This is a genomic window from Nocardia sp. BSTN01 (genome assembly GCF_015354405.1).
Lineage (GTDB): Bacteria > Actinomycetota > Actinomycetes > Mycobacteriales > Mycobacteriaceae > Nocardia.
Window position 1 is genome coordinate 1 of record NZ_JADKYP010000036.1, and the last position, 57,671, is coordinate 57,671.

The window sequence follows — 57,671 nt, forward strand, 5'->3', positions numbered from 1 at the left end:
GGCCTGCCAGCGGACGAAATGTCTTGTGCTGCTTAGGCTAGAGTGCCGGAATGACCGATGCATCGACGTCGCCTGGCCGCCGGTTCGTGGATGAGTTCTCGGCTTGGTTGAATCCACGCAATCCGGCGGACCCTGACAACGGGGTATTTTTCGAAACCGCGATGATCGTAGTGGATACAAATGTCCTGTTAGACCTGTATCGGGTTTCTTCCGCCACGCGAGCTGAAATCCTAACGGTTTTGTCGAGAACTTCAGACCGCCTCTGGATTCCCCATCAGGTTGCACTCGAATACAGTAGAAATAGGCGAAAAGTCGTCATCGATCGGAACATTGAATTCTCGGACATCAAGGCTGCGCTCCGCAAATCCGAGAAAGATGCGATAGATGGACTTGATGCGGCTCTCAGGAAATTCATCAAGTTCAGGGACAAGAATCGCTCGAATCGCGATTGGGACCCTGCTGAATTCGGATTGGACCAAGAGGGAATAAAGGGGCGCATCAAAGGAATTTGGGATCAAGTCCTGCAAGAATTGGATAACTTGGAAAGGGAAATCGATCTGTCGGAGAAAGACCTGGCGGCGGATCCGATATTGGTCGAACTTAATGATCTGCTCACCGGAAGAGTCGGTCCGGCGCCATCGACGACGGACCTTCAGCGGCACGTCGAGCGGTTCGTACATTTTCGTTTCCCAAGCAAACTGCCACCCGGCTACGAAGATGTTGCTAAGAAGGAAGAGCCCGTCCGTCAGGCGGGCGATTATCTGCTCTGGAAACAGCTTATCGACCACCTCTGCAGCCAAGCGTCCCGGATTGAGCCACGGCGCGTGATGTTGGTAACCGGCGACTCCAAGCCGGACTGGTGGGAACTGGACAGGGCAGGGAATCCGATCAGGGCAAGGCCGGAGCTGGTGCACGAGCTGCGCCGGGAGGCAAACGCGGAACTACTTTTGCTTTCGCTGACGCAGCTTCTTCAAGGCGCGAAGGACTATCTCAACTACGATGTGTCAGATGCCGCTATATCGGAAGTGCAAGAACGGGAGGAGGAAGATCAGCTTGCTGATCTCTTGCCTGAGTTTGTCCGGCAGGGACGGTCTTTCAATGTCTCCGAAATTAGCTACAGCGGCCTCGAAAGTGTTGTACTGTACCTTTTGCTGAAGATGGAGTTCAAGGTCACACGGTATGCGATCAGGCGAGGGGCTGACTTCGTCGCCACGGACAGCGAGGGGCAGCATTTTGCGGTGGACGTCTACCTACGACGTGGGACTGTCGGAATCGGACAACTTATGAATGATGCTCAGCACGTTCTGGAGAGTATGGATGCGATGATAACCAGAGAGGTTAACGTCGATCGCGGAATGTTAATTACTACTGCGATGATTTCCCGGGCGGCTCGCAGTCGCATCAGGGAGGAGCTTGGGAATCTCGTCCTAATTGGCCGCGAGGAACTGCGAGAGCTCCTCGAACTGCATGCCGGCATACGTATGTATTCGTCCGACGGCTGGTGAAAGAGTCGAGTGCGAAGGTGAACCTCCGGGGCGGCCGCCGGGCGCTGGCGGGAGCGTTCCGGTCTGCGCGCGGAGCAACCCGCACCCACCCCGTAGCCTATTCGCGTCAAATCATGCACGCGCCGGACTGCGTCCAGGGCTAAGACCCGACGACTGCGGAGCGATGCTCCTGTGGTGGTGGTGATGTCGGCGCCGGCGACTCGGCTGCGCAGGAGACACGCGGCCGCACGCTTAGGATTCAGCTGTGGCGAACGAAAGTGACGAGGGAACGCTTCAGAACACCGAGGCGAGCGACGTACCGGATTCCGGCGGTGACCTGGATATGCTCCCCGACGATGACGATGATGAGTACGACCCCGGGGACGTCAACGTTGGCACTCTGGGATTCGACAAGCTAGACCCCACCGACTTCGAGGAGTTCACCGCCGACCTGTTGAAAGCCGTCGGCTTTATCAACGTCGACTGGAGAAAGGGCACTCCCCTCAACGCTTCACCTGCTGACCGCGGCAGGGACATCGTTGCGCAATTGCTGCGGGATGATGTCGATGGGCATCAGTACTCCGAGACCTGGTTCTTTGACTGCAAGCACTACTCGCGTGGCGTTCCGCCCGACGTTCTTGCAGGTTCGCTGGCGTGGGCACATTCGGAGCGCCCGCATGTCCTGGTGTATGTCGCATCGGGCTACTTCACCAACGGAGCGAAAGATTGGGCTGAGTCGATGCGGCAGCAGAAGCCGCCGTTTCGAATTCGTATGTGGGAGTTGCCAGAGCTGCGCACGATGGTCTCTGACCACCTTGATGTGGCCTTCAGGCATGACGTCGAAGTGCCGACGTTGCGCCGTGTCAGTGACATCCTCGTTGCCGAGGCCGAGATCACGGACAAGCTGTGGTATGGCCGTAAGCCAGACGAAGACGGAAATCCGAGTTGGTGGTCGGCGCTGTCTCCGGAACAGGCTGAGACAGTACGCGCCGGACTGCGTCTGATGGAAGAGAAGTACGGAACGGAAGAACTCGACCGTTGGACTTCCAGCGACTTCGCCTGGGGTGAGCTGACCGGCATGGCCTCGGCGATCCGGTGGGTATTAGGTTACGACTGGGGCAACGCAGACAGCTGATTTGGCTCAGGTGTCGGCCAGCGTGTCAGAGCTGGTCACCCAGTCGGGCTCTTCTATGTGCGGCCTTCGCTCTCTCGTCAGCGACTGATCGACCGTACTTCGCCAGCATCTGCCGGGAACGCCATCCGGCAAGCATCATCAAATCTTGTTCCTGTCCACCGTTGTCGAGCCAGTTGTGGGCGAAGAAGTGGCGGAACTGGTGAGGGTGGATGTGTTCGATACCCGCTGCAAGGCAGCGTCGTTCGACAAGTTGACCGATTCCGTGGTCAGTCATCGGTCCGAACTTTCCCAGCCACAGCGCGGGCTCGTCATTGATGGCCTTCGGGTGCTGAGCCCGAACTCGCAGATACCGCCTCAGCGCGGTCCGAGTCTTGTCGCCGAACGGGACCGTCCGCGGCCGGCGCCCCTTGCCGAGCACCGTCGCGGTGTTCTCCGCGAAGTCGAGATCGTCTACCCGAAGCGCTGCGATTTCGCCGCGACGACATCCTGTGTCGACGAACAGGCGAATGATCGCCGTATCGCGACGGTCTTCGAACGTCGTTCCGGCGCATTCGGCAAGCAGCGCTCTCAGCGACTCGATGGGCGGCACCGGCACTTGCTGCTCCGGGGCATCGGGCAGTGTCATGCGGTCGAACGGATCGACGTCGATGATTTCCTCGGTCTTGAGGTACTTGAAGAACTGCTGGAGGCTGCGGTACTGGCCGCGGGCGTACTCCGGGGAGAGCTGTTCGCCAGTCCTATGGTTCTTCCTGGTAAGCAACCACTCGATGTAGCCGCCAAGGTGGTCACGCGTGATCTGCGGTCCGGCTGTCGGCAGACCTTCCGCCTGGAGATAGTCGGCGAAATACCGGATGTGCTGGAGATAGCCATGGATAGTTCGCTGGCTTCGGTTCTTCCGTCGTAGCTCGGTGGCGAAGTCCTCCGCCAGCTCCCGGATATCGTCCAGATCCGACGTCATACTGATCGACGATACCGGCAAAGTTTAGAGCTGAACAAGCGCTGTACTGGATCAACTCGGCTGAACGTTTCAGCGTTTCCGCTGGTGGAAGGGTGTTTGTGGGGCGGGTGGGGCTCGAACCCACGACCAGCGGATTATGAGTCCGCGGCTCTAACCGACTGAGCTACCGCCCCCTGGCCGCGCTGCACGCGCGTGGGGGATGCTACCGGGTCGGGGGTACAACGGCCTAGTTGGGCTCGGACGGGCGACCTCTCCCGGTGAGGTTCTCGCCGAAGAGTTTTTGGAACCCCTGCAGATCAGTCAGAATGCCTTGGCGCGGGCCCTGCATGTACCGCCGCGCCAGATCAATCAGATCGTGCACGGCACCCGAGCCATCACGACCAGGACCGCGCTACTTCTCGCTCGGTACTTCGGCACTACGCCCGAGTTCTGGATCAACCTGCAAACTCATTACGACCTGGTGCGCGAGCGTGAAAGGCTCGGGGACGAGCTATTTCGTATTCAACCACGTCAACTCGCCTCCTAGCGCGGCGGAAGGCTCGTCGGTTCGCCGATGACGTAGCACGCCTGTCACTCCAGCGCCACAGTCCGATAGCGAACGGGCTGCAGGATCGGCTGATGACAGCCATCTACGCGAGTGAGCAGGTAATCGAACAACCGAGTCCGTGCATTGCGCCCGCGCAGTCGCGGTATCGGGAGATGTTCGGTGACACCTGGTACGAGGAACGGATCGGCGCGCTGGTCATGCGGTCGGGGCGGCTGTGCGCGGTGATGACACCCGCCGGTCTGGGCGCCTCGGTGCTCGGCGTACTCGGCGATCTCCATGTGCCGGTGATGGCGGTCGGGGTGGGGGATCGGTGTGTGTGGTCGTTTCTCGCCGAGAATCCCAGCCGTGGTGAGGGCGCGGGCTGGTGGTCCGTGGACCTGTTCCGCTGCTTCGTGACCCAGACCAGGCCCGGCGCATTGATCGCCCTCCCGACACCCGGCAATCCCCGCCGGACGTGGGTGCGCGAACCGCAAGGCAGCGTGCCGGATCTCCGCCTGGTCGCCGATACGATCGTCGCCGCCTAGGGCGGTATCGCGAAGGGCGCTTGCCGGTCAGGCGTCCGGGGCGGCGGCCCCCGAACTTTTCGTGCAAACCTCGGCGAAAATGCGAGAAAAACGCCAAAAGAAGACGAGGTTTGCACGGATAGTTCACCGAAATCCTGTCGACTCCCGCAGATGGCACGCAGACGATTCCATCGGGAACTTTCGATGAATCTCTGCCCCACATCGGTGAAACGTGCAGGCAGACGGCGTTTTCGGGAATCGGCAGGGGATTGTGAGGCGCGCCTCGACGCCGCACGATTCGAGGGTGAACAGCGAACTGATCATCCTGCTGTTGGTGATCGTCACGGCGCTTGCCTTCGACTTCACCAACGGTTTTCACGACACGGGGAATGCGATGGCCACGTCCATCGCGACGGGTGCCCTCAAACCCACGACCGCGGTGACTCTTTCGGCGCTGCTGAATCTGGTCGGTGCGTTCTTGTCGGTGGAGGTCGCGTTGACGGTCACCAACGCGGTGATCAAGATCCAGAACAAGGACGGAACACCGAAGGCCGAGTTCACCGCGGATCACGGGCGGGCCCTGCTGATCATCGTGATGGCCGGGTTGATCGGCGGCATCATCTGGAATCTGCTGACCTGGTTGCTGGGTCTGCCGAGTTCGAGTTCGCACGCGCTGTTCGGCGGATTGATCGGCGCCGCACTGGCTTCCGGCGCCGGCGTGGTGTGGATCGGGCACGGGAAGATCGACGGTGTGGTCGGCAAGGTGATCATGCCCGCGCTGTTCTCTCCGGTGATCGCGGGCATCGTGGCCGCGGTCGGCACCTTCCTGATCTTCAAGATCGTGGTGGGTATCGGCGAACGGTTCACCGAGGCCGGTTTCCGGTGGGGCCAGATCGGCACCGCCTCACTGGTCTCGCTCGCACACGGCACCAACGACGCGCAGAAGACGATGGGTGTGATCACGCTGGCGCTGATCGGCTACAGCGCCTCGGACCCGCAGTCGACCGGCCCGTTCGCCTGGCACGAAACCGACAATGTGCCGCTGTGGGTGAAGTTCGCGTGCGCCGCCGCCATCGCCCTGGGCACCTACATCGGCGGCTGGCGCATCATCCGCACCCTCGGCAAGGGGCTGGTCGAGATCAGTTCGCCGCAGGGCATGGCGGCCGAAGCGTCCTCGGCCACCATCATTCTCGCCTCCAGTCACCTCGGCTTCGCGCTCTCGACCACCCATGTGGCCACCGGCTCGATCCTCGGCTCCGGTGTCGGTAAGCCCGGCGCGCAGGTGCGCTGGAACATCGCGCTGCGCATGGTGGCGGCGTGGGTCATCACCCTGCCGGCCGCCGCGGTGGTGGGTGCGGTGATGTGGGTGATCGCGGCGAAGATCCCCACCTTGCTCGGCCCGCTGATCGCCTTCGCGATCCTGTGCGCCCTCTCGGTCTACATGTACCGGCGCGCCCAGTTGCAGAAGGTCGACCACACCAACGTCAACGCCGAATGGGACGAGCCGGTCGCTCCCGCGGATTCGATCGCGAAGGTCTGAGAACCATGGAAACGATAAAGCTCGTTCTCGAATCGGTCTGGAAGATTCTGCTCGTCGGCCTCGTGCTGGGCGCCGGTCTGCCCGCACTGTTCGCCGTCGGCGTGCGCGGCCTGGCGGTGGCCAACGGACACGAGTCGGCCGACGGAACCGTCCACCGGCCCAATCCGTTCGGCGCCGCCGTCGCCGTCGTGGTCTTCGCCGTCGTGGTCGCCGCGATCGCCGTCGGTATCACGATCATCGTCGCATCCGGTTTCGGCAAGGCGGTCAGTTTCGCGCACATCTATCCGACGCTGGTCGAGAAGTAGGAGTACACAGGTGAATTCGAGGACCAACGACGAGGGCCTGCTCGCCCAGATCCTGGATTGGCTGCGCGCGGGCTATCCGGACGGCGTCCCGCCGAAGGACTACTTCCCGCTGCTCGCACTGCTGAAGAAACAGCTGAACCAGGACGAACTCGACCGGATTCTCGGCCTGCTGCTGGCCGGCCGGCCCGATGTCGTCGACCGCGAGCAGGTGGAGGCCGCGATCGTGGAGGTCACCCGCTGCGATCCGAGCGAGGACGACCTGCGCCAGGTGGCGGCGAAACTGGCCGCCGGTGGCTGGCCGCTCACCGGGTTCCACGACTGAAAGGCGGATATGCAGCGCAACCTCAGTGCCGTCGCCGACCTCGGGTCCGCGGTCGATCTGACCGACACGACCGGATTCACGGTCGACGACCTGGACGACGACGATCCCGTACTGCTCACCGCCGCAGACGGTTTCGTCGTCGACACCTGGCGGGAAGGCTATCCGTACGACGAACGCCTCGGGCGCGAGGTCTACGAGGCCGACAAGCGCCTGCTGCAGATCGAACTGCTCAAACTGCAGAACTGGGTCAAGGCCACGGGCCGGCGTCTGGTCATCGTGTTCGAGGGACGCGACGCCGCCGGCAAGGGCGGCACCATCAAGCGCTTCATGGAACATCTCAACCCGCGCGGCGCCCGCGTCGTCGCACTGGAGAAGCCGACCGCCCGGGAATCGACGCAGTGGTACTTCCAGCGCTACGTCGAACACCTGCCCGCGGCGGGGGAGATCGTGCTGTTCGACCGGTCCTGGTACAACCGCGCCGGCGTCGAGCGGGTGATGGGATTCTGCACGCCCGAACAACATCGGCGCTTCCTGAACCAGGTGCCGCTGTTCGAGCGGATGCTCGTCGACGACGGGATGGACCTGGTGAAGTTCTGGTTCTCGGTATCGCCGCTCGAGCAGCGCACCCGCTTCGCGATCCGGCAGGTCGACCCGGTCCGGCAGTGGAAACTCTCACCGATGGATCTGGCATCGCTGGACAAGTGGGACGACTACACCGCCGCCAAGGAGGAGAACTTCGCACACACCGATACCGATTACGCGCCGTGGATCGTGGTCAAGAGCAACGACAAGAAACGCGCGCGCCTCAATGCGATGCGCTACGTGCTGGACCTGTTCGACTACGAGAACAAGGAATCCGACATCGTCACTTCCGCCGATCCGCTCATCGTCGGACGCGCCCGCGACGTGGTCGGTTCCTGAACCCGTTCACGGCGTCCGGTCCAGTACGAGGTCCGACAGCCGCACCGCATACGTCGACACCAGGACGGCCTCTTCGTGCCCCGGCACTCCGGGCGGCACGTACGCGCGCACGGTTTCGGTTTCGCGCACCAGATCCAGCAGCGCCGCCCGCAGTACCTCGGGGCGCGGGGAGGTGGTCAGTGTGTGAAAGCTGTAGCGCCAGCGGTAATCGTCGATCAAGCGGTGCAGCCGTTCGGCCTCGACCACATGGTGGTGTCGTACCCCTTGCGAATGGGAGTCCATGGCGATCAGCAGTTGCTCGACTTCGGCCAGCCGCTCCTCGGTGCCGACCGGTGGCGCGCTGTAGGCGACTTCGCCCGAATCGCGGACGGCGTGTGCGCAGGCCTGCGGCAGATTCCACGGCAGGGACAGCTGCGCCTGCGAGCCGTATTCCGGTCCCGGCCAATGCGGGCCCGGGCCGGTGTCGGCGGCGAACAGCACCGCGTAGGGATAGCCCGCGCGGTGCAGCGGTTCGTCGTCCTGCCACGCCGGTCGTTGCGCCGCGTAGTCGAGCATGCGCCGGCGCAGCCGGACCATCGTGCGCAACGCGCGGTAGCGGTCGGGCCGGGCCCAGCCGAAACCGTTGGCGATCAACTCGTGACGCACCGTCGCGTTCAGCCGATCCCAGCCCGGGCCGTCGGTGCAGGCGGCGATGCGCACGGAGTAGCCGTTGCCGAACAGATGGCGCAACAGTTGCCGCTCCTCCGCGGCCACCGAGTCGGGCGGGCCGGGGAGCAGGACCGCGCGCAGCGAATCCGCCCCGTCGAATCCGTCGCTACCGATATGTACGTCGATATGACCGCGGATCGCGAGTGCCGCCAGTTGCGCGGCGACAATGCGGCCGTAGCGGGCGGCACCCTGTTCGTGCATCGTCGGCGCGAGCAGCATTCCGGCCTGCAGCACCGTCATTCGGGTCGATAATCGTTCGAACGCCGCCGTCATCTGGCCGGGATCCGGAGGCATGTACACCACTCACTCTGTGACACAGGGCAATCAGGTCCGCACCAGTGTAGAGCCCGGCGTGGCGTACATTCGGCAATATCGGGAGGGATCCCCTGTCAGATCGTGATCCCGGCCCGGATCAGCTTGCCGGTGATGTTGCGCGGCAACGGCTCCGAGGTGATTCGCCACCGTTCGGGCACCTTGAAATAGGCCAGCCGCTCACGGGCGAAGTCGCGGAGATCCGCCTGCGTCGCCGTGGACCCCTCGGCGAGGACGACGACGGCCGCCACCTGCTGCCCGAGGTCGGGGTGCGGTTCGCCGACGACGGCACATTCCACGACGTCGGGGTGTTCGTCGAGGCACTGCTCGATTTCGACCGGGTAGATGTTCTCGCCGCCGCGCAGGATCAGATCCGATCTGCGGCCGGTCAAGCGCAGGCGGCCCTGTTCGACGACGCCGAAATCGCCGGTGCGCAGCCAGCGCTCGGCATCGATCGCCGCCGCGGTGGCTTCCGGATTGCGCCAGTACCCCAACATGACGAAGGGGCTACGGACGTAGACCTCACCCTCGACGCCCTCCGATACGGGAGACCCGTCGGCGTCGCGGATCTCGAGCGCCACGCTGATGATCGGCCGTCCCAGGGTGCCGGGGGATTCGGCGAGGTCGGCGGGAGTCGCGACGGCGACGGCGGTACTGCATTCTGTGAGGCCGTAACTGTCCACCAGGGCGTCGGCGGCGAACGGAACCTCCTCGCGCAGACGCTGTTTGAACGCCGGTGACGACGGCGCCGACGCCAGGGCGAACGCGGTGAGCGAGGAGGTGTCGTAGCGTCCGATATCACCGTGTTCGAGCAGCCGGGAGGCCATGGTCGGTACCGCACCCCAGTTGGTCACCCGTTCCTTCTCGATCAGGCACAGAATCCGGTCGGCGTCGAACCCGCCCTGCGGCATGATCACGGCACTGCCGGTGGCCAGCCGCGGGACCACCAGGTTGTGCAGGCTGGCGATGTGGAACAGGGGAGAGGTCAGCAGGCAGCGCAGATCCAGCGGTGCGCCGGGCTCCGGCGTCGTCCCGGTGAACGCGGCGGCGAGTGCGTCGGTGTATTCGAAATAGCCGGTGACAGCCAGCAGATTGCGCTGGGAATGTAAGGCCGCCTTGGGTTTTCCGCTGGTCCCGCTGGTGAACAGGATGACGGCGGGATCGTCCTCCGCCACGTCGGGGACCGTGGGTTCGGCGTCGGCGTGGGCGGCGATCAGGCGCGGCAGATCCTCGTCCATGGTCAGCACGGCTGCGGAGGTGTCGATATCGGCGAGGAGTTTCGCCCGCTTCGCGTCCGCGACCACGACGGCCGGTTCGGTCAATGCCAGTCCGTACTCGATTTCGCGCGGCACCCACCACCCGTTGAGCCCGACCGCGATCGCGCCGAGGCTCTGCACCGCCCAGAAGGTGATCACCCATTCGACGGTGTTCGCGGCCAGGATCGCGACCCGATCACCGCGCCCCACCCCGAACTCCTCGTGCAGCGCGGCCGCGAGAGCGGCTGCGGCAGCGGCATGTTCGCGATAACTCAGCCGCCGGTCCTCGGTGACCAGATAGTCCCGGTCGCCGAAGGCGACCGATGCGGCGAGCAGTTCCGCGACCGCGCGGCGGCGGTGCCGCAGCACCGGCATACGCGCGCCGAGAACCTCCTCCTCGACGAGCTCGAACCGGCCGCCCGGACCGGTCAGCTCGCGCATCACGGCGGCGATATCGGGCATGGACGTGGTGGTCATGGGCGGTCCTTCTGTGTGCGGCATCACAACCACCGCACTGTGTCACGCCCACCGGCGGCAGATGCCGGCGTTTCCGCTCAGCGAGACTCCCGCGCGGTTACGCGCGACTCGGCGCGGAGGCGAGTGGGCGACCGCCCGTACGGACCGCCTGGCCGCGCCGCGCGGCCGGTACCTGCCGTCGCCCGCGGGCCTCCGCCGACAGCACGCGCGAGGTGCGCGCGGCCGCCTCCGCGACCAGCGGGGCGAGTCGCTCCATGGTGGCGAAGTTCGTCTCCCCGCATAGGCAGATCGCGGCCATCGGGCCCTGCGGACCACGGATCGCGGCGGCCACACTGGGAAGTATCCGGCCCACCATCGCATTGGCGTATTCGCCGCGGTCGAACGAGAGTCCGCGGTTGCGGCGGATCCGGTTCAATTCGCGATGCAGGCTCGGCACATCCCATCCACGGCCCTGCACCGGATTGGCGAGCTGTTTGCCGAGCAGCGCCTCCACCTCCTCCGGTGGCAACCAGGCCAGCATGGCGCGGCCGCCGGTGGTGAGGTGGGCGAAACTGCGGCGTCCCACATGCGATTGCAGCGTGCGCGCGAACGGGCCGCCGAGTTTGTCGAGGAACACCTCGTCGGCGCCCTCCAGCGCCGCCAGGTGGACCACCAGTCCGGTTCGCAGCTGCAACTCGTGCAGGTGCTCGGCCGCCGCCTCGCGGATTTCCCCGTGCCGGCCGTCGTACCCGCCGAGCCCGAGCGAGCGCCGGCCCAGGCAGTAGCCCGAGGGGGTGTGCTCGAGCCAGTGCAGTTTCACCAGTTGGTCGAGGATGCGATGCGCGGTGGAGCGCGGGAGTCCGCTGTGTGTGCAGATCTCCACGAGGCTCAGCCGCGTCGACCGGTGCTCGAACATGTCGAGAATGAGCGTCATCCGCTCCACCATCGATGGCGGCAGGGGCCCGGGTGCCGAAGTGGCCAGTGGCATCGATGCCTCCGATCGTGAGTCGCTTCCATCCTGCCCGTCGAATCTGGGCGAGAACCGGAATTGAAGCCCGAGTGTAGTGACGCCAGACACACCGCGCGATGGTGGTCCATCCCGTTCGTCCGGTATCCCGCTGACCGGAACGGCGCCCGAACCGGTCTCGCGGACCTGACAGCGTGGGGCTTTTCGCGAGCGTCGACATCGACTCCATCAAACTCCGCTGAGGCCGTTTCCGTCCCCGCCCGCGGGCGGACAGGCGGCTATCGTGGGGTTATGGGCGTGTTCGGCGAGATGTTCCCCGGCAAGAAGCTGACCGACGAGAGCGGCGGTGACAGCGACGGGCAGCAGCATCGGCCGCGGCTGGATCTCGACCTGGACGCGGGCGTGATCCGGCTGTCGAGCACGCCGCGGTCGGATGAGGAGTCGTCCGAGTAATCGGTCCGGGCTGTCACTTCGTGGAATTCGTGTGGTCCTTCATCTAGCAATCTAGATTGCTAGCATGTTAGTGTCTTCTCGTGGGTGCCGAGGAAGTCAAGCAGTTCAACGTGTATCTCCCGGTGGAGCTGATCAAGCAGGTCAAATACCGGGCGGTCGAATCGGAGATGTCGCTGTCGGCGCTGGTGGCCGAGGCGCTGCGGGCGTACCTCGGCGCCGAACCGCCGACGCGTGAGAAGGAGAAGTGATATGGCCGCCAGAGGTGTCGAGGCGATCTTTCTGGAGACCCACAACTGGGGGAAATCGGCGAAGTTCTTCCAGCAGCTGGGATTCGAACTGGAATTCGCCACCGACCACAATTCCGGACAGCTGCGCAACGGGGACGGTCCGTACCTGTTCATCGCCGAGGTGCCGGCGGATCGCGAACCCGGAATGCAGGTCGTGCTGAAAGTGGAAGCGGAACAGGACTTTCCGGCGCCCGTCGAGGTGGTGTCGCCGTTCGCCGACACCCATTACGGAACCCGCGAGATGACCGTGCGCGACCCGGACGGGCGGGTGTGGACGCTGCAGGCTCCCGGTGGTGACCGATGAGCGATATCCGGACCGGTGCGGTGCCCGATCAGACCGCCGTGCGGGTTGCGCTGTGGCGCGCGCTGCACGTCCGGCTCGATCCGCCGCCGCATGTCCTCGACGACGAGATCGGCCTGCGACTGGCCGATCCGCCGGAGGGCTGGCGGGAGCGCGGCGATATGGATCCGGTGGGCACCAGCCGCTTCCGGGCGAGCATCGTGGTGCGTTCGCGATTCGTGGAGGATCTGCTCACCGAACAGGCCGGGCGAGTGGGCCAATACGTGCTGCTGGGCGCGGGACTGGAGACGTTCGCGCAGCGCAAACCCGAGATCGCCTCTCGCTTCCGGATTTTCGAGGTCGATCAACCGCAGACGCAGGAGTGGAAGCGGCGGCGCCTGGTCGAGACCGGCTACGAGCTCCCGGACTGGTTGCGTTCGGTCCCGGTCGATTTCGAGCAGGATTCGTGGTGGGAGCGGCTGACCGCGGCCGGTTTCGATCCGGCCCGGCCCGCGCTCGTCGCCTCGCTGGGGGTCAGCATGTATCTCACCGACGAGGCCAACCGGGAAACGCTGTCGCTGCTGGCGGCCTCGGCGCCCGGTTCCACGGTCGTCATGTCCTTCATGCCGCCACTGGAACTGCTCGACGAACAGGACCGAACGAGCCGGGAGTTCGCGGAATCCGGCGCGGCCGCCTCCGGCACGCCATTCCGCAGCTTCTACGCCCCCGCACAGATCGTCGCTATGGCCCGGGAGGCCGGTTTCGCGCGGGCGCACCACATTTCGGCGGACGAGCTCAACAGCCGGTACTTCGCCGGGCGCCCGGACGGGTTGCGTACCTCGAACGGTGAGGAGTTGCTGGTGGCGACGACCTGAGTCCCGCCTACGATGAGGCGATGGCGAAATCCCAGCGCTTGCACATCGTGCCGTCCCGATTCAGCGTCGACCACATACCGGCCGCGACCTTCCCCGAGGACGACGAATGGGTCGCGCTGGTGCGAGCGCCGGAGGGGCTGACGGTCGTGCGCGAGGCCCCGCCCTGGGAGCGGGAGACGTGCTGGCTCGGCCTGTACGCCGCCACGCCGCGGGAGCTGGATACCTCCGGCGCGCTGACCGCGATCCTGGAACCGTTGGCGCAGCACGGAATTCCGGTGTTCGTCGCCTCGACCTACCACGCGGACCTGGTGCTGGTCCCCGAATCGCGCAGCGCCGCCGCGACCGATGCGCTCACCGAGGCCGGATTCGAGATCGCCGGGGACGCGAGCTGACGACGGTTCAGATGTGGTCGCCCTTGTCGCGGTTGCAGCCGCGGCACAGGATCTGCAGATTCGCCGCACTGGTCGCCCCGCCGCGGCTGAGCGGAATGATGTGGTCGAATTCGAGGTAGTGGGTGGCGCCGCATTCCACGCACCGGCCGCCGTCGCGATGCCACACCTCGGCCTTGATATCGGGGCCGATGGACCGGCTGTCGCGTCTGCCCGGTGCGACGGTGAGCCGTTTCGCCACGCGCAGTGCGCCTTCCACGATCGCGGCCACCAATTCCGGCTCGTCGATATCGAATTCGGCGCCGCCGCGCGCCGACGTGGCGGCCACCGTCACACCGGTCTCGGTGGCCGATACGGAAACCGCTCGGGTCCAGGGGATTTCGATACCGGCGTCCGGCCCGATGAAGCGCAGCTTCCGGTTCGAGCAGATCAACCGCCCCGGGGACGCGTGCGCGCCGCGCCCCGTCCGCCGGATGCGGGTGGCGGCGGTGTCGAGGTGGACGCGTTCCTGCGGGTCCAGATGCAGATCGGGCACCGCGATCACCGGAAGCTCGCCCGCCCGCAGCCGGGACAGGATGCGCAGCCGGCGCAGACTGCGACGCAACTCGTCCACGGCCCCGTCGCGCACCCCGAGCGCGGCGACCGTCGCGTCGAATCGTTCCAGTTCGGCCCCGGTGATCGTGCCGTCGGCCAGGGCGAAGGCCGCCGTGCGCTCGAGATGCGCGACGGCGGGCCCGCGCAGGGCCGCGCGGGCGGTGCCGGGGTCGATGCGCTGGTGGCGGATCCGGGTCCACAGCTCGTCCCAGTCGGGTCCGCTCGGACCGGTGGTGGTCAGGACGCGAAGCGCTCGGATGCGCCAATCGGACAGATAGTCCTCGACCTCCGCCGCACACGCGCGGCAGGGCGCGGTGCCGAGTAGTCGCCACCCCCGCCGCCGGCCGCAGCGAGGACAGCCGCGCGGGTCGGCGGGCGGACGTGCCACCGTCTGTTCGGTCCACCGGGAGCCGTCCCACCAGCGCAGTGCCGCCGCGTCCGCGGGATCGGGATGCCAATCGGGGCGGGCGTCCCGAGGCGCGGGCATCGGCGCGGCGAATCTGGTGCGCTGCAACGACAGTCGCTGCGAGCGGTGCCGCGCCGAATCCGCGACGGGCGCGCCGAAGGTCGTGAACAACTCCGCCGCGTCGGCGTGTTGCGGTCCGCCCCGCACGAACCACCAGCGGTCCTCGGCCCGCCGGAACTCTCCGAACACCGCGGCCCGCGCGCCCGGGTCCGGGGCGACGTCGGCACGCGCCACCAGACCCTCGGCATCCTCGACCGACACCGCGAGGCCCGGCAGTGCGGCCAGGGGCTCGTCGGGACCGGACCCGGTGATCAGGATGCGGACGATCTCCGCCTCGGTGCGGGGCAGCGAGACCGACAGCCGCGCGGTGCCGGGCTGCGGATCCTGGTCGACGGTCACCGCCTGGGAGGGGTGACGCGGCGCGTTGAAATACACCACGTCGCGAGCGGAGCGGACCCGTCCGGCGGCGGTCAGCAGGACCGCATGCGCATCCAGCAGCGCCGCCGAACGCCACGAAACCAGTACCGACAGAAGCGAAGTCGGTACCGGCGTGGCGTCGCCGTCGACCGTGGGGCGCATGCTTGTCATCGCCTCGAACTATGCCAGGCCGTCCCGACACGAATCGCGCGGTCGGCGCGGAGCTTTTCGTGACCGTCCGGGTGCGGCACAGTGGAACCATGACGAACCCGAAGGGTGACTCCGGGCGCAAGCCCGGCGGCGCGCGGGTGCCGGGTGCGACGGAAATCCTCGCCGCCGCCCAGGCCGCCGCGCAGGCCGCACAGACCGCCGCGGGCCAGGCCATCGACGCCGCGCAGGTCACCGCCGGTACCGCCTTCGGTACCGCGGTGCGGCTCCCGCCCGCGTCCGTACAGCTGGCCGCGCAACTTCCGGATCTGATCGAGAATCTGGCGACCGCCATCGACCGGCTCAATTCCACCATCGACCGCCTCGACCGGACCCTGGCCCTGGCCGATCCGGCCTTCGCGGCCTACGACCGGCTGCTGCCGCGGCTCGAGGCCGTGATCGCGCTGGGTGAAGACGTGCTCAGCCGGCTGTCGAAACTTCCGGGCATCTCGATGCTGGGCCGCCTCACCGGCCGCGAGGCGGAACCACCGCAACCGGAGCCCAAGTCACGTCGACGCGGAAAATAGCCCCGCCCCGCCCGCCGACCGCGGCGTAGCCGTCGTCGCGATCACCGCACGAGCCGCGGCGGCGGCCTTGAGCACCATCTCGTGGAACTCCGCGTCGGCATCGGAGTCCAGCACCACCGCGCCGCCCGCGCCGACGCGCCAGCCGCGCTCGTCCCGGACCGCGGTGCGGATGACGATATTGAGATCCGCCGTTCCGCCCAGACCCAGAAATCCGATCGTGCCCGAGTAGATGCCGCGCGCCTCGGTTTCCAGCCCGTCGATGATCTCCATGGTCCGCAGCTTGGGGGCCCCGGTCATCGATCCGCCCGGGAAACAGGCTCGCAGGCAACCGATCGCGTCCACCTCGGGGCGCAGCCGGCCGCGCACGGTGCTCACCAGCTGATGCATGGTCGTGTAGGTCTCCGCGACCATCAACTCGGGGACGTGCACACTGCCCAGCTCGCACACCCGGCCCAGATCGTTGCGCAGCAGATCGACGATCATCAGATTCTCGGCGCGCGTCTTGGGATCCAATTCCAATGCACGGCACAGATTTTCGTCTGCCTCCGGGGTGGCGCCGCGGGGGGCGGTGCCCTTGATCGGTTTGGTCTCCACCGTGCGGGTGCGGTCGACCTTGAGGAAGCGCTCCGGTGAGGAACAGGCGATATGGAGTTCGCCGAATCTCAGATACGCCGCGTACGGGGCGGGATTGCTGCGCCGCAGTACCCGGTAGACGTCGAGCCCCGGCGCATCGGAGTCGATCCCGGCGCTGTCGGTGAGGTTCACCTCGTAGGTTTCCCCGGCGCGTAGTTCGGCATCGATCGCCGCGATATCGGCCAGATAGCGGTCCCGGCCACGGCTCAGGCGCGAGACGACGGCCTCTTCGTCGACGGGCAGTGTGACCGGTTCCGGATTCCGCCGATCCGGCAGTGTCGCGACGATCGCGCGGGTATCGGCCAGCCAGCGGCGATTCGCCTCGGCCGACTCCGCGTCGGTGACGGCGAGCAGATGGGTGCGGCCCGCGACGTGATCGACCACGACCAGCCGGTCGGCGAAGATCCACTGCGCATCCGGATAGGGCGATCGGTGCCCGGCCCGCGCACCGCAGTCGGCCTTCATCTCATAGCCCAGATAACCGACGTAGCCGCCCACGAAATCGAAAGGCACATCCGGGAATCGGATGTTCAGCTCACTCAGCCGCGCCGACAGATAGTCGAGCACCGGCCGCGGATCGGTGCGCGTGCCGGTGCGATCCTCGATCACACATCCCGCGCCGACCCGATACCGCACCACCTCCGCCAGCGGCCCGGACGCATCACCGGCGAAACTGAACCGATCCAGACCCGGCTCCACATGCGCGCTGTCGAGCCAGAACGCGGTCGGCGAGTCCGGATATAACTGCAGCACAACGTATTCGGTGTCGACGGCGCGGTCGATCACTTCGTGCAGAACGGTGAGGGACCGGGTGGCGGAACGTCCGGCTGCGCCCTTCCCCACACGCCCGTCCGCACCGGAATCCGGTTCGGACGCATCAGGCGACGATGTCGTCGCGGAGACGTCGGCTTGCGTTCCCGAGTCGCCCGCCGCATCGCCGTCGGGATCCGGCCCGGAACCGGTGTTCACCAGCACGGCCCTCGTGCCGGAAGCGGCCGGCCCCGCGGTCCGCGCTGAATCGGCCGCGCCGGTCGTGGTCTCGGCCGGAGAGGCCGGGCCGGACCCTGTCACCGGCCCGGCAACCGGGACCGGCGATGGCCGCATCTCCCGACGCGCCCACCACTCGCGCGTCAGCCGCGCGAAATTCTCCAGCAGCGCCGCGCCGAATTCGCTGGACACCGATTCCGGATGGAACTGCACACCCCACTGTGGGCGGTGGCGATGCCGAACGCCCATCACCACCCCGTCGGGCGCGGTGGCGGTGATGGCCAGCGCATCCGGTAGGGGCTGGGCGGCGCACAGCGAGTGATAGCGCACGGCGAGGAAGTCGCCGGGAACTCCGGCGAACAGGTCGCGACCGTCGTGACTGATGCGGTCCGGGTAACCGTGCCGGGGTGCGGGTGCCGGAATGACCTGCCCACCGGCCGCCAGCACGATGCCCTGATGACCGAGGCAGACGCCCAGCAGCGGGAGCTCCGCCCGCTCGATCAGCGCCTGGGAAATTCCGAAATCCCTTGCTACATCGGGTCGCCCGGGCCCGGGGGAGACGACGATGTTGTCGAACCGGTCGAGGTCCAGCCCGGCCAGGGTGTCGATCTCGTCGTTGCGCAGCACGGTCGGTTCGGCTCCCGTTACCGTGCCGATCAATTGGAAGAGGTTGTAGGTGAACGAGTCGTAGTTGTCGACCAGCAGGGTGCGCATGGGGGTCCGGGTCCGCACCCCGTGGTCGAGAGTGGTCTCGCCCGCATGCCGAGACCGGGACGTGCTCATGTGCATCACCGTATCGGGCATCTCGGACCACACAGTGAGGGCATATGCCTTCAGTTGACCGGTCGTGGTGGTGCACAATGTGGGGCATGTCTGTGGTGCAACCGGCCGAGGTCGAGCGCGAGGTCGTCGATTTCGCGGCCGTCGGCGAATGGATGGATGAGCAGGGCCTGCCCGGCGGTGACTTCGAGGATGTGACCTCACTCGGCGGTGGCACCCAGAACATCATGCTGCGGTTCCGCCGGGGTGGTCGCGATTTCGTGCTGCGCCGCGGGCCGAAGCATCTGCGTCCCAAGAGCAACGACGTCATCCGCCGCGAATCCCGCCTGCTCGGCGCGCTGGCGGGCACCGGCGTGCGCGCCCCGCGGGTGATCGCCGCGGGGGCCGACGAATCGGTGATCGGCGCGGTCTTCTACCTGATGGAGCCGATCAGCGGCTTCAACCCGCAGAACGAACTACCCGCCCTGCACGCCGGCGATCCGGAGGTGCGGCGGCAGATGGGACTGTCGGCGGTCGAGGCCATCGCCCGGCTCGGATCGCTCGACTACGAGGCGCTGGGCCTGACCGATTACGGCAAGCCGGACGGTTTCCTGGAACGTCAGGTGCCGCGCTGGCTCGGCGAACTCGAGTCCTACAGCAGCAACGACGGCTACCCCGGCCCGCAGATTCCCGGGGTGGACCGGGTCGGGGACTGGCTCGACCGCAACCGGCCCGCGCAGTGGCGGCCGGGCATCCTGCACGGCGACTGCCACCTCGCCAACATGATGTTCTCCTACGACGGTCCCGAGGTCGCCGCCATGGTCGACTGGGAGATGTCGACGATCGGTGATCCGCTGCTGGATCTGGGCTGGCAGATCGCCACCCGGCCCGAACCCGGAACCACCGGCGCCGCCCTGGTCGGCAAGCTCGGCGCCGCGGGCGGCCTGCCCACCGCCGAGGAGATGATCGCCCACTACGCGACCTTCTCCGACCGCGACCTCGGCCACGCCACCTGGTACACGGTGCTGGCCTGCTTCAAACTCGGCATCGTGCTCGAGGGCACGCACGCCCGCGCCTTCGCCGGCAAGGCGCCCAAGCAGACCGGCGATTTCCTGCACGCCATCACGCTGGAACTGTTCGAGAAGGCCGCCCGGCTCTGCGAATGAGCCGATGTGGCACGGCGTCAGCCGGCGTCGAGCAGGTCGGCGACGATGGCGAGATCCTTGTCGCCACGGCCGGACAGGCACAGCAGGATCAGCGCGTCCTCGGCGATCGCGCCCTGTTCGGCCGACTCCAGCAGATATCCCACGGCGTGCGCGGATTCGAGCGCGGTGATGATGCCTTCGGTACGGCACAGCGTATCCAGTCCGCGCAGCGCCACCGCATCGGTCGCGACGGCGTGATCGATGCGGCCGATGTCCTTGAGATGGCTCAGTTCCGGGCCCACCCCCGGATAATCCAATCCGGCCGCGATGCTGTGGGTTCGCGCGATCTGACCCTCGTGGTCCTGCAGGACGTAGCTGAACGAGCCGTCCATCTCACCCGGTGTGCCCGCGCTGAGCGTGGCCGCGTGCTCGCCCGTGTGTAACCCGCGGCCCCCGGCTTCCACGCCGATCAGCCGCACCCGCGCATCGCCGGTGAACGCGTGGAACATGCCGATGGCGTTACTGCCGCCGCCCACGCAGGCGATGACGTGGTCGGGCAGCCGCCCCGTCGCCGCCAGCAGTTGTGCCCGGGATTCGATGCCGATCCGGCTCTGATGGTCGCGCACCATGCGCGGATAGGGTGCGGGCCCGGTGGCGGTGCCGAACAGGAAATGCGTGCTTTCGGTGTGTGCCACCCAGTCTCGCACCGCCTCGGTCACCGCGGCCTTCAGGCGGCGGTCACCGGAGCGAACGGCGCGCACGTCCGCCCCGAGCAGGCGCATCCGCACGACGTTGCTCTGCTGACGGGCCATATCGTCGGCGCCCATGTAGATCACACACGACAGTCCGAGCATCGCGCAGACGGTCGCCACCGCGACGCCGTGCTGCCCCGCCCCGGTTTCGGCGATGATGCGGGTCTTGCCCATCCGCACGGCCAGCAGCGCCTGCCCGAGCGCATTGTTGATCTTGTGGGCGCCGGTGTGCGTCATATCCTCGCGCTTGAGGAACACACGCACCCCGGGCACTCCCAGCGCCCGCGCGAGCTGCGGCGCCGCATGCAGCAAGGTCGGCCGGCCGACGCGCTCGCGCAGCAACCGGTCGAGTTCGCGGTGGTATTCCGGATCCGCCCAGGCGGTTCGATGGGCGTTCTCCACGTCGGTGAGCGCCGCCATCAGTCCTTCGGGAACGTAACGCCCGCCGAACGCGCCGAATCTACCGGGGTCTCGGATGCCGTCCCGAGTGGTGGCGTGGGTTGGCCTGTGTCCGATCACCATTCGCATCCGCGCTTTCTCCTCGCCGTCCGGCTCGGACAGTGTGTGCGATCCGCTCGCACACCTGGTCACCTGCCGGCAACGAGTGAGTTAACAGCACGGAAGAGGTCATCGTCAGTGGTGGTAAGTCGGCGCGGGTGGCGAGATCAGCCGCAGCGGAGTAGTGCCTCCCGGACGGCACGGGCGCGCGCATCGTCGAGGACGGCGGTGCCGAGGCGGTTCATCACATAGCCGAAACCCAAACCCGTTGCCGGATCGGCGAATCCGAACGAGCCTCCGTAACCGGTGGTGCCGTAGGCGCGCTTGTCGCTGCCGAAGCGGAAGCTGCCACAGGATTTGCGGAACCCCAGGTGGTAGCGGCTGCGGGTGAGCAGCACCAGATCGTCGGCGGGCACGTCGTCGACGGTGTCGGCGGTGGCCAGGCGGTCGAGAATGCCCGGTGCGATGGGCAATTCACCGGTGCGTCCCGCCGCCGCGCCGTAGACCCGCGCCAGGGAACGCGCCGTGCCCACGCCGCCCGCGGCCGGGCTCTCGACGCCGAGGAATTCGCGGCGGGTGGCACGTTCGGGCGCACCGGTGCGGGGGCTGCTCAAGGCGCGATAGGTCAGACCGCGTCGTAGGAACATCTGAATCGCGATGCGCAGCGGCACGTCTCGCTCGTACCGCAGCAGGTCCAGCCCTGAGGTCGACGCGAGCGTGGCGATGCGATCGAGGGATTGTTCCTCCGGCAGTCCGATGAAGAAGTCCAGTTCGAGCGGGCCGGCGAAGTCCTCGGCGAAGACGCGGCCCAGGGTGCGGTGCCGCGGATCGACGCGGCGCAGCAGTTCGCCCTGATACAGCCCGGCGGTGATCGGGTGGTAGCCCTGCCGGGTGCCGGGACTCCACAGTGGTCTCTGGTCGGCCAGGATCTCCGCGAGCCGATCCCGGTCGGCCATATCCGACAGCCGCACCACCCGATCCAGCACCGGCAGGCCCGCGCGGTGGTCGAGCAGCTGCCGCACCGTGATCGATCCCTTGCCGTGCGCGGCGAATTCCGGCCAGTACTGCGCGACCGGCGCCTGGTAGTCGAGCACCCCGCGCGAGACGGCACTCGCCACGGCGAATGCCGTCATCCCCTTCGTCGAGGAGAACACCGGAACCATGGTGTCGCGCTCCCACGGCAGCTGTCCGCGGCGATCGCGGAACCCCGCCCACAGATCCACCACCGGCCGGTCCCCGTCGTAGACGGCCACGGCCGCCCCGATTTCGCCGAACCGGGCGAAGTTGCGCCGAAACGCGTCCGCGACCGGCTCGAAACCGCTCGCCACCTCACCGTGTACCTCAGCAACCTCGCCCATAGTGCAACCGATGGTAACGGTCATCGCCGCGGCGTCGTACGGTGTCCACCCGGATCGGAATCGATCAGGCGGCGTGGATTCGGGAGCTGTCCGCGAAGTAGTCGAGGACGGCGCGATGCCACTCCTGCGGCGCCTCCTGCATCAGCACGTGTCCCGCCGCCACCTCGACGTAGTCGGCGCCCGGAATCGCCGCCGCCAGCTCACGCGAATTGGCGGGATCGACCAGCAGATCGGCCGTGGCGGCGATGACCCGGGTCGGCACCGCGACCCGTGGCAGATCGGCGCGGGTGTTCACCCGGGTCACCAGATCAGCCTGCGCCGCCGCCCCGCCCGGAACCTGGGCCGCGATCTGCGCCAGATACTGCGAAAACACCTCGTCCGGCAGCGAATTGGTGAACGCGGCACTGTATCCGGACAGCAGCACTACGCGCGCGAACGCGTCGTGATCGCGGGCGGCGAGCGCACCGAGCCACAGATCCAGCGCGAGCCGCGCCCGATGGTCGGCTCGCGCCAGCCCGGCCGCGAGCACCAACCCGGTGACCCGATCGGGATGACGCACGGCGGCGCGTACCGCCACCGCCGTGCCCAGCGAGAATCCGATGATCGGGAACCGCTCGGCGCCCGCCGCCACGGCCTCCTCGACCAGTGCGTCGGCCAACCCGTCGAGGGTCAGGACGGTGTCGTCGGCCGGATAGTCGGAGCCGATCACGGTGTGCCGCTCGGCGAGCAAAGGGATCAGAGAACCGAAGTTGGCCTCGATCCCGCCGCCCGCGCCGTGCGCGAGCACGACCGCGGGACCGCTGCCGGTCACCGATGTGGACAGTGAAATGTTGGTCATGGCCGCGACGTTAGGGATTGACATGAGTGTGAAGGTCAAGTCCGGGAGGGTGCGGTGCTGATCGGCGAGCTGGCGAACATCACCGGCGTCAGCACCCGCCTGCTGCGCTACTACGAGGAACAGGGACTGCTGAGCGCCCGCCGCGACGGCAACGGCTACCGCGTCTACGCCGACGACGCACCCCAGCGGGTACACCGCATTCGCGAGTTGCTCGCCGCCGGACTGCCGACCAGCGCCATCCGCGAACTGCTGCCGTGTGCGACCGCCACGGGCTTGCAGCACTGCGATCACACCCGAAAGATCGTGCGGGAGGGCCTGTCTCACCTCGACGCGCAGATCGCCGAGCTGACCCGGCGCCGCACGCTGCTGGCCCGTCAGGACGAGCAACTCGTGGCCGCGCCCTATCGCAGCGACGGCCCGGCGTAACCGGCCTCCCCGCGGCGGCGGGCTCGGGCCCTTCTCGTAGGCTCGGTGCCGTGCGAGCACTGGAACAGATTCGCGACTGGCCCGTCCGGCACGCCGCAGCGGGCGTCGTCGATGCTCACGGCGTGGCCGGCACCGAGGGAGACCTCGACCGGGTATTCGCCCTCGCCTCCGTCACGAAACCCCTTGCCGCCTACGCGGTTCTGGTGGCGGTCGAAGAAGGTGCGATCGAACTGGACCAGCCCGCCGGCCCGCCCGGCTCCACCGTGCGGCACCTGCTGTCGCATACGGCCGGACTGGCCTTCGACACCACCGTGATCATGGCCGAGCCCGGGCAGCGCCGCATCTATTCCAGCGCCGGATTCGAAGTGCTCGCCGAGTTCCTCACGCGCGAGACCGGAATCGAATTCCCCGAATACCTGAGGCAAGCGGTATTCGAGCCACTCGGAATGAAATCCTCGGTCTTGGCCGGATCCGCCGGGCACGCCGCCCGCTCCACGGTGAACGATCTGCTGCGTTTCGCCGCAGAATTGCTGAACCCGATCTTGATATCCGGTGACATGCTCACCGCGGCGACCTCCGTGCAATTCCCCGGCGTCGGCGGAGTACTTCCCGGATACGGATCGCAGCGCCCCAATGATTGGGGTCTGGGATTCGAGATCCGCGACCACAAGACTTCGCATTGGACGGGGGGAGCCAACTCGCCGCGAACCTACGGGCATTTCGGGCAGTCGGGCACCTTCCTGTGGGTGGATCCGGAGATCGAGGTGGCGTGTGTGGCGTTGAGCGACGAGAATTTCGGCGATTGGGCCCGAGCGGTGTGGCCGACGCTCAGCGATGCCGTCATCGCCGATATGCAGCGGATTCGCGACACGGCAGAAAAGTAACAGCCGTAACATCGGGCACTCCAGTAAACTCGGGCAACGCCTGCGCTCGACGGGATGTTGGGGAAGACGTCCAATGTCGAGGCTGGAGGTGTACAGGTGCGCGCATCTGATCAGTTCGCGGATGTGACGTGTGGTGTGGTGTACATCCACGCGTCACCGGCCGCGCTGTGCCCGCACATCGAATGGACGCTTTCCTCCACTCTGAAATCACCTGCGTCGCTGCGCTGGACCGCCCAGCCGGCCGCCGCGGGACAACTGCGCGCAACCACCGACTGGGTGGGTCCGGTCGGCACCGCGGGGCGAATTGCCAAGGCGTTGCGGGATTGGCCGGTGTTGCGCTTCGAAGTCACCGAGGATCCCTCCGAAGGTGTCGATGGCGAACGCTACAGTTTCGTTCCCGGCCTCGGTTTGTGGACCGGTGCGATGAGCGCCAACGGCGATGTCATGGTCGGCGAGATGCGCCTGCGGGAAATCGTGCGCTCGGCCCGGGCACGCGGCCGCCACGGTGACATCTCCGCCGATATCGATCGCGCCCTGGGCACCGCCTGGGACGACGAACTCGAACCCTTCCGGACCGGCGGCGAAGGCGCCGAGGTCACCTGGCTCCGCCGCGACGTCGGCTGAGCCCCGCACCGATCGGGACAAACACGACGGGTGGCCTCCGTTAGGGAGACCACCCGTAATGCGTTGGCGCCGAAGGCTTTACAGCGGGATGTTCTTGTTGTGGCTGGGCTGCGCCGGGGCCGAGGCCAGCGCGGCGGCAATGGTGGACCGGGTCTTGGCGGGGTCGATGACCTCGTCCACGACGCCGATGGACAGGGCCCGCCCGACGCCGCCGGCGATGGTCTCGTGTTCGGCGGTGAGGCGCTCGATCAGAGCCTCGCGCTCCTCCTCGGGGGCCTTCGCGATGGCCTTCTTGTGCAGGATGCCGACCGCGGCCTTGGCGCCCATCACGGCGACCTCGGACTCCGGCCAGGCGTACACGGCGGTGGCGCCCAGCGAGCGGGCGTTCATCGCGATGTAGGCGCCGCCGTAGATCTTGCGGGTCACCAGCGTGACGCGCGGAACGCGGGCCTCGGCGAAGGCGTGCAGCAGTTTCGCGCCGCGGCGCACCACGCCCTCCCATTCCATGCCGACACCGGGCAGATAGCCGGGCACGTCGGTGATCACGACCAGCGGAATGCCGAAGGAGTTGCACAGGCGCACGAAACGCGCTGCCTTCTCGGCGGATTCGCTGGTGAGGCAGCCGCCCATGCGCAGCGGGTTGTTGGCGAGCACGCCGACCGTGCGACCACCGAGGCGGCCGAGACCGGTGACGATGCTGCGGGCGTAACCGCCCTGCATCTCCTCGAAGGAGGATTCGTCGTCGCCGTCCGGCGAGGGGATCTTGTCGAGCAGCTCGCGCACGACCGGCTTGACGTCGTAGGCGCGCTTGGCCGACTCCGGCAGCATCGCCTTGAGGTCCACATCGCCGTGGGCGGCGGCGGACAGATCGAATTCGCCCTGTTCGGCGAACATCGAGACCAGGCGGCGGCCGCGGTGCATCGCGTCGTTCTCGTCGTCGGCGACGATATGGCACACACCGGACTTCTTGCCGTGGGTCTCGGGACCACCGAGGGTCGCCATGTCGACGTTCTCACCGGTGACCGACTTGACGACATCCGGACCGGTCACGAAGACGCGGCCCTCGGGCGCCATGATGACGACGTCGGTCAGCGCGGGACCGTACGCGGCGCCGCCGGCGGCGAAGCCGACCACGATCGAAATCTGGGGGACCAGGCCCGACGCGCGAACCATCGCCTCGAAGACGGTGCCCACCGCGTGCAGTGCCTCGACGCCCTCGGCCAGGCGCGCACCGCCCGAATGCCAGATGCCGACGACAGGAATCCGGGAGTCGATGGCGGTATCGATCGCGTCCACGATGTGCTTGCACCCGTCGACACCCATGGCGCCACCCATCACGGTGGCATCGGAGCAGTACGCGACGGTGCGCACGCCGTCGACCTCACCGATGGCGGCCAGCACGCCGGACTTGTCGCGGGGGTGGAGCGGGAGGACGGTGCCGGGATCGAAGAAGCGCTGCAACCGACCCAGCGGATCCCGGGGATCGGTCGTGGCGTCCGCCTGCGCGGGGGCCATGATGGTCATCGCGGTCTCTCCTCGAGGGAATGTGGAGTCGCTGACGCGGCTGCGAAGATGAAAATCCCGGTGGGGCTTTTCGACGAGGGGATCTGCCTTGGCCGAAAAGCCCCACCGGGTTCGCTGAAGTTGTCGACAGACGTTGTCGACGAGTCGGATCAGTACCGTCCGAAGGCGAGCGCCACGTTGTGGCCGCCGAAACCGAACGAGTTGTTGATCGCGTACTCGATGTCCTGGCGACGGGCCTCACCGTGCACGACATCCAGGTCGATCTCCGGGTCCTGGTTCTCCAGGTTCAGCGTGGGCGGAACGATGCCGTCGCGAATGCTGAGCACTGTGAGTACCGACTCGAGGGCGCCCACAGCGCCGATCGAGTGGCCCAGGGCGGACTTGGGCGCGTAGACCGAGGCGTGGGTTCCCACGGCCTTGTGAATCGCGTTCGCTTCCGCGGTGTCCCCGATCGGGGTGGCGGTCGCGTGCGCATTGATGTGCGTGATGTCGGACTTCGACAGTCCGGCGGTCTGCATGGCGCGCTCCATGGCGCGCGCCGCACCGGCACCCGTGGGGTCCGGAGCGACCAGATGGAAGCCGTCGGAGGTGATGCCGGCACCGAGCAGGCGAGCGTGGATGGTGGCTCCGCGCGCTTTGGCGTGCTCTTCGGTCTCCACGACCATCAGCGCACCGGCCTCGCCGAAGACGAAGCCGTCACGATCCTTGTCGAACGGCCGCGACGCTCCCTTGGGGTCGTCGTTGCGGGTGCTCATCGCACGCATCATGGAGAACGCGGCGATCGGCACGTCGGAGATGTAGCCCTCGACACCGCCGGTGACGACCATGTCGGCGTCGCCCATGACGATCATCCGCCACGCGTTGGCGATGCCCTCGGATCCCGACGAACATGCCGAGACCGGGGTGACCACTCCCGCCTTGGCCCCCAGTTCGAGGCCCACGACAGCGGACGGCCCGTTCGGCATGACCATCTGAACGGCCAGCGGCGAGATCTTGCGGTAGCCGCCGTTCTTCAGCTTGTCCACCGAGTCGATGAGCGCGTCGCCGCCGCCGAGACCGGTGCCGATCGCCACGGCCAGGCGCTCGGGGTCGACCTCGGGGCTGCCGGCGTTCTTCCACACCTCGCGCCCCAGCACCATCGCCAGCCGCTCGACATATGCCATGCGGCGGATCTCGACTCGGCTGAGCAGGGTGTCCGGCGAAACCTTCAGGTGGCCGCCGATGCGAACCGGGAGGTCGTATTCCTCGATGAAGGAATCCTCGAGAACGTCGATGCCGCTCTCGCCGTTGAGGAGTCCCTTCCACGTCGCATCGACGTCACCGGCGATCGACGTGGTCGCCGCGAGACTGGTGACGACTACGTTGGGGAAGTTCCCGTTCAAAGTGGAAGGAGTGGTCACAGTGTCGGCCTTACTGGGCGTCGAACTTGGCCTTGAGCTCCGCGGCGATCTCGGAATTCTCCGCCTCGAGCTTCTGGACGTAGGCGACCGAGTCACCGACGGTCTTCAGGCTGGCGAGATCCTCGTCCGGGATCTTGACGCCGTACTTGTCCTCCATCTGCACGGCGATCTCGACCATCGACAGTGAGTCGATGTCCAGGTCGTCGACGAAGGACTTCTCCATCGTCACCTCGGAGGGCTCGATGCCGGTCACCTCTTCGATGATCTTGCCGAGCTCTTCGACGATCTGTTCCTGGGTCAGAGCGGCCACTTGGTGGCTCCCTTCTTGTTCCTTCGTTGGTCCGACGTGAATCGGAGGTCCGATTATTTCTTCGGTACGAGGTGGACGAATGTTTCGTCCTGCTCGCTCACGGTCGCGTCACTGCGAGCCGCGAGGAAAGCTAGCCGGTTGCCGAGAGCTCGACAAACGCGGGGATGTTCTCGGGGGTCTTCAGCGCCAGATTCGGGGTGCCCTTGAGCTCCCGCTTGGCGATGCCGACCAGGGTTCCGGCCGGTGGCAACTCGGCCACCGCGGAAACCCCTGCCGCGCGAACGGTTTCGGTGCACAGATCCCACCGGACGGGCCGGGTCACCTGTGCCGCCAGCTTCTCGATGGCGTCTTTGCCCGAGTCGACCGGCTTGCCGTCGTAGTTCGACAGCAGGGTACGGGTCGGCTCACCGGGGACCATCTGGGAGATGGCTTCGGCCACGGCGTCCTGGGCGGGTGCCATGAACGCGGTGTGGAAGGCCCCGGCGACGGGCAGCGCGCGAATCCGCGCCTTCTCCGGCGGGTTCGCCGCCAGTTCCGCCAACGCATCCAGCCGGCCTGCCGCCACGATCTGACCGACCGCGTTGCGGTTGGCCGGGACCAGGTCGAGCTCGGCGAGCCGGTCGAGCACGGCGGCTTCGTCGCCACCGAGCACGGCGGACATACCGGTCGGAACCAGCGCACACGCCTTCGCCATCTCCTCACCGCGGATCGCGGCCAGTTTCACCGCGTCATCGGGGGAGACGACGCCGGCGACGGCTGCGGCGGCGAGCTCGCCGACCGAATGTCCGGCGACGATGGTATCCGCCGGAACCGCTTCGTGCGGAATCTCGGCGAAAGCCAGCAGCGCGGCGGCGACGACCAGCGGCTGGGTCACCGCGGTATCGGTGATCTCCTCCGCGGTGGCCGTGGTGCCGAGGCGGAGCAGATCCAGGCCGGAGGCCTTGGACCACAGTTCGAGGCGGTCACGCGCGCCGGGAAGATCGAGCCATGGCGCGAGCATGCCGGGTGTCTGAGAGCCCTGTCCAGGGGCGAACAACGCGATCACGCCTCTAACAAAACACCGTGAGGGGGCTCTGGGGAGATGTCGGCGCCGATGATGTTTGAGCGACGCTTTTGTGTGGACCCCACAAAACGGCACGTGGGTCGTCGCGATCGACAGCGCCCCGATGTCCGTTACAGGCGATCTTCGTAGAAAGTTGCCGACGAGTCTTCTGGGGCAGGTGTTGACGATTCGTTACGGGTTCGTGTCAAACGACCTATCGTTGCCGCGATTCGGAGCACATAGGCGTCACGAGGATTCATCGGATCCCGGCCCGTGACCTCGGCGATGCGCTTGAGCCGATAGCGGACCGTATTTGGATGAACGAACAGCTGCCGGGCACATGTCTCGACCGCTCCACCGCAATCGAGGTAGGCGTCGAGAGTGTCCGACAAGGCCGACCCGGCGGCGGCCAACGGTAGCACAAGATACTCGTTCAGAGCGTCGACCGCAGCCCGATCGCCGAGCAGTGCTCGCTCGGGCAGAAGTTCGGAGGCGTGCACCGGTCGCGGCGCCGCCCGCCAGCCCACCACGGCTTCCATTCCGGCCATCGCCTCCACCGCGCTGACGTGGGCCGCGGACAGCGTGCGCGTGGTCGGGCCGATCACCACGGGACCGTCGGAGAACGCTTCGGCGAGCAGATCCATCAGGAACGGCGAGGGGTAGCCGGTGTCACCGAGATTGCCGCTGACCACCATCACCAGCCGCGAACCCTGCACGACGGCCAGTGCCGCGCGGCCGTGCCGGGCGGCGATGACGTGCACCGAACTCACCACGGCCACTTGATCTTTCGGCGGCGTACCGACCAGCACCGTCGCCGCAGCGGTGGCGTCCCAGTTCAATGTGGCTGCGCGCGAGAGCATTTCGGCGCCGGTGTCGCCGCGCACCACGGCGTCGACGACCAGCGCCTCCAGACGGGTGTCCCAGGCACCGCGGGATTCGGCCGCCGAGGCGTAGACCGAGGCCGCGGCGAAACCGAGTTCGCGGCCGTAGCGCAGCACCGCCTCGGTGAGCGCCACCAGCTGGCGGTCGTTGCGGGCCAGCGCCGGCAGCCACTGCTCGAAGAACTCCATCGCGACGCGGACCATGTCGACGGTCTGACGCAAGGTCAGCCGCCGGGCCAGATCCTGCGGGATCACCTGGAACGCGTCGAGGCTGAAGCGGATATCGCTTTCCGGATCCTGCAACCACTCCAGGAAATTGACCACGGCGGTCTGCACCAGCATCTGCACGCCCGCGCGCTGGGCGGCGTCCAGGTCGCCGAAGAACGGTAGCCGGTCCTCCATCGAGGCGATCGCCTCGGTGGACAGCCGCCCGGAGAATTGCTTCACCCTCTTGAGCAGGGTGTCCGGCAGCGGATCGCGGGTTTGCCGATTGGGTGACAGGGCACCGGTCGGCAGATAGACCTCGTGCTCGGACGACCCCTCGGAAACCCGGCGAGGCCGCGGCGGTTTACGTTCCACTGTTCAATATTCCGTCATCGCGCTGGTCGGTCTCCGCAACCCCCCGGTAGGGGCGCGATTCGCGCCCCTACCGGACCGGTCACGCGAGCTGTTCTTCGCTGCTCATCGATTTCGGTGCGGCGTCGACGTCATCGATGCGGTAGCGGGCCGCGGCCTGCGCGACCACCGCCGGATCGATACCGCCGGTGCGTCCCAGGGCCTCCAGCGCCGCCAGGGCGATGGATTCGGCGTCGACGTTGAACACCCGCCGCGCCGCCTGCCGGGTGTCGGAGAACCCGAATCCGTCGGTGCCCAGCGTGGTGTAGTCGCCGGGGACCCACTTGCGGATCTGGTCCGGCACCGCGCGCATCCAGTCGGATGCCGCCACGAACGGCCCCTGCGCCTGCGACAGCACCCGCGTCACATATGGCGCATCGGTTCCGGCATCCGGATGGCGCAGCGTGTGGATCTCCTTGGCCAGCGCCTCCCGGCGCAGCTCGCTCCACGAGGTCACCGACCACACATCCGCCTGCACACCCCAGTCCTGCGCCAGCAGCTCCTGCGCGCGCAGGCCGTCGGGCATCGTCACACCCGCGACCAGGATCTGGACGCGCGCATCGCCACCGCCGCGAGCCGCGTCATCTGTACCGCCGCCCCGGCGGTACAGATAGATGCCCTTCAGCAGGCCCTCGATATCGAGGTCGTCCGGCTCGGCCGGCTGCTGATACGGCTCGTTGTAGAGGGTGATGTAGTAGAAGACGTTCTCGCCGCCGAAGACGTCGTCCGCCATGACCGGATGGGTACCCGGCACCTCCGAGGCCAGTGTTCCGCCCGGGCCGAGCTGCGGTCGCCCGCCCCCGTACATCCGGCGCAGGCCGTCGCGCACGATGTGGGCGATCTCGAAGGCGAACGCCGGATCGTAGGAGACGACCGCCGGATTGGTCGAGGCCAGCAGCAGCGAATGGCCGTCGTTGTGCTGCAAACCCTCACCGGTCAGCGTCGTGCGCCCGGCGGTCGCGCCGAGGACGAAACCGCGGGCGAGCTGGTCGGCGGCCGCCCAGAGGCCGTCGCCGGTGCGCTGGAACCCGAACATCGAATAGAAGATGTAGAGCGGGATCATCGGCTCGCCGTGGGTGGCGTAGGACGTGCCGGCCGCGGTGAACGACGCGGTCGAGCCGGCCTCGTTGATGCCCTCGTGCAGGATCTGGCCGACTTGGCTTTCCTTGTAGGCCAGCATCAATTCCGCGTCGACGGAGGTGTACAGCTGCCCGTTGCGGTTGTAGATCTTCAGCGAGGGGAACCACGAGTCCATACCGAAGGTGCGGGCCTCGTCGGGAATGATCGGCACGATGCGCTTGCCGATCTCCTTGTCGCGCAACAGTTCCTTCATCAGCCGCACGAACGCCATGGTGGTCGCCACGTTCTGCTTACCCGAACCCTTGCGCACCGAGGCGTAGGGCGCGTCGCCGGGCAACTGCAAAGGCTTTGCCGCCGAACGCCGTTCGGGCAGGTAGCCGCCCAGCGCGCGGCGCCGGTCCAGCATGTAGCCGATCTCGTGCGAATCCATGCCCGGGTGGTAGTACGGGGGCAGATACGGATCGGCCTCGAGCTGGGCGTCGGTGATCGGAATGCGCTGCACGTCGCGGAACGCCTTCAGATCGTCGAGCGTCATCTTCTTCATCTGGTGCGTCGCGTTGCGCGCCTCGAAGTGCTTGCCCAGGCCGTAACCCTTGATGGTCTTGGCCAGGATCACCGTCGGCTTGCCCTGATGAGCCAGCGCCGCCGCGTAGGCCGCGTAGATCTTGCGGTAGTCGTGGCCACCGCGCTTGAGGTTCCAGACCTGCTGATCGGTCAGGTCCTTCACCAGATCCTTGGTGCGCGGATCGCGGCCGAAGAAGTGCTCGCGCACGTAGGCGCCGTCATTGGCCTTGTAGGTCTGGTAGTCGCCGTCCGGGGTCGAGTTCATCAGGTTGACCAGCGCACCGTCGCGGTCGGCGCCCAGCAGCGCATCCCACTCCCGGCCCCAGATCACCTTGATGACGTTCCAGCCGGCGCCGCGGAAGAACGACTCCAGCTCCTGGATGATCTTGCCGTTACCGCGGACCGGGCCGTCGAGCCGCTGCAGATTGCAGTTGATGACGAAGGTCAGGTTGTCCAGACCCTCCAGCGCCGCCACATGTGCCAGACCGCGCGATTCCGCCTCGTCCATCTCGCCGTCGCCGAGGAAGGCCCACACGTGCTGATCGGAGGTGTCCTTGATCCCGCGATCGTGCAGGTAGTGGTTGAAGCGCGCCTGGTAGATGGCGTTCATCGGGCCCAGGCCCATGGAAACCGTGGGGAATTCCCAGAAATCGGGCATCAGCCGCGGATGCGGATACGACGACAAGCCGTGGCCCGGACCGCCGTGGCTGTATTCCTGGCGGAACCCGTCGAGCTGATCCTCGGTCAGGCGGCCCTCGAGGAAGGCGCGCGCGTAGATGCCGGGGGAGGCGTGGCCCTGGATGAAGATCTGATCGCCGCCGCCGGGATGGTCCTTACCGCGGAAGAAGTGGTTGAAGCCGACCTCGTACAGCGCCGCGGATGACGCGTAGGTCGAAATATGGCCGCCCACACCGATTCCCGGCCGCTGCGCGCGATGCACCATGACCGCGGCGTTCCAGCGGATCCAGGCGCGGTAGCGGCGCTCGACCTCTTCGTCGCCGGGGAACCAGGGCTCGTTCTCGGTGGGGATGGTGTTGACGTAATCGGTGGAGGTCAGCGAAGGAATGGTGACGTGACGTTCACCGGCGCGCTCGAGCAGGCGCAGCATCAGATAGCGCGCGCGGCCGGGGCCTTCGCGCTCGAGCATCTCGTCGAAGGAATCGAGCCACTCGCTCGTCTCCTCCGGGTCGATGTCCGGTAGATATGACGCCACCCCCTCGCGGATCACACGCACCCGCGCACCGGCCGGGCGGGCGGGCGCCGACTGGTGGTCGGCGGAACCGTTGCTGCTCGTCGGCTCGGGGTCGGATGCAGAATTTGACGAAATCGGGTGCATCAGGTCGGTCAAAATCAATGCTCCTCGTACAGGGGGTGGACAAGCTGATGGCTCTAACCCCGGGCAGCACCGCTGGTGTGCGGGCCGTCCGTCGCTCACGGTTTGGGGCGCACCTCACATCCTTGTCGATGATGCGTCCCAGGTCATCATGTCAGCCGTAAATCCAGTACCGTTCGCTAGGCTGTGACGCTCGTTGCAGCGGAGCTCGCCACAGAACATTCTTTCGACTGCTCGAGAAGCGGGGAGGACGATGAAACTGCTGAACCCACGTGGGTTCGGACTGATGTGCGCGACCTTGGCGGTCGGCACCGGACTGGTGGTGGCAGGATGCTCTACCGCTGTCCACGGTACCGCGACGGTGAACCAGGCGGACGCGGCCGCGTTCCGCACCGAGATGGCAGCGTCCTCGGCCGCGGCCACCTCGTCGAAAAAGGCTGCCGCACAGACGAAGGCCGTCGCCGACAACTGCACACCCTTCCGTGAGACCACCGGCGCCGCGGTGACGAAGTACAACGACTTCGTCGACGCGCACGATGCGAACGCCCCCGATCAGGACGCCAAGCGCGATGCCGCCGCCCAGACCCTCGAGGACGCCGCGCGGACCGTGGAGGGACGGGTCACCGCCGCCGGCGACGCGTTACCCGCGGATCTGGCGCAGAAGTTCACCGACTATGTGAACGCCGCCCGCGGACTGGCCGGCGAATCCCGCAAGATGACCTACACCGCGCCCGTCGGCACGCTCAACGACGCCAGTAAGCGAGTCAACGACGCGCTGAACGCGGTGCGTACCGCATGCCCGGCGCGATAGCCGGGAAACGGATGTCCCGGGGCCGCTCAGGGCGTTGCGAACCGCCTCTGCAGGCTTCGCCCCGGGGCATGCATCCGCGACATTTCGGAGGTTATTTGGGCGGATCGGCTTGCGTTGCGGCCGATAACCATGTTCGCTTGCAACTATCTGTTGTCGGGAGTTGAGGAGGACACCACCGTGGTCGCCGCGGCGGACGCGCAGAACTACGCTCAGAAGCTTGGCATTGCCCACGGCATGGCGGTTCAGGAGTTGGGCTGGGACGAGGACACCGCAGACGAGTTGAGGGCGTCTGTCGAGGACGCGATCGGCTCCGAACTACTCGACGAGGACACCGACGAGGTGATCGACGTCGTACTGCTGTGGTGGCGCGACGGAGACGGCGACCTGGTCGACGAACTGATGGATGCCATCGGTCCGCTCGCCGAGGACGGTGTCGTGTGGGTGCTCACCCCCAAGACCGGCCAGCCCGGGCATGTCGATCCCAGCGAGATCGCCGAATCCGCCCCCACCGCGGGGTTGACGTCGACCACACCGGTCAGCCTCGGCACCTGGACCGGCACCAAGCTGATGCAGCCCAAGACGCCCTCGAAGCAGCGCTGACCCACCGCGTGACTATTGTTTCGCACGGGCGGCCGCCGAGTACCGGAACAGCCCGCCGTCGAAGACAGGAGGACTGCGCATGCCGCTCGAAGTGGGTACGGCCGCACCGGATTTCACGCTGAAGGATCAGAACAACCAGGATGTGAGCCTCGCCGACTACCGGGGCCACAAGAATGTCCTGATCGTCTTCTACCCGCTGGCATTCACCGGCATCTGCCAGGGTGAGCTGTGCAAGGTGCGCGACGAACTGCCCAAGTTCCAGAACGACAACGCCGAGATCCTCGCCATCTCCGTCGGACCCCCGCCCACCCACAAGATCTGGGCGGCCGAGCAGGGCTATACCTTCCCGCTGCTGTCGGATTTCTGGCCGCACGGCGCCGTCACCCAGGCCTACGGTGTCTTCAACGACAAAACCGGCTTCCCCAACCGCGGCACCTTCGTCGTGGACAAGGACGGAATCATCCGTTTCGCCGAAATGAACGGCCCCGGAGAGCCCCGTGACCAGGCGGCTTGGGAGAAAGCGCTCACTGCACTAGATTCATGAACCGCCGCGTACGGACCCGGACATCCGGCCCCGCGCAGCACACCATCTTCACCGCCGCCCGGCCGGTGAAGTCCGGGCGTATAGCTCAGTGGTAGAGCACTGGTCTTACACACCAGCGGTCGGGGGTTCGAACCCCTCTGCGCCCACTTCATTTTCCCAGGTAGAAGACCTTTTCTCCCGAATTCTTGCGTCCCATGCGAGTGGCCGAAGCCGTGAAGTGGCCAAGAAGTGGCCAACGCGCGGTGGGATCACTGTTCCTGGGCCTGGTCGGGGTTGTCGAACAAGGTGTCGCCGAGTTGGGCGAGCCGTTCCTGATACGGGTGGGCGTAGACGCGCAGCAGTACGGCAGGGTCGTGGCCGAGCCATTTGGCGACGGTGTCGGGTGAGGCGCCGGAGTCCAGCAACATGGTGGCGGCGGTGTGGCGGACATCCTTGAGCCGGATGCGCGGAACGCTGGCCGCGGTCATCTGCCGCCGGACCTCGTCGCCGTACCACTCGGGTCGCATCGGTTCGCCGTCTTCGTGGCGGGCGATCAGATCGTGCTCGTCGGGGTAGGCCGCGCCGAGCGCGAGCTTCTCGCGTGCCTGGACGGCATGAAAGGCGCGCAGTGCGTGCAGGACATCTGGTGGCACGGGCAGGGTGCGCGTGGAGCGCCACGATTTGGGGTCGCCGATCTCGGTCTCGGTCGCGGTGACCGCGACCCGGCCCTGCCGGACTGTGACGGTGCCGGCATCGAAGTCGACCGCGTTCCATTCCAGTCCCATGATTTCCGAGCGTCGCAGCCCGCACAGTGACAGCAGGAACAGCGCGTAGAGCCGGTGCCCGCGGACGTGGTCACGGAACTGGCGGCTGTGATCGCGGGTCCATACCTGGAAGTCCTCGCCGCGCACGCTGGGCCGCCGGACGGTGCGCGCGACGTTGCGGGGCACGAGGCCCTGGGTGACGGCGTCGTTGAGGGCCGCGGTCAGTTGGATCAACATGGTGGTGACGGTCTGGTCGGAGACGCCTTTGCGTTCCGGCGGTTTCGGCGGTGTCGGGGCCAGTGTGTAGTGGCCTCGCCCCAGGCGTGTGAGGTGCCCGGAGCGTACGAGTCGGGTGAGGTATTGGCTGGTGTTGGGGCCGAATTTGTCGACGATGTCGCCGGCGCGGACGCCTGCGGGGTGGTGGCGGGTGAATTCGAGGATGGCGGTGGCGGTGTCGCTGAGGGGCTTGCGGGGGTTGCGGCCTTGGGTGAGTCGCCAGGTGACGAGGTCGTCGATGTGTTGTTTGGTGAGTTTCTGCAGCGGGAGCCGTCCGAGTCGGCGGATGACGGGTTTGAGGGCGTGGCGGTATCCGGTCGCGGTGACGCGGCGGACGTCGCGTCTGCCGTCGAGCCATTTGTCGAGGTATTCGCTGACGGTGATGGTGGTGCGGGGGACGTAGCGGCCTTCGGCGACTTCGGTGGTGATGCGCCGGTATTCGCGGCGGGCCTCGGCGAGGGTGAGGTAGGTGAAACGCTGCCGGTCGCGGGTGCCGTCGGGCTTGGCACCGACGTCGACGCGGAACCAGTAGGTCTTGGTGCCGTTGGCGGCGGTGTGGACGTTGATCGGTTCGCCGCGGCGGGCGGGTTTTGGTCTGTCGGTCATGGCGGCGTAGCTCCTTCCGGGGGTGGGTTTTTCGGTTTGCGGTTCAGTTCTCCGGGGATGAGGAGTCGCTGTTCGCGGGCTTTGCTGAGCCACCAGCGCACGGTGTTGGCGCTGGGTTGCCGTTTCGGGTCCGGCTCGACGCAAGCGGCGACGTACTGCGGGATCGGCTGGCCTCGCCGGTGCGCTTCTCGTGCGTAGTCGGCGATTTCGTGCAGGAATTCGTTGGTGAGTTTGCGCGGGCGCCCTCTCCCGCGGCGGCGGGGCTGCTCGGATTTGGCCACATCGGTGTGCTGCTCGGGGGCGACCAGGCGATCGGGGATGGTTTCGACGTCGTGCATCGATGTCAGCAGACCGGATCCCGCGGCAGCGGCAATGCGTGCGAGGGGAATGGATTTCAGATCGGCGTTGGTGATCGCGACATCGCCGAACCCGGGTGGGGAATAGAGTCGCAGATCCACGATCTGCGGCGGCTGCCCCGGCTCTTCGACGACACGGACTTCGAATCGGAATGGTGATCCCGCGAGTTGCACGACGGCCCGGTGCCCGGGCAGCCGTCTCAACGCTGTATCTCCGTGAGTGCCATCGGGTCTCGATCGCCGCTGTGGTGTGACCGCCGGCGGTAAAAAGTCCACGAACGTGACATCGCCGGGCTTGGTTGGCGGCTGGACGAGTTCTAGGGGGTTGCGTGGGACGGGTTTTTTCCCTGCCATTTTTCCAATGTTATCGAAGATGGAAAAATAACGTGGGTGGGCGCAATATGGATGGCATGACCACACGTGCGGAAGAGGCACTGAAGCGTGTCACGAGCGAGCCGACCGTGTCTGTCGATGACGCCGCAGTTCTACTCGGAGTTGGTAGATCGACGGTCTACGCGGCAGTGAAGTTGCAGGAGTTGCCCAGTATTCGAGTGCGCCAACGGTTGCGGATCCCATCGAGCTGGCTTCGCCAAGTCCTGGATTTGGCCGATCGCGCGGCTACGAATCCAGGTACCGAGGCCGGCAGGTTAGGCGATTAGCTCAGGGTGCTGCGGGCAACTCATTGGGGCCCCTGTTCAGGGTCTGCTTGGGACGCACTTGCCGCTCAAAATCGAACCGCGACACAGAATCAGGCAGTGATGCGCCAGTTGCCCCGGCATCTCCGAAGCACCGATCGAGGAAACTCAGGTAAGTCGCCTCAGCGAGCTTAAACTGCCGGACCCGATACGGTTCAGACGTCTGACCGCCGCAGTGTTCGCAAGCGGTGTCAGAGAACGGTATTTAGAGTGTTCTCGTCCAGGCCTGTGCCGCGGTGGGTGTCTGGGTCCCAGTCGTAGGTGCCGTACCAGCGGCCGAGGTTTCCGATGATGTTGTGGATCGAGGGTGTGACGTCTGATCGTTGTGCGATGTGCGTTGCGAGTTGGACTGTCCAGGGCTGGAGTCTTCTGAGTGCTGTTCTGGCGGTGATTGTTCCGTTGCTGATGGCGGTGAGTAGCGGGTCGACGTGTCGGGCTTCGTCCGGGGTTGCGGCGATTACCTGGGGGACAGATTCTTCGTCGATCATCCGGAAGGCCTTCTTCTTGTCGCGTCTGGTGGAGGTGCCGGCGTCGATGAGGGGGCCGTCGGTAACCGCGCGGAAGTCGAGTTTCTCGCGGTTGTCCTGGATGGTTGGTCCGGCTGGCCATGTGGTTTTGTCGCGGGAGGTGCGTTCGAGTTGGAGGTCGCGATAAAGCGCGCTGTAGTAGCGCGCGAGTGCCCGTTGGTCGTCGAGTTCGGCTGGTTTCGTGCCGAAGTGTTCGACGGTGAGTCCGACTGAGATTTTGTAGTCCGGTGGCATGTGGCCGTCGGCGGGATCGAACACGATGACTATGCCATCGTCCGGGAATTCGCCGTTGCGGTTGCAGCGTCCTGCGGCCTGCTGCAGTGAGTCCGCGGGGGCGAGAGCGCGCCACACGGTGGGGAAGGACAGGTCGACTCCTGCTTCGATGAGTTGAGTGGAGATGAGTAGGGGCGGCTCGCCGGCACGTAGTCGTGAGTTGACCGTTTCCAGGACAGCTTGCCGGTGCTCGGCGCACAGTCTGGTCGACAGGTGCCAGGCATGGCCGGTGTGCTGGAGCAGTCGGTAGAGGTTGCGGGCGTCGGCGACGGTGTTCACGACGATCAGGGCCTGCGGTTGCGTGGCGGCCTCGTCGGCGATCTGTTGCCATGTCGGTGGGGGATCGAGCCGCCACTGGTAGTTGACTCGGCGGGCCCGGTCGAACAGTGGTTGCGGGTCGGCGATCACCTCGGTGATATCGACGGCATTGTGGGTCGTGGAGTGTTTCCATACCGACAGGGCCTGGAATTCGGGTTGCGTGGCGGAGGTGAGCAGGACGGTGGCGTTGAACGGCGGCTCGGCTAACGTTCGCAGCCCGCTGAGGATCGGCAGCAGTAAGTGATGCGGCAGTGCTTGGACTTCGTCGAGGACGATCACCGAGTTGGCCAGCCGATGCAGTTTGCGGATCTGGGAAGGCTTGCGTCCGAACAGTGATTCGGCAGGTTTCTGGTTCGAGTCCAGATGGGGGAGCAGAAAACGACCCCTGACCAGGGTGGATATCGCACTGGTCAGGGGCCGTACTCGTACCGGAGTCTTCCGAATCGTAGAAAAGTCGTCGTAAAGTCGCGGACCGTCCTTTTTCGTCCGCATTCCCATCGAGCCGGGACCGCAGCCCGGCCAGCACCGCGTCGTTGATCACCGCGGCCGCCTCGTGATGGACCTTTCCGCGGCGCATGTACCGCCGTTGCGTCATGGCCGGGTCGGCATGTTGCAGCACGTCGGCGGTGACCCGCGCCGACATCTTCGCGTCGTCCAGCGTGAGGGCGATGAATTTCCGGAAGGTGTACGGCGTGATGTCGTCGGGAAGCCCCAGCGCTTCCCGCACCCGCTGCCACTGATGGTTGACATTCACCGGGTCGCGTGCGGTCCACTCGAACGACGGAAAGATGAGGTCTGTCTCATACTCGGCGGGCGGAGGATCGGTCTTCTTCCGTAGCTGTATGCGTTGCCAGCGGCGGTCCAAGATCTTGACCGCGAAGTCGGGCAGGGCGATTGTTCCCTGCGGATTCTTGCGATCTCCTTCCTTCACGACCCGCACGAGCCCTTTGCCCTTGACTCGCACGATCTTGCCGACGGTGCGGATGGTTCGTCTCTCCCGGTGGTAATCCGGCCAGGCGAGTCCGAGCACTTGGCTCGGACATTGCCCGACCGCCGCGGAGATGGCGATGAAGTCGGCGAGGTCTGCGCTCTCGCAATAGGCTGCCACCGTCGGGGGCGTATATGACCGTGCTGCTCGCGTGCGCTCGGCCTTGGAAAGGATCCGCGGGCACGGCACGGTCGACCAGTAGACCGAGGCGAGGATGAAGCACAGATCCTCGATCTCGATATCGCCGGCCCCGCCGACGCGGCCCTTCGGCTGGACGTCTTCCGGGATCTCCGCTTCGCGAACCGGGTTCACTTCGAAGGCGTTCTTGCGCACCGCGAAGCGGAACATTCCCGACATCAGCGAACGTGCGTTGAGCATGGAACCGCGGCCGTGCTTCTCGGCCACTTTTTCCAGGTACGACTCGGCGGTGCTGGTTCTGAACTCTTCGGGCCCGATATGCCGGTAGCCGTAGTCGGCGATCAGATCGGCAGCCCACCGGTCGTATTGGCGCAACGTGCCGGGCGCGCGACCCTTCTTGACGAGATGAGCGCGATACGCGGCCCACAGCTCGGCGACTGTCGTGGCGCGTGTGATGTCGGTGCCGGAGTCGGGAACCAGCGAAGCGGCGGCGAAACGCGCAGCCTGCTCGGCGCGTGAACCGTCGCGGTCGGGCACTCGCCTACCTCTGCTGTCGAACCGTGGAGGCGAGACACGAGTAACCCTGCGACCCTTGCCGGACCGATCGCGAACCCAGACTTCAGCCCTCCACTGCCCGGGACGAAGCTCGGTCAGGGTGGCGCCGCCGGGGAATCCCACCGGCCGCGGCGGCCGTCCAGTTCTCGCCATCTCACCTCCTCGTTGGGTGGAAAAATCAAGAAGCAAAAAATGTTTGGCCTCAACGGCGAGACAAGGCGACGGGCAAGGCCGATATTTGCGCAGTTGGCCGACTCATTCAGCATGCGCTGGAGAGTGTCAATTGCGGATTCGTACTCGATCGGACCCCGTCCGGTGCGCTGCATCCTTCACAAGGATCGGTTGGCGCTCAGCGCTTATGGATTGCCGAGTCACCGTCATCGCGTCGCCTGACACCAGCTACGTAGCGTCGGAATTCCGACAGTCATCGCCCATACGTCATTTCGGATGTATTTGTCGCAGTACTGAGCCATCTTCCCGCGCCTCCAGCGCGGCGTCCAGCGCGTCCAGATCCCATCGGAAATCTCGTCCGACCCGCTTCGGCTTCGGAAGCCACGGATACTTGTCCCTGTTTCGATTCCACCGTCGGAGAACCTCGGGATGGACTCGGATGTACTGTGCCGCATCCTTTGTGTCTGCCCAACGGCGCGGTCGCGATGTGGGCTCATTGCCTGACAATGCGGCTCACCCATGCTGGGCGCAGGTCCGGTTCGTATCTGCGTCGGCTAATCGGCCCTGTACCATTGTGTGTGGTGCGGCGACAGTCGCTTCAACTTCGAGCGTTCTCGAGGCAGCACATGACTGGGGCAACGCACGGCACGTCCACCTTTCCCGGTGCTTCCGTGCCGGCTGGGGAGTGAACCCAGACGGCGTCGGGCAGAAACCGGGGATCCCACACGGCCCCAGGCCCAGTCGAGTTCGATTCAGGACTAGACATGCGCAATTGATCGGAAGGGACAGTTTCCAGCTGAGACAGCTGTCTTTCGGTAGGACATGACACATCCTTCGATTGCGATCGGTATGTGTTCGTCCCTCGCGGTTTGCCTCTATTGGAAGCCGAGTGCTCCCAGCTGTCAAGGCCCTTGACGTCTGAGGCTCCTTTTCGGCATCGCGGCGATGACCACACAGATAGCCGCCAGCGCTGTCAGCGGCGCGTGTGTCGTGTCCCAGCGGCCATCGAGATCGGCTACCGGATTCTACTGTTGCAGTGAATGTTTGGCAGCGACCTGGGCGTACAAGAACATAATCAGCTCAGTCGGCAGCAACGGGTTCGATGGGGACTTCTTGCTCATTCGAGCGGGCTGTACACAGACCGGCCACCTTCACGGCCATCGACTTCCCCCTTCCGGCTTGCCCAGGATAACGCCGCTCCATGGATACGCCGTACAGGGCCGCCGCAAGCTTCATGATACTCCAGGTAACAGCCAATTATGAGAGCAGTAGCGTAAGCCAAGGTCCGATCATGGTGAACTCGCGCTATTCGTCAGTGCAGGTGGTGTATTCGTAACGAACCTCTCGCGCATGGATGTCGCGGCCGCAGCAGGTGCAGCGGATCACCTGCTCGAGCTCACCATCGTCGTCGGCGTGCAACAGCCGCAATGTGGGCCCCTCTGGACCCCACCGGTTGCCCCATTGCATGAGGGCGACCGTGATCCCGTAGAGGTCGCGGCCCTTTTCGGTGAGCCGATATTCGTCGCGGGGTGGCCGCTCGCTGTAGCGGCGGCGTTTCAGGATGCCGTTGTCCACTAGCTTCTTGAGGCGTTCGGTCAGGACGTTGCGCGCCACGCCCAGGTTGCGACGCATATCGGCGAACCTGCGGACGCCGAAGAAGATTTCTCGCAGGATCAGGAAGGTCCAGCGGTCCCCTACGTGCTCGACTGCGGCGGCAACTGGATCATGCTGGAGACGCCGGAGCTCGTCGTGGAGTTCGCTCATTCGCCCAGATTACCGAGGTGGGTTGCGAAAGAAAACCTACTCTGCCAGGGTAGGTCTCGAATCGAAACTAACTCGGGAGGCCGACATGCCCGCCAAATTCCGCGAACGGGTGCTCACCGCTGCCCTGCAACCCATCTCCTCACCCCGGAGACTCCGGCTGGGCCCGACGACAACGCTCTCAGGAAAGCGAGTCGTGGTCACCGGAGCCTCATCCGGGATCGGACGTGCCACCGCGCTCCGGCTGGCCGACCTCGGCGCTGAGGTGGCGCTGGTCGCCCGGGGCCGAGACGCACTTGACGAGGTCCACGACGAGATCGCTCGTCACGACGGCCGCGTACGTGTTCTCCCCTGCGACCTCACCGATCGCGCGGCCGTGCAGGAACTGGCCGCCGAACTCCTCGATGAGTGGGGGCAGGTGGACATCCTGATCAACAACGCCGGTCGTTCGATCCGCCGGACCGTGCAGGAATCGTGCAAACGATTCCACGACTTCGAACGCATGATGGCCGTGAACTATTACGGGCCTGTGGCACTCACGCTGGAATTGCTGCCGAGCATGATCGAGCACGGTGCCGGCCACATAATCAATGTCGCGACCTGGGGTGTGCCGGCCGGTCGGATGCCGAAGTTCGCCGCCTACCATTCCTCCAAATCGGCGCTGACCGCCTTCGGGCACAGTCTCGGTGCCGAAGTCGCCGAGCACGGAATCCACGTGACAGCCGTACATTTTCCGCTGGTTCGCACGCCGATGATCGCGCCCACCGCCCACTATCGCGGAAAGCCCGCGCTCACCCCGGCGCAGGCGTCGGAATGGATGATCACCGCAATCGCCACCCGCGCACACCATCTACGCCCGCGCTATGTCCCGATGATCGCAGCGGTCAGCGCCCTCTCCCCCGCCACCGCAGACTCGATCCTGCTGAGAATCAGCTGAAACCACACAGGAGCAGTAATAACCTCGCCGATCGACCTCATCGCCGCCGTCCTCAAAATTACAGCTGACATCATCGCCCTCATCGGTCCCGAACAGCTCGGCGCTGCCCTGCTCTGTCCGAACTGGACCGCCCTCATCCACGGAGCGGACCTCGCCGTCGCCCCCGTATAAGTCGATCCCCGGACCCGCGATCCCGGTGCATCGGTCCTCAATTCCGCAAGCACCGTCTCGAGTTCACCGACCGGGATGTGCAGTTCTTCACCCACGGCGGCGAGGGCGACGCAGGGGTCGACGGATCGTCCGACAAGTCAGCAGAACTCGCCGCCGTGCGGTTTGCACTAAGCGCTGGTGAGCGGATATGCGGGCGCCGGAGGCACATCCCGCTTCGCAACCCGTCGCGCAGCCCTCAGCAGCCGCACAGCTCCTGCTGATGTCGAGAGGCGGTGGCACTACCGGACTTTCGCGCTTGATCGACATATTCGCGCCGCATTGTCGGCCCGAACCGGTCGGGAGCTCGTCGAAGACCTTCAGGCGGCCGGTCGCATTGAGCGCTCGAACATTGCAAATGGGAATTAAAACGCGCTCGCCACGTTCCGCCGGCGAACCCCGCGGTCGCCAGCACAGCTGGGCCAACTGGCGCAGGTAGTTGAAGGAGGAATCCAGCGTAGCTAGATGCCTGTGATCGCGCGGCAACCGCGTTTTGGCCTGAGATCGCGCCGCTGTGCCTTCCCATCCGATCTTGTCGCTTCGGGATCAGCGCGCCGATCTCCTCATTCGCGACCGCCGCTTGCTCACGATAGCCAGGATGTCATTTAGTAGCGCTGAGCCGACGGCACCTATGCCGCAGTGAGATAGCGATCCGGAGTCCCTGTCGCCGATCCATTTGGCACAGATTTGACGGTGCCGGACGATGGTCGGTCAGCACAGAGACCTATTTGTCATAGCTGTTCCGTGGGCCAGGAGCGTGTCGCGCTGTGGCAGCCAAATCGTCGATTAGCTTCGCTTCGCACGCCTGCCATGCAGTTCGTGCGGCTTGAGCGACCGCGTTAGTTCTGTCGGACTCGTCGTGGTCCCTACCGTCTCTCGTAACGCGGCCCGGGATCGCCCTAATGGCAGCGATACCAATTTTCATCCAGGCTAACTGCGCGTGCTCGATCAGAGCCGCTCCTCGGCGAAGGTGGTCGGCCCTGGCATCACATTCTTTCGCTTCGTGGTAAATCGCATCGACATTTTGGCTTACACGGCTTGCCGTGTCGCTGTCGGTCGAGAGGGCAGAGGGGCATGCTTCCGATTCGAGGGCTGAGGCCATCGCGCGTATCTCTTTTGCGGCGGCAGACCAGGAATTCGCGGCTCGAATCATCCCCGAGGGATTGCCGCTCGGGCGGGGTCCCAACATCGACTCGATACGTTCTTTCGGAAAGTCTTCCGACATTTTCATGCTTTCCTAGTGTTATGTGACGTTCCGCCTGCGATAATAAGCTGCGTGGCGCTGATTGTGTTATGCGATACACGCCTACCTATCATTGGCCAACAGTACCAACTGAAGTAGCTTCACTAACTGTAGGAGGGACTGGGTCGGTGCGGCAGCCGTGGCGGTTTACGTTTAATTGCTTCTGACGTGGGGCATTGACGTCATGGGTCAGCGAGAAACGCTGAATGGCAGGACTGTGCGCCGATTATTAATATCTGATTGTTACGTACTATCCTGATTTCTAGTTCGCATAGAGCATTCCTTTCCGATCGGACCCGTTGTGCACTCCGCATATTGGAACTTACACACTCCTCTATCAGTGGTCATGTCGTTGGCCCCCCGGCAATCAAAGCTCCGTACTCGATTGTTGCCCAGGCTGAGGTACAGGATTATCGTGAAGCGGACGGTGCAGCAGGTGAGCTGTTCGCCATTTTTTGGTGACCGCGAAGGTTGACGCACCTGCCGTGGTGGTGACGGCGGCGAAGGCAGAAACTGACCACGCCCAGGTCCGACCGACGCTGAGGTGTGTTCTCTTGCCCTGGAACACCGCTGCGAATGCGCTTGTTCCCAATCCGTCTTGTCCTGCACGAAGGCCTTGTAGTGACCTTACTAGAAACAGTCTGGCCCAGACTGGGCGCCGAATTTACGCTGTAGGATCGAGCCGCCGCAACGCGAGAATACCGCTGGGCCCGGGCGCTTATCTGTCCTTCACCACACCCCGCGCGCCCTCATCGACTACCAGCGCCGACGAACCCGAGAACGGCAGCCACGGCAACATTCGCATCACACACCAGGCCACCACGCTATCGGCCGAAAGTGAGCCAGAGCCGTTGAATTGACATTCCCCGGAAATTGAAGTGGGCAGGGCTTTCAGTGTGGTGGACGGAGCCCGGTGTCAGACGCTGTCAGCGGACGGTCGATGTCGCCGGCGTTTCGGAGTAGGTTGCCGTGGTACCGCGCCCGATCGTCCTTAGCTGGCTATGTTGTATGCCTCGCCGATGTCGGCTTGGATTCGGCCACGCTGGAAATGTTGTAGCCATTGTTCTTTGCCCATTCGCGAATTGCGTCGGTCTGCTGCCTGTCGGCCATCGTGCGTGCAGCCGTCTCGCCCTTGCTCGCGGGGCGCGCACCTTGCGAGCAGGTTTTGGGCACTGCGCGAAGGTGCCCGGAGCTGTGGCCGCATTCTTGTTCGACAAGTTGAACTGGTCTTCGACGCCGTCGATACCGAACGACACCGTCTCCTTGGTTTTGGATTTGTTGTATAAGTCGTACCTTGAGCTGCGCAGTGTTCATCGCTGGACCGCGAGTGGAGACGCTGCTCGGCGCATCTCACACGCAAAAGGTCGCTGGTTCGAAACCGGCTGGGACCACGTTGTTTATGTCGATCATCGTGGGCTTCCCTCGGCACCATCGGTTTTCGCGCGATAGTCGTGCAATAGCTTTACGGTCTCGTCGCGTTGTCACTCGTGTGGCGATCCGAGCCGGCGCCCCGATGGCGTGGGCTGATCGATTCGGTCCGTCATGCTTGTCCGAGATCGACCACGCGAGCAGTGCTTTGATCGCTAGTCAGTCTGATAGTTGGGTGGGTAGGTCGAATTTCGGGAAGAGAGCCGGGTCGAGGTAGATGTCGATTGCGGCGATTTGGGTGTCGCGGAAGGTGAGCAGCTGGATCCCGAACGCCTTATAGGGCTGGCCCGGTGCTGTGGCGTGATATACGGCGAGTGCAGGACTTCCGTTGGCGTTGACGAGGGCTGTGCGGGCGCGCACGCACGGGTTGGGTGTTCGGCGGAACCACTGGTCGATCTGAGCGCGACCGGAAAGCCACAGCGGGTACGGCGGCATGGACAAGGTCGCATCTTCGGTGAGCAGGCTAGTCAGGGTGTCGAGGTCGGTGCGTTCGAATGCGTCGACGTAACGAGCGAGCAAACGCCGTTGTTCGTCTGTCAGCAGGTACGGGTCGCCGTCGGCATAGGTGAGTCCAGCGAGGCGTTGGCGGGCGCGGCGGAGCATTCCGTTGGTCGAGGCGACGGTGAGCCCCAACAATGCGGCGGCCTCGTCGGCGGGCCAGCGCAGCACATCGCACAGGATCAATGCGGCGCGTTGGCGGGGAAGCAGATGTTGCAGAGCGACGACGAACGCGAGGCGTACCGAGTCTCGGAGCACGACGGTTTCGGCAGGATCGCCTTTGGTAGGAAACAACCATGTATCTGGTGCGGGTTGGACCCACGTGTCGTCGGATAAACGATCGCCTAGCGCCGAACTAGCAGTGCCGGACTCAACGCTATCGAGGGGATGTTCTCGTGCGCGCCCACGTCTGCGAAGCATGTCCAGGCACACGTTGGTGGCGATGCGGTACATCCAGGCGCGGCGGGAGGACCGACCCGCGAACTGGTCGAGTCCACGCCAGGCGCGCAACATCGTCTCTTGGACGGCGTCGTCGGCATCGAATGGCGAGCCCAGCATCCGATAGCAGTAGCCCAGCAGCTCCTGCCTGTACCGGGCGTGAAGTTCCTCCCAGTGCGCAGGCTCCGTAGGCTCCGTCGAAACAGGTTCGACTGGTATGTCGGCCGTCTCTGTCTGTGTCTGCATGCCGCAGCCAACATGGCAGCTTCAGTTCGCATTCCCGGCGCGGTTAATCGTATGAGTCACGGTCGTCTTCATTGCGAGTGCCTTGAAACAGGCACTCCAAACCACGACAAGGAGAAATTCATGTTCTTGATCACGGGTGCTACCGGGTTGACCGGCTCGGCAGTAGTCCGACGGTTTGCGCAGCAGGGCGAACCGGTGCGGGCTCTGGTACGCGAACCCAAGAAGCAGCAGTTCGCCGGTGTGGCCGGCGTCGACACCGTGGTCGGTGATCTGCTCGAGCCGGCAACCTTGGAACCCGCGCTGGCCGGAATCGACACCGTTGTACTGATATCCGGCGCCGACGACACGCTGATCGAGGCTCAGTGCAACCTGATCGATGCGGCTGAGGAGGCAGGGGTCGGCCACATTGTGAAGGTGTCGGGTCTCGGTTGCGACCACGACTCCCCGTTCCGGTTCGGCCGTTACCATGCCCAGATCGAAGACTACTTGCGGGCTAGTAGTGTGGCATGGACCATCTTGCGGCCTAGCCAGTTCATGCAGGTCTATTACCGCGAGGTGCCGACTTTGCTGGAGGATGGCAGCTTCGCCGTTGCCATGGGTGATGCCCGTCTTGCCCCGATCGATGTCGAGGACATCGCTGCGGTCGCCTACGCCGTAGCGCAAAGCGAAGAGCACCACGGCAAAAGTTTTGCGATGACCGGACCCGATGCGCTCAGGATGAGCGAGGTTTGCGATATCTTGTCGCCGGCCGTCGGCAAGCCGCTTCACTATCTTGACATAGATCCGCGAATCAAACGGCAGCAGTTGATCGACAATGGAATTCCGCCGCGGCTCGCTGATGACATGGACGACTTGTTCCGGTTGCGTCGCGAGGGCGGGCCAGAATCAGAGGTTCATCTGGAGGTATTTGACCTCCTCCAGATCCGGCCCACGTCGTTCGCCGAATTCGTCCAGCGAAGCGTCGACATCTTCCGCGGCACGACCACACCTGCCCAGTTGTGGGCTTCGGGCTGGCAACGGGTTTGAGCCCGACGGTGTCAGCTCCGGCAACTCATGCTGTCGGCTGAGCGCGATGCGCTGCTCAGTCTGGATTCGACATCTTGTTGGTCGGCGGGATCATCGTTTCACATAATCGGCTCAGAGAAACTGAACACCTCTGCGGAACGCCGCCGAGTAGGGGCCGATGGGCGCGAAAGCGGGTATGCGTCAAGGGATCCCAGCCGCACGGCCTCCACGATCCTGCGCGACAGCGGCCTCGGCCACAAGTTCTGTTGCGGTCTGCGTGACATAAGGGCTGGACTCGCACGGGGCAACAGGGGGTGGGATGGACCTCAAATCCATCCCACCCTCGCCGGGGAATCGGGGACAGCCCGGAATGCAGGCTTGGCCTGGTCAGCGTTCGGAGGCTCGACCTGGGCTTCTAGTTGCTGTCACACGCTCGCCGGACGGCGTCGGCGATCCTGCCGGTAGCTGATTGGGACCGTTCGACACCGTCGGCGGGCGCCAGGTATGCATCCGTATCAGGAGCGTTGCCGGGTCAGTGTCGGTGAGCAATAAGTCCCGGTGTGCGCGGTGCAGAAACTGTTCTTCGACGGCTCGGTCGAGGAAAGCGAGCAGGTGGTCGTAGAAGCCATGGATATTGAGCAAACCGACCGGCTTGTGCTGAAGCCCGAGCTGTGTCCAGGTTGCGATCTCCGCAGTCTCCTCGAGGGTGCCCAGGCCGCCGGGGAGCGCGACGAATCCATCTGCAAGCTCAGCCATGAGCGCTTTACGCTCGTGCATACTCTCGACCCGGTGAAGCGCACTGAGGTCTTCGGCAGCGATTTCGACTTCTGCGAGGTGCTTCGGGATGACGCCGACCACCTTCCCACCCGCGGCGCGAGCGGCGCGGGCCAATGCGCCCATGATGCCGACTTTCGCCCCGCCATACACGAGGGTGATATCCTCCGCGGCCAAGTGGCGGCCGAGGGCTTCGGCCTGGTCGATGTAAGCAGGATTCGCCCCCCGACTCGAACCGCAGAACACACATATCGCCTTCACCGACCTACGCCCTTTCCGCCGCGCCCGCGTCGTCTCCAATGGACCGCAGCTGCGGGTAGCCGGTTCGGGTCGCCAGTGGGCCATTCCGCCGGGTCTGGCCCAAGGAGTGTTAGCTGTTCCACCTGGCTTTTGCACCACGGGGAAACGAGGAGGCTGCTGTCCAGTACCTGAGTTGCGAAGGCGGTCCAGGGCATCCATGTCGCCTCGGCGACCTCAGCCGGATCCGGATGCATGTCGATGGAGGCGGCGCGAGCAACGTAGACCGGACAGAGCTCGTTTTCGACAATCCCATTGGCCATTTCGGCGCGGTATGAGAACGAGGGGAGCACAAGGGTTGTGTGGTGAACCGCGATACCGAGCTCTTCCATTATGCGGCGTTCGACTGCCTCGACCAGGGGCTCTGCAGGTTCGGGATGACCGCAACAAGTATTTGTCAAAACTCCCGGCCAGGTCGGTTTGCTATGCGCGCGCCGTGTAACCAGCAGTTGCGCCCGATCGTCGAAGACATACGAGGAAAAGGCGAGGTGAAGGGGGGTAGATCGATGATGGACCCGGTTCTTCGGTCGATAGCCGATCGCCTCCCCATTCGGTCCGCACAGCACAACCAGCTGTGACCTCACGGATTGAACTGTCATGACCACCCCGTTGTTTCGCATTGGTGGCCGACCGTCTGAGGCCGGCGAAGCTGTCGCCGCGGCATGGCGAGGAATGCCTGATGTTGAAGCTCGCCGTAGGCGGCGTGCTCATAGGCGATGACGGCCGCGAGTTCATCTGTTTGAGACGGGCTTGGAGAGAATTCGGATAGCGATTCGATGGGGATTTCGTGGCGGCCGCACCATCGGATCACAGTGCCGAGTCCGACGATAGATGCGACGAATTCCTGCCGGGCCTTGTATCGCCACGCGGCGGCGAGTTCTTGCAGCAGTCCTGGCTGCCCCTCCGGGGGAGCGAGCATCCGACGTGCCCTCAGCCGTAATCGGTGCATATGGTCGTACGGGTCTGTGACCCGCATGAGTTCGGTGCTGACCTCGAACGGCAGGTCGTCGCTCGCACCTAAGAAGGCACTGAGCAGCGAAATTGAGCCTCCTTCCACCACAACACATCGGTGCTCTCGCGACAACTCATGCAGTGTGCGGCGCAGGGCAACGTGGGCGGCATCGGGAGAGTAGTCGCCGTCGTCGACGGTTCGCGTATCTAAGAAGTGCCGTCGTAGGTCGTCGTCCTCTTGTCCCGTGTGTCGGGCGCTCGTCGTAGTTAGATCGACGTAGCACTGAATCCGGTCTGCGACGACGATCGGCGCGTCTAGCCGCCGTGCCTCGGTGACCGCGCGAGCACTTTTGCCGATGCCGGTAGGTCCGATGATTGTGTGGACATGCATAGGAGCCCTTGGATGTTCGTACGACTGCACACCCTGCTGTGGTGCCGCAGATGACACCAAGTCGATGCTGGTCAGGATGAGCTCTGAAATATGAGATAGCGATAGTACGAGACACGCATCAACCCCTCGCGTCGATCACTCCCCACTGGTGGTGGCAAGCTTCCTTGGTCGAGGCCCGAGGTGTTGGACGAGGTTGCAGCAGGCTGGTCGCCGGTCCGACCTGTTGGGCATCGTCGCGCGAAATTTATGTACCTCCGGTCCGGCAGCGCGAACCCGCTAGGCCGTCCGCGCGGGGAGAGCATGACCGTGATGCCTGCTCCGGTGTGGAGCGCACGAGGGACTACGCTAGGGGAGGAGTCACCCGAATGACGCGCCGAGTGGCTCGTCGCCGCCGGAAAAATGACAAATCACATTGAATCGATCCGTGCCACCTTCGGGTCCCTTCCGATGGTGGCACCCGATCAGGTGGTGAAGCGACAGCACAGGAAAACGTCGTCCGAATACAGACTACCGCCAGGGTAAATCGACTCGGACCGTCCACTACTACCAGGTTCGGTATAGAGAGTTGCGGTTGCGTCGGTTGCGTTATCGACGTCGCCGATACCGATGACGATGTTGTAATCGTCGTAGTCGGAAGGGTTGACAAGTTTTTGACGGTTGCCATCCCTATCGGGATAGGTAAATGTTCCATTTGCCATTTTGAGTCGTCTCTTCGCTAAAACATCCGCCCCGGGGCTGCTCGGAGGCTAACACAAACCTTCTGTCCGGTATTTGTTACGCAGCTTCCCATGCGCGGGAAGATTTTGGTGGTTGGCCGCGTCGGTGGCGATGCGGGTAGGAGGTGGGGCCCCGGTCATGGAGTTCCCTGTTTAGAGGCGCTGCCCAGTCTGTGTGCATCGTCGACGGTCGAAAAACCCAGCGTCGTTTCGGGGGAGCCCGTTATGAACCGTAGGTCCGGCGACGCCTTGCGGTGCTTCGTCAGGCCGACGAGGAATCGTTATCCATAGGAGTCGGCTGCCCATGCGACCAGCAGCTGGGCGGCGTAGGCGTGCGGCAACTCTGCGCCGTTGCGGGCGGTGATTGCGCCGACGGTGTTGCAGCACGAGCAGCTCCCGACTGACAGTAGACACTCTCGGCCGAGGCGCCGGCCAATCTCACGCAAAGAAGAGGGCGTGTTCGCCGAGCGCCGATAGCAAGTCGCTCGGGCAGACTAGTATACAACACCACTCTGCTCGGACCCCTTCGGAGATTCGAATATGGGAGGCGGTCGATTTCGCGGCGTCGACGGTATTTATTTGTTGTGGCCGGTTTTGAATCGAACGTCAGGCTGACCTGCCCGACCAGCCGGGGCAGGTCAGTTTGCGCGGCATCCAACGCCACGACTCCCGCAGGGGTCTTGGCGCCGGGGTTATGCTCAATTTGCCGTCACTCCGTCAATGTGGCCGGGAGTTCGAATAGTTCGAACAATTCGGGAGCGAGGAATTGCTCGATCGCGCTGATGCGGCCGTCTGTGATGTCGAGGACTTGAATCGCGAAAGCGGTGAACGCGCCGTTGTTGTTTCGGTGGTAGTGCGCGTATGCGGGAGAACCGTTGGCGCGTAGGGGGACCAATCGTGAGTTCGCGCACGTGCTGCTGTGTCGATCGAACCAGCTCAGTACGTGGTGAACTCCCTGGATCCACAGAGTGTATGGAGGCATCGAGAGCCGTGCTTCCTCGTGCAGAATTGTCATGAGGCTCGCGAGGTCTTGCAGCTGGAACGCTTTCACATAGCGCTCCAGCAGCTCCTGGGTTTGCCTGTCTGATTCCCCTACGTTGGGGAAAGTGCCGCCATCAGGCTGCTTTGCAGCAATCAGAGCTGCGCGGGCACGGCGCAGGTAGCCGTTGACGGAGGGGACGGTCGTGTCGAGCAGATCTGCTACCTCGGTTGCTCGGAAGGCGAGTACATCCCGGAGAATCAGGACCGATCGCTCACGGGGAGACAGGTGCTGAAGCGCGGACACAAAAGCCAGGCGGACCGTTTCCGCGCGTGCAACATGGTCGGCGGGGTCATTCGTCTCCGCCGTGAGCCACGCATCGGGGACCGGCTGGAGCCATGCACTTTCCGACAGTGGCTCGCCGAGCCGGCCGTCGCTGTTCGTCGGCCCTCCGATGCCCATCGGCAATGCTCGACGTCCGCGTCCGCGCAGCTGGTCGAAACAGATATTCGTCGCTATCCGGTAGAGCCAGCCTCGCGCTGAGGACTCTCCGCGGAACTGTCCACGCGATCGCCATGCGCGCTCGAGCGTCTCCTGGACTGCATCCTCAGCGTCGAACGGCGAGCCCAGCATCCGGTAGCAGTATCCGATCAACTCGCCTCGGTACTCGAACAATGAATCAGGGTCAAGCTTGGCAGCGGACGAGTCGAGCGCGGTCACAATGGATCCTTCCTGCACAACCAGACCTAATGGGAAGCTGGCACACTGCGGATCTGGTCCGGTTTCAGCCCAAGCAGCACCGATGGCCGACCGGTAGTTGAGGACTGGTCAGTTTCCGCCCTCGCAACCGTCACCCTATCGGGTAGATTCTACCTTCGCTCACGCCGAAGATTCGAACTGCTCCCTATCGCGCCGTGGTTCACGATAATCCCGCACCCTTGGTTCTACAACCGTTGACTGAGGTCTGGTCTGTGGCCGCAGTGCACACCGGTGGGCCACCGATCGAGGAGGTAGATGCACAGTACTGTTGCCGATTGCCACGTTGTCGATCCGTGAAAGGGAACGATACAGACCGACCGTTGACCGCAGCGGCATCGTGCCCGAGTGCACCCCGAGCAGCGGTGCAGCATTATTTGCCCGCGCTGGGCGAGTTGCTGGACCGGAGTTTCCGCGCTGTGACGACTGTTCGCAGAGTCCTGCTCGTTTGGTCCAGTTCCAATGAGATTCTGGGCGAAATGTCCTTCGCGGCTCGTCGGCCCGGTGGTCACCGCCGCCGGTTCATGGCCGGTGCACCGAAAGCGATGGGAGAGCGACGAGATGAAAGCCCGCAGCGAACCGAGGCGAAGTCTCCGGTTCGAGCAAGGTGATGCCATGACGATCCCGCTACTCGAAAGTGACTCATGCAAGTCGATGCCGCATTCTGTCGAATTGCTGATCTTCTCGGTGAAGATATCCAGGAAGTCGTTACTGGCCTGTCATCCTCCTACTTACGGGCCGGAGGTGAGGTCTCCGGAGCAACGGGACGGTTCGGACAGGCTGACCTTCGTGGAGGGCGGGAAATCGAACAAGGTATCCAGAGTTCGAGCAGGGATTCGAGCTTCGGAAGTCCGTCGCTCGTAGCCCCTACACGCCTGGCTTCTCCTGCCGATATTGCTGCACTTATTGGGGATAGAACTTTGATTTTCGATTTCGACGGGCCAGTTTGTTCCCTGTTCAGCGAGTTCACCAACGTCCAAGTTTCCGATATTATGCGGCGTAGTATCCGTTGGCGGTTTCGGTTTCAGCGTGTCTCTTTCCCTCCCAAGATTAACCGAGAAAAGGATCCGTTCGAGGTACTTCGTTACGTCGCTAAGTTGGGAGAGGATTTCGGCATTGCTGGAGAAAAGAAGTTGAGTGCTCTGGAAGTCGTCGCGGCTCGCACGGCGAAGCCGACGCCCTATGCGCACGAGTTGATTCGTACGGCGTCGAAGTCGAGGGATGTGGTATTCGCCAGTAACAACGCGACAGCTGCCGTGAAGACGTACCTGGCTACTCACGACCTTGACCGCTACGCTAGTGGCGTATTCGGCCGGTCTTCGCACATCCTCAGCCGATTGAAACCGGACAGGTTCCTACTCGAACACACCCTGTCCGAACTCGGTCTGTCGCCGGACCAAGTCGTCTACATTGGCGACTCCACGACTGACGTGATGGCCGCCCACGCCTCAGGGATACGAGCTATCGCCTATGCGAACAAACCCGGTAAACTTGCGAGCTTCATGCCATACGAGCCCGAAGCGGTCGTCGATTCGATGAGCGTGCTGTTGCGAGCGCTGTGACGTCCCAAGCGTCCGAGACGGCGGCGACCGCAGCAATCGCTGGTTCGACGAGCAGGTTGGCGAACGGTGCTCACCGTCACCTGTCCGGGTGTTTCAGAGTCTGGATCATCTCGCAAAGCGCAATCCGTTGTCCCCCAAGCAGAATTGGGTATGGCTGGCAGGCCGAACACGGTCGCCGGCAACATTCCCGACTGAACCGCCGATCGAGTTCGGCATGTCACTCAGATGCCTACCTCACCGAACGGAACACCGAGGAATCGCGACGGGCTTGGTGGCAGAATGTCGCGATCGGTTCTCATGATACTGTTGACGACATGGACGTGGCAGTTTTCGTCATGGATCGGACAGCGGATTTCGGGCTTGCAGCGGTGCTGGAAGTATTTGATATGGCGAATGCGCTGCGGGGTGAGCTCGAACCCGCGCCGGAGCCGTGGACGGTGCATGTAGTTTCTGTATCCGACACGGCCCGAACCGGACGCGGTCATCTCGTTCCGGCACTCCCGCTATCTAGGTTGACTGTGGACTTAGACCTGATGATTGTGCCCGCTGTGAATGCCATCGATGCCAGCGAGCTGATTGATCTGGTATCGGACCCGGCTAATCAGCTTGTGTTACAACGCATTTCGGAGGCGGCAGAGCGTGGCGTCCATCTGGCTGCTGCCTGCACGGGCACCTTCTTCCTCGCGGAGTCCGGTGCATTGGATGGTAGTCGTGCGACCACGAGTTGGTGGCTTGGACCAGCCTTCCGTCGCCGCTATCCGAATGTCGATGTTCAGGAGGGCCACATCTTATGCCGAGACAAGCTGGTCACCACAGCGGGCGCCGTGCTTTCTCACCTCGATCTCGCCCTTTCGTTGGTCGCGGCACAGAGTCCGGCCTTGGCCGAGATTACGTCCCGATTTCTTCTGATCGGTCATCGCCACAGCCAGATCGAGTTCGCGGTACCCGAGGTAATTGCTCGCGGCGATTCCCTCGTCGCCGCGTTCGAACGCTGGGTTCGTGACCACATCTCGAAGCAGTTCCGGCTCGCAGATGCAGCCCGTTCACTCGGAGTTACTGTTCGTAGCCTTCAACGTGCAACCCAAGGTGAGATAGGAATGGCGCCCAGAGACTTCGTCGACGAGATCCGGCTGGAGCGGGCTACCCAGCTCCTCAGGACGACTTCATTGACCGTCGATGCCGTGGCCGCCAAAGTCGGCTATCAGAACGCGAGCACGCTACGGACTCTCTTCCGCCGGCGCAGAAATCGCACGATTGCCGAGATCCGGTCTTCCCCCCTCTCCTGGGAAGCAGCTCCAGCCTCTCTGCAGTAGCCAAACGACGAGCTTCGCCTCAGATCGCTACTGCTGGAACCATTGTGGGAGTGGTGGCGGCTCATGCGCACCGGGACTCAGTTCAGGTTTGGTTGCCGCTTCCTCCGGGGGCTGGGTCGGATCCGACGCTGGTGATGCCATTCTGTGTCGGTGTTCTTCGACGAGGCATGGTCTCCGCGCAAGCTGATGGTGCCAGGTGGGGAGGTCCCTCATAACCCCTCGTGCAGAACGGCCGCCGATTCTCTCCGATCGGGCTCGCCATGTGTAGGCTCGGGCCGCAGAGAGGTCGTCGAAAGGGAGTGCCCGGCGTGCCTGCCTGAGATAAGAGAACAGACTCGGCTGCCAGCCGAGTCTTCTGGGATGTGGCGATTACATGCTGTTCCAGTGGTGGTTGTAGGTGCCGCTGTGGATGGCCGCGACGGTGCCTCATCCATCGGGCCTGTTCGGCGGGATCCGTGGCCCTACTAATCGGTCGCTTCAATTCCCTTCTCCCGGAAACTTGGTCAGCTACGCCTGCCCATCCACTGTGTGCTCGTGCTCTCCACCATATATATAGGTGAGGGTTTGGGAACCGCGAGGTCCTTACGTAATAGACTGCGGGGCAGCGGTAGTAAGATCTGCCCGCCGGTTTCAGATGCGAAGCATCTACTCGAATACATGAGCAGATCGGCTCGGCACTGTGTGGCAGTGGCGACGGAGCCTGAGTCCAATCCACAAATCCCCGCCGGAGTTTTCGGGAAACCCAATCTGGGTGTCTTGCTCCGTCGGCGGCCCGATTTACAATCTTGACGGGACCGGATCGTCCCTCCGGAACGAGGGAGTGATCCACGGAAGGCTCGCCGGTCCAACGGGCATTCAAACAGCTCGCGGAGAGATCGGCAGATATCACCACGCGCACCGTTGAGAACGTATCTCACCGGTTCAGGGAGGTCGGCGGCGCGGCTAAAGAGGCGGCCGAGTCTGCGCGCATCGGCCTCCGGGCCGAAGCCCGACAGCACGGAACCGA

The 57,671-nt window shown here is 64.9% G+C and carries 50 protein-coding genes, 2 tRNA genes and 1 pseudogene; 27 read left to right on the plus strand and 26 right to left on the minus strand.

Translation table 11 applies throughout. The features are described 5' to 3' along the window. Positions 1-50 precede the first annotated feature (50 nt). Both IRT45_RS24660 and IRT45_RS24665 read left to right on the plus strand, forming a co-directional pair. Complete coding sequence (locus IRT45_RS24660; protein WP_194808270.1) at positions 51-1,505, plus strand: PIN-like domain-containing protein; 1,455 nt, start codon at positions 51-53, stop codon at positions 1,503-1,505. 244 nt (positions 1,506-1,749) lie between these two features. Then, positions 1,750-2,619, plus strand: a complete 870-nt coding sequence (locus tag IRT45_RS24665; protein ID WP_194808271.1) for a restriction endonuclease — start codon at positions 1,750-1,752, stop codon at positions 2,617-2,619. Positions 2,620-2,644: 25 nt separating this feature from the next. Here IRT45_RS24665 and IRT45_RS24670 read toward each other — a convergent pair whose 3' ends face one another. Continuing rightward, positions 2,645-3,577 carry a tyrosine-type recombinase/integrase gene (locus IRT45_RS24670; protein WP_194808272.1) on the minus strand — a complete coding sequence of 311 codons (933 nt, stop codon included), beginning with the start codon at positions 3,575-3,577 and terminating at the stop codon, positions 2,645-2,647. Positions 3,578-3,676: 99 nt separating this feature from the next. Next, positions 3,677-3,750, minus strand: a tRNA-Ile gene (locus tag IRT45_RS24675). A 26-nt stretch (positions 3,751-3,776) separates the two neighbouring features. On the opposite strand from IRT45_RS24675, the gene IRT45_RS24680 reads away from it, so the two are divergent. From IRT45_RS24680 to ppk2, 6 genes are all read left to right on the plus strand, one after another. Further along, the gene (locus tag IRT45_RS24680) at positions 3,777-4,103 is read left to right on the plus strand and encodes a HigA family addiction module antitoxin (RefSeq protein WP_194808273.1); all 327 of its coding nucleotides are present in this window, start codon (positions 3,777-3,779) and stop codon (positions 4,101-4,103) included. A gap of 92 nt (positions 4,104-4,195) precedes the next feature. Further along, complete coding sequence (locus tag IRT45_RS24685) at positions 4,196-4,648, plus strand: hypothetical protein (RefSeq protein ID WP_194808274.1); 453 nt, start codon at positions 4,196-4,198, stop codon at positions 4,646-4,648. Between the two features lie 283 nt (positions 4,649-4,931). Next, positions 4,932-6,167 (plus strand): inorganic phosphate transporter, encoded by a 1,236-nt coding sequence (locus IRT45_RS24690; RefSeq protein WP_194808275.1) that lies wholly within the window; start codon positions 4,932-4,934, stop codon positions 6,165-6,167. Between the two features lie 5 nt (positions 6,168-6,172). Beyond that, positions 6,173-6,472 (plus strand): hypothetical protein, encoded by a 300-nt coding sequence (locus tag IRT45_RS24695; RefSeq protein ID WP_194808276.1) that lies wholly within the window; start codon positions 6,173-6,175, stop codon positions 6,470-6,472. 10 nt (positions 6,473-6,482) lie between these two features. Continuing rightward, positions 6,483-6,794: a DUF3349 domain-containing protein gene (locus IRT45_RS24700; RefSeq protein WP_194808277.1), complete on the plus strand. Its 312-nt coding sequence runs from the start codon at positions 6,483-6,485 to the stop codon at positions 6,792-6,794. Between the two features lie 9 nt (positions 6,795-6,803). Further along, complete coding sequence (ppk2, locus tag IRT45_RS24705) at positions 6,804-7,715, plus strand: polyphosphate kinase 2 (RefSeq protein ID WP_194808278.1); 912 nt, start codon at positions 6,804-6,806, stop codon at positions 7,713-7,715. A gap of 6 nt (positions 7,716-7,721) precedes the next feature. Here ppk2 and IRT45_RS24710 read toward each other — a convergent pair whose 3' ends face one another. The 3 genes from IRT45_RS24710 to IRT45_RS24720 form a co-directional block, all read right to left on the minus strand. Next, positions 7,722-8,663, minus strand: coding sequence for a hypothetical protein (locus tag IRT45_RS24710; RefSeq protein WP_194808279.1), 942 nt, complete (start codon positions 8,661-8,663; stop codon positions 7,722-7,724). Positions 8,664-8,812: 149 nt separating this feature from the next. Further along, positions 8,813-10,468 carry a class I adenylate-forming enzyme family protein gene (locus IRT45_RS24715; RefSeq protein WP_194808280.1) on the minus strand — a complete coding sequence of 552 codons (1,656 nt, stop codon included), beginning with the start codon at positions 10,466-10,468 and terminating at the stop codon, positions 8,813-8,815. Positions 10,469-10,565: 97 nt separating this feature from the next. Beyond that, the gene (locus IRT45_RS24720; protein WP_255535598.1) at positions 10,566-11,381 is read right to left on the minus strand and encodes an IclR family transcriptional regulator; all 816 of its coding nucleotides are present in this window, start codon (positions 11,379-11,381) and stop codon (positions 10,566-10,568) included. Positions 11,382-11,705: 324 nt separating this feature from the next. Between IRT45_RS24720 and IRT45_RS24725 the strand changes: the two genes are divergently transcribed. The 5 genes from IRT45_RS24725 to IRT45_RS24745 all read left to right on the plus strand — a co-directional run bounded on the left by IRT45_RS24725 (position 11,706) and on the right by IRT45_RS24745 (position 13,701). After that, on the plus strand, positions 11,706-11,867 hold the full coding sequence (locus IRT45_RS24725; protein WP_167331925.1) for a hypothetical protein: 162 nt from the start codon (positions 11,706-11,708) through the stop codon (positions 11,865-11,867). Positions 11,868-11,947: 80 nt separating this feature from the next. Next, on the plus strand, positions 11,948-12,115 hold the full coding sequence (locus IRT45_RS24730) for a CopG family transcriptional regulator (protein ID WP_036499828.1): 168 nt from the start codon (positions 11,948-11,950) through the stop codon (positions 12,113-12,115). Between the two features lies 1 nt (position 12,116). Next, positions 12,117-12,458, plus strand: a complete 342-nt coding sequence (locus IRT45_RS24735; RefSeq protein ID WP_039784179.1) for a glyoxalase/bleomycin resistance/extradiol dioxygenase family protein — start codon at positions 12,117-12,119, stop codon at positions 12,456-12,458. Then, a complete protein-coding gene (locus IRT45_RS24740) occupies positions 12,455-13,309 on the plus strand; it encodes a class I SAM-dependent methyltransferase (protein WP_194808282.1) in 855 nt (284 codons plus the stop codon). The genes IRT45_RS24735 and IRT45_RS24740 overlap by 4 nt, the downstream gene beginning before the upstream one ends. 20 nt (positions 13,310-13,329) lie before the next feature. After that, positions 13,330-13,701 carry an ACT domain-containing protein gene (locus IRT45_RS24745; protein WP_194808283.1) on the plus strand — a complete coding sequence of 124 codons (372 nt, stop codon included), beginning with the start codon at positions 13,330-13,332 and terminating at the stop codon, positions 13,699-13,701. Between the two features lie 7 nt (positions 13,702-13,708). Here the strand turns inward: IRT45_RS24745 and IRT45_RS24750 are convergent, their stop codons facing one another. After that, positions 13,709-15,346 (minus strand): HNH endonuclease, encoded by a 1,638-nt coding sequence (locus IRT45_RS24750; protein ID WP_228534971.1) that lies wholly within the window; start codon positions 15,344-15,346, stop codon positions 13,709-13,711. A gap of 89 nt (positions 15,347-15,435) precedes the next feature. Here IRT45_RS24750 and IRT45_RS24755 point away from each other — a divergent pair, with 89 nt between their 5' ends. Further along, the gene (locus IRT45_RS24755) at positions 15,436-15,909 is read left to right on the plus strand and encodes a hypothetical protein (protein WP_062999951.1); all 474 of its coding nucleotides are present in this window, start codon (positions 15,436-15,438) and stop codon (positions 15,907-15,909) included. Here the strand turns inward: IRT45_RS24755 and pabB are convergent. After that, positions 15,889-18,243, minus strand: coding sequence for an aminodeoxychorismate synthase component I (gene pabB / locus IRT45_RS24760; protein ID WP_194808315.1), 2,355 nt, complete (start codon positions 18,241-18,243; stop codon positions 15,889-15,891). The genes IRT45_RS24755 and pabB overlap by 21 nt on opposite strands. Before the next feature lie 146 nt (positions 18,244-18,389). Here pabB and IRT45_RS24765 point away from each other — a divergent pair, with 146 nt between their 5' ends. Further along, complete coding sequence (locus tag IRT45_RS24765) at positions 18,390-19,454, plus strand: phosphotransferase family protein (protein WP_194808284.1); 1,065 nt, start codon at positions 18,390-18,392, stop codon at positions 19,452-19,454. Between the two features lie 17 nt (positions 19,455-19,471). On the opposite strand, the gene trpB is transcribed toward IRT45_RS24765, so the two are convergent. The 3 genes from trpB to IRT45_RS24780 all read right to left on the minus strand — a co-directional run bounded on the left by trpB (position 19,472) and on the right by IRT45_RS24780 (position 22,879). Beyond that, positions 19,472-20,707, minus strand: coding sequence for a tryptophan synthase subunit beta (gene trpB, locus IRT45_RS24770; RefSeq protein WP_194808316.1), 1,236 nt, complete (start codon positions 20,705-20,707; stop codon positions 19,472-19,474). Positions 20,708-20,850: 143 nt separating this feature from the next. Then, positions 20,851-22,041 carry a serine hydrolase domain-containing protein gene (locus IRT45_RS24775; protein ID WP_194808285.1) on the minus strand — a complete coding sequence of 397 codons (1,191 nt, stop codon included), beginning with the start codon at positions 22,039-22,041 and terminating at the stop codon, positions 20,851-20,853. 64 nt (positions 22,042-22,105) lie between these two features. Next, entirely contained in the window at positions 22,106-22,879 is a 774-nt protein-coding gene (locus IRT45_RS24780) for an alpha/beta fold hydrolase (RefSeq protein ID WP_194808286.1), read from the minus strand. A gap of 54 nt (positions 22,880-22,933) precedes the next feature. Here IRT45_RS24780 and IRT45_RS24785 point away from each other — a divergent pair, with 54 nt between their 5' ends. From IRT45_RS24785 to IRT45_RS24795, 3 genes are all read left to right on the plus strand, one after another. Next, the gene (locus IRT45_RS24785) at positions 22,934-23,305 is read left to right on the plus strand and encodes a MerR family transcriptional regulator (RefSeq protein ID WP_194808287.1); all 372 of its coding nucleotides are present in this window, start codon (positions 22,934-22,936) and stop codon (positions 23,303-23,305) included. 50 nt (positions 23,306-23,355) lie between these two features. Beyond that, positions 23,356-24,189, plus strand: coding sequence for a serine hydrolase (locus IRT45_RS24790; protein WP_194808288.1), 834 nt, complete (start codon positions 23,356-23,358; stop codon positions 24,187-24,189). A gap of 96 nt (positions 24,190-24,285) precedes the next feature. Then, positions 24,286-24,813, plus strand: coding sequence for a DUF3145 domain-containing protein (locus IRT45_RS24795; RefSeq protein ID WP_062999500.1), 528 nt, complete (start codon positions 24,286-24,288; stop codon positions 24,811-24,813). 78 nt (positions 24,814-24,891) lie between these two features. Here the strand turns inward: IRT45_RS24795 and IRT45_RS24800 are convergent, their stop codons facing one another. The 6 genes from IRT45_RS24800 to aceE all read right to left on the minus strand — a co-directional run bounded on the left by IRT45_RS24800 (position 24,892) and on the right by aceE (position 33,577). Beyond that, positions 24,892-26,337, minus strand: coding sequence for an acyl-CoA carboxylase subunit beta (locus IRT45_RS24800; RefSeq protein WP_194808289.1), 1,446 nt, complete (start codon positions 26,335-26,337; stop codon positions 24,892-24,894). Positions 26,338-26,486: 149 nt separating this feature from the next. Further along, positions 26,487-27,737 carry a KasA/KasB family beta-ketoacyl-ACP synthase gene (locus tag IRT45_RS24805; protein ID WP_194808290.1) on the minus strand — a complete coding sequence of 417 codons (1,251 nt, stop codon included), beginning with the start codon at positions 27,735-27,737 and terminating at the stop codon, positions 26,487-26,489. Positions 27,738-27,747: 10 nt separating this feature from the next. Beyond that, positions 27,748-28,047 carry a meromycolate extension acyl carrier protein AcpM gene (gene acpM / locus IRT45_RS24810; RefSeq protein ID WP_194808291.1) on the minus strand — a complete coding sequence of 100 codons (300 nt, stop codon included), beginning with the start codon at positions 28,045-28,047 and terminating at the stop codon, positions 27,748-27,750. Between the two features lie 130 nt (positions 28,048-28,177). Beyond that, complete coding sequence (locus tag IRT45_RS24815; RefSeq protein ID WP_194808292.1) at positions 28,178-29,092, minus strand: ACP S-malonyltransferase; 915 nt, start codon at positions 29,090-29,092, stop codon at positions 28,178-28,180. Positions 29,093-29,220: 128 nt separating this feature from the next. Continuing rightward, positions 29,221-30,549 carry a helix-turn-helix domain-containing protein gene (locus tag IRT45_RS24820; RefSeq protein ID WP_309241142.1) on the minus strand — a complete coding sequence of 443 codons (1,329 nt, stop codon included), beginning with the start codon at positions 30,547-30,549 and terminating at the stop codon, positions 29,221-29,223. Positions 30,550-30,628: 79 nt separating this feature from the next. Then, complete coding sequence (gene aceE / locus IRT45_RS24825) at positions 30,629-33,577, minus strand: pyruvate dehydrogenase (acetyl-transferring), homodimeric type (protein ID WP_375540150.1); 2,949 nt, start codon at positions 33,575-33,577, stop codon at positions 30,629-30,631. Positions 33,578-33,815: 238 nt separating this feature from the next. Between aceE and IRT45_RS24830 the strand changes: the two genes are divergently transcribed. From IRT45_RS24830 to IRT45_RS24845, 4 genes are all read left to right on the plus strand, one after another. Continuing rightward, positions 33,816-34,373, plus strand: a complete 558-nt coding sequence (locus tag IRT45_RS24830; RefSeq protein ID WP_228534975.1) for a hypothetical protein — start codon at positions 33,816-33,818, stop codon at positions 34,371-34,373. 177 nt (positions 34,374-34,550) lie between these two features. Further along, positions 34,551-34,973, plus strand: coding sequence for a DUF3052 domain-containing protein (locus IRT45_RS24835; protein WP_030518770.1), 423 nt, complete (start codon positions 34,551-34,553; stop codon positions 34,971-34,973). A 79-nt stretch (positions 34,974-35,052) separates the two neighbouring features. Next, on the plus strand, positions 35,053-35,517 hold the full coding sequence (locus tag IRT45_RS24840; RefSeq protein ID WP_062999484.1) for a peroxiredoxin: 465 nt from the start codon (positions 35,053-35,055) through the stop codon (positions 35,515-35,517). A gap of 74 nt (positions 35,518-35,591) precedes the next feature. After that, positions 35,592-35,663, plus strand: a tRNA-Val gene (locus IRT45_RS24845). A gap of 102 nt (positions 35,664-35,765) precedes the next feature. On the opposite strand, the gene IRT45_RS24850 is transcribed toward IRT45_RS24845, so the two are convergent. Beyond that, on the minus strand, positions 35,766-37,142 hold the full coding sequence (locus IRT45_RS24850; protein ID WP_194808293.1) for a site-specific integrase: 1,377 nt from the start codon (positions 37,140-37,142) through the stop codon (positions 35,766-35,768). Then, complete coding sequence (locus IRT45_RS24855) at positions 37,139-37,852, minus strand: hypothetical protein (protein ID WP_194808294.1); 714 nt, start codon at positions 37,850-37,852, stop codon at positions 37,139-37,141. The genes IRT45_RS24850 and IRT45_RS24855 overlap by 4 nt, the downstream gene beginning before the upstream one ends. A 56-nt stretch (positions 37,853-37,908) precedes the next feature. On the opposite strand from IRT45_RS24855, the gene IRT45_RS38085 reads away from it, so the two are divergent. Next, a complete protein-coding gene (locus IRT45_RS38085) occupies positions 37,909-38,157 on the plus strand; it encodes a helix-turn-helix domain-containing protein (protein WP_194808295.1) in 249 nt (82 codons plus the stop codon). Between the two features lie 227 nt (positions 38,158-38,384). Here the strand turns inward: IRT45_RS38085 and IRT45_RS24865 are convergent, their stop codons facing one another. From IRT45_RS24865 to IRT45_RS24875, 3 genes and pseudogenes are all read right to left on the minus strand, one after another. After that, positions 38,385-39,809, minus strand: coding sequence for a CRISPR-associated helicase/endonuclease Cas3 (locus IRT45_RS24865; protein WP_194808296.1), 1,425 nt, complete (start codon positions 39,807-39,809; stop codon positions 38,385-38,387). Between the two features lie 85 nt (positions 39,810-39,894). Next, a pseudogene (gene xerC / locus IRT45_RS37840) lies at positions 39,895-41,145 on the minus strand (tyrosine recombinase XerC); the annotation flags it as partial. A 1,323-nt stretch (positions 41,146-42,468) separates the two neighbouring features. Next, on the minus strand, positions 42,469-42,927 hold the full coding sequence (locus tag IRT45_RS24875; RefSeq protein WP_194808297.1) for a helix-turn-helix domain-containing protein: 459 nt from the start codon (positions 42,925-42,927) through the stop codon (positions 42,469-42,471). 109 nt (positions 42,928-43,036) lie between these two features. Here IRT45_RS24875 and IRT45_RS24880 point away from each other — a divergent pair, with 109 nt between their 5' ends. After that, entirely contained in the window at positions 43,037-43,861 is an 825-nt protein-coding gene (locus tag IRT45_RS24880) for an SDR family NAD(P)-dependent oxidoreductase (protein ID WP_194808320.1), read from the plus strand. Between the two features lie 3,037 nt (positions 43,862-46,898). Here the strand turns inward: IRT45_RS24880 and IRT45_RS24890 are convergent. Then, positions 46,899-47,921 (minus strand): RNA polymerase subunit sigma-70, encoded by a 1,023-nt coding sequence (locus tag IRT45_RS24890; protein ID WP_194808298.1) that lies wholly within the window; start codon positions 47,919-47,921, stop codon positions 46,899-46,901. A 120-nt stretch (positions 47,922-48,041) separates the two neighbouring features. Here IRT45_RS24890 and IRT45_RS24895 point away from each other — a divergent pair, with 120 nt between their 5' ends. Further along, a complete protein-coding gene (locus IRT45_RS24895; RefSeq protein WP_194808299.1) occupies positions 48,042-48,947 on the plus strand; it encodes an SDR family oxidoreductase in 906 nt (301 codons plus the stop codon). A 366-nt stretch (positions 48,948-49,313) separates the two neighbouring features. On the opposite strand, the gene IRT45_RS24900 is transcribed toward IRT45_RS24895, so the two are convergent. The 4 genes from IRT45_RS24900 to IRT45_RS24915 all read right to left on the minus strand — a co-directional run bounded on the left by IRT45_RS24900 (position 49,314) and on the right by IRT45_RS24915 (position 53,754). Then, the gene (locus IRT45_RS24900; RefSeq protein ID WP_309241143.1) at positions 49,314-49,946 is read right to left on the minus strand and encodes a TIGR00730 family Rossman fold protein; all 633 of its coding nucleotides are present in this window, start codon (positions 49,944-49,946) and stop codon (positions 49,314-49,316) included. A gap of 11 nt (positions 49,947-49,957) precedes the next feature. Next, on the minus strand, positions 49,958-50,617 hold the full coding sequence (idi, locus tag IRT45_RS24905; protein ID WP_309241144.1) for an isopentenyl-diphosphate Delta-isomerase: 660 nt from the start codon (positions 50,615-50,617) through the stop codon (positions 49,958-49,960). Continuing rightward, positions 50,593-51,339, minus strand: coding sequence for an isopentenyl transferase family protein (locus IRT45_RS24910; RefSeq protein ID WP_194808302.1), 747 nt, complete (start codon positions 51,337-51,339; stop codon positions 50,593-50,595). The genes idi and IRT45_RS24910 overlap by 25 nt, the downstream gene beginning before the upstream one ends. A gap of 1,425 nt (positions 51,340-52,764) precedes the next feature. Then, positions 52,765-53,754: a sigma-70 family RNA polymerase sigma factor gene (locus IRT45_RS24915; RefSeq protein ID WP_194808303.1), complete on the minus strand. Its 990-nt coding sequence runs from the start codon at positions 53,752-53,754 to the stop codon at positions 52,765-52,767. Positions 53,755-54,434: 680 nt separating this feature from the next. Here IRT45_RS24915 and IRT45_RS24920 point away from each other — a divergent pair. Then, the gene (locus IRT45_RS24920) at positions 54,435-55,352 is read left to right on the plus strand and encodes an HAD family hydrolase (protein ID WP_194808304.1); all 918 of its coding nucleotides are present in this window, start codon (positions 54,435-54,437) and stop codon (positions 55,350-55,352) included. A gap of 314 nt (positions 55,353-55,666) precedes the next feature. Continuing rightward, entirely contained in the window at positions 55,667-56,665 is a 999-nt protein-coding gene (locus IRT45_RS24925) for a GlxA family transcriptional regulator (RefSeq protein ID WP_194808305.1), read from the plus strand. Positions 56,666-57,671: the final 1,006 nt, after the last annotated feature.

What these genes read in the sequence shown, in the direction of transcription:
- IRT45_RS24660 (WP_194808270.1), top strand. Translation starts at nt 51, where the DNA reads ATGACCGATGCATCGACGTCGCCTGGCCGCCGGTTCGTGGATGAGTTC.
- IRT45_RS24670 (WP_194808272.1), bottom strand. Translation starts at nt 3,577, where the DNA reads ATGACGTCGGATCTGGACGATATCCGGGAGCTGGCGGAGGACTTCGCC.
- IRT45_RS24680 (WP_194808273.1), top strand. Translation starts at nt 3,777, where the DNA reads ATGCTACCGGGTCGGGGGTACAACGGCCTAGTTGGGCTCGGACGGGCG.
- IRT45_RS24685 (WP_194808274.1), top strand. Translation starts at nt 4,196, where the DNA reads ATGACAGCCATCTACGCGAGTGAGCAGGTAATCGAACAACCGAGTCCG.
- IRT45_RS24695 (WP_194808276.1), top strand. Translation starts at nt 6,173, where the DNA reads ATGGAAACGATAAAGCTCGTTCTCGAATCGGTCTGGAAGATTCTGCTC.
- ppk2 (WP_194808278.1), top strand. Translation starts at nt 6,804, where the DNA reads ATGCAGCGCAACCTCAGTGCCGTCGCCGACCTCGGGTCCGCGGTCGAT.
- IRT45_RS24710 (WP_194808279.1), bottom strand. Translation starts at nt 8,663, where the DNA reads ATGACGGTGCTGCAGGCCGGAATGCTGCTCGCGCCGACGATGCACGAA.
- IRT45_RS24715 (WP_194808280.1), bottom strand. Translation starts at nt 10,468, where the DNA reads ATGACCACCACGTCCATGCCCGATATCGCCGCCGTGATGCGCGAGCTG.
- IRT45_RS24720 (WP_255535598.1), bottom strand. Translation starts at nt 11,381, where the DNA reads ATGACGCTCATTCTCGACATGTTCGAGCACCGGTCGACGCGGCTGAGC.
- IRT45_RS24725 (WP_167331925.1), top strand. Translation starts at nt 11,706, where the DNA reads ATGGGCGTGTTCGGCGAGATGTTCCCCGGCAAGAAGCTGACCGACGAG.
- IRT45_RS24735 (WP_039784179.1), top strand. Translation starts at nt 12,117, where the DNA reads ATGGCCGCCAGAGGTGTCGAGGCGATCTTTCTGGAGACCCACAACTGG.
- IRT45_RS24740 (WP_194808282.1), top strand. Translation starts at nt 12,455, where the DNA reads ATGAGCGATATCCGGACCGGTGCGGTGCCCGATCAGACCGCCGTGCGG.
- IRT45_RS24745 (WP_194808283.1), top strand. Translation starts at nt 13,330, where the DNA reads ATGGCGAAATCCCAGCGCTTGCACATCGTGCCGTCCCGATTCAGCGTC.
- IRT45_RS24750 (WP_228534971.1), bottom strand. Translation starts at nt 15,346, where the DNA reads ATGACAAGCATGCGCCCCACGGTCGACGGCGACGCCACGCCGGTACCG.
- IRT45_RS24755 (WP_062999951.1), top strand. Translation starts at nt 15,436, where the DNA reads ATGACGAACCCGAAGGGTGACTCCGGGCGCAAGCCCGGCGGCGCGCGG.
- pabB (WP_194808315.1), bottom strand. Translation starts at nt 18,243, where the DNA reads ATGCGCACCCTGCTGGTCGACAACTACGACTCGTTCACCTACAACCTC.
- IRT45_RS24765 (WP_194808284.1), top strand. Translation starts at nt 18,390, where the DNA reads ATGTGGGGCATGTCTGTGGTGCAACCGGCCGAGGTCGAGCGCGAGGTC.
- trpB (WP_194808316.1), bottom strand. Translation starts at nt 20,707, where the DNA reads ATGGTGATCGGACACAGGCCAACCCACGCCACCACTCGGGACGGCATC.
- IRT45_RS24775 (WP_194808285.1), bottom strand. Translation starts at nt 22,041, where the DNA reads ATGGGCGAGGTTGCTGAGGTACACGGTGAGGTGGCGAGCGGTTTCGAG.
- IRT45_RS24780 (WP_194808286.1), bottom strand. Translation starts at nt 22,879, where the DNA reads ATGACCAACATTTCACTGTCCACATCGGTGACCGGCAGCGGTCCCGCG.
- IRT45_RS24800 (WP_194808289.1), bottom strand. Translation starts at nt 26,337, where the DNA reads ATGACCATCATGGCCCCCGCGCAGGCGGACGCCACGACCGATCCCCGG.
- IRT45_RS24830 (WP_228534975.1), top strand. Translation starts at nt 33,816, where the DNA reads ATGAAACTGCTGAACCCACGTGGGTTCGGACTGATGTGCGCGACCTTG.
- IRT45_RS24840 (WP_062999484.1), top strand. Translation starts at nt 35,053, where the DNA reads ATGCCGCTCGAAGTGGGTACGGCCGCACCGGATTTCACGCTGAAGGAT.
- IRT45_RS24850 (WP_194808293.1), bottom strand. Translation starts at nt 37,142, where the DNA reads ATGACCGACAGACCAAAACCCGCCCGCCGCGGCGAACCGATCAACGTC.
- IRT45_RS24855 (WP_194808294.1), bottom strand. Translation starts at nt 37,852, where the DNA reads ATGGCAGGGAAAAAACCCGTCCCACGCAACCCCCTAGAACTCGTCCAG.
- IRT45_RS38085 (WP_194808295.1), top strand. Translation starts at nt 37,909, where the DNA reads ATGACCACACGTGCGGAAGAGGCACTGAAGCGTGTCACGAGCGAGCCG.
- IRT45_RS24865 (WP_194808296.1), bottom strand. Translation starts at nt 39,809, where the DNA reads ATGGGAATGCGGACGAAAAAGGACGGTCCGCGACTTTACGACGACTTT.
- IRT45_RS24875 (WP_194808297.1), bottom strand. Translation starts at nt 42,927, where the DNA reads ATGAGCGAACTCCACGACGAGCTCCGGCGTCTCCAGCATGATCCAGTT.
- IRT45_RS24890 (WP_194808298.1), bottom strand. Translation starts at nt 47,921, where the DNA reads ATGCAGACACAGACAGAGACGGCCGACATACCAGTCGAACCTGTTTCG.
- IRT45_RS24895 (WP_194808299.1), top strand. Translation starts at nt 48,042, where the DNA reads ATGTTCTTGATCACGGGTGCTACCGGGTTGACCGGCTCGGCAGTAGTC.
- idi (WP_309241144.1), bottom strand. Translation starts at nt 50,617, where the DNA reads ATGCGAAACAACGGGGTGGTCATGACAGTTCAATCCGTGAGGTCACAG.
- IRT45_RS24910 (WP_194808302.1), bottom strand. Translation starts at nt 51,339, where the DNA reads ATGCATGTCCACACAATCATCGGACCTACCGGCATCGGCAAAAGTGCT.
- IRT45_RS24920 (WP_194808304.1), top strand. Translation starts at nt 54,435, where the DNA reads ATGCAAGTCGATGCCGCATTCTGTCGAATTGCTGATCTTCTCGGTGAA.
- IRT45_RS24925 (WP_194808305.1), top strand. Translation starts at nt 55,667, where the DNA reads ATGGACGTGGCAGTTTTCGTCATGGATCGGACAGCGGATTTCGGGCTT.